Annotated in this window: 49 protein-coding genes and 1 riboswitch (2 of these 50 only partly in view); of the genes, 37 read left to right on the top strand and 12 right to left on the bottom strand. The window is 74.3% G+C overall.

All coding sequences use genetic code 11. From position 1 onward, the window contains the following. The 7 genes in view from ACIQVI_RS05810 to ACIQVI_RS05780 are tightly spaced (at most 50 nt apart) and all read left to right on the top strand, a layout consistent with a single transcriptional unit that may run on beyond the window. Window positions 1–1,241, top strand: partial view of a nitroreductase family protein gene (locus ACIQVI_RS05810; protein WP_403591483.1) — the 3' portion only. The gene continues 421 nt to the left of window position 1, outside the view; 1,241 of the gene's 1,662 nt are visible here — the last part of the coding sequence; its start codon lies beyond the left edge, outside the window; the stop codon is at window positions 1,239–1,241. 19 nt (window positions 1,242–1,260) lie between these two features. Continuing rightward, window positions 1,261–4,101 carry a lantibiotic dehydratase gene (locus tag ACIQVI_RS05805; protein ID WP_403591480.1) on the top strand — a complete coding sequence of 947 codons (2,841 nt, stop codon included), beginning with the start codon at window positions 1,261–1,263 and terminating at the stop codon, window positions 4,099–4,101. Continuing rightward, window positions 4,089–5,222: a lantibiotic dehydratase C-terminal domain-containing protein gene (locus ACIQVI_RS05800; protein ID WP_403591477.1), complete on the top strand. Its 1,134-nt coding sequence runs from the start codon at window positions 4,089–4,091 to the stop codon at window positions 5,220–5,222. Before ACIQVI_RS05805 ends, ACIQVI_RS05800 begins: the two co-directional genes overlap by 13 nt. Further along, a complete protein-coding gene (locus tag ACIQVI_RS05795; protein WP_403591474.1) occupies window positions 5,219–6,358 on the top strand; it encodes a metalloprotease in 1,140 nt (379 codons plus the stop codon). Before ACIQVI_RS05800 ends, ACIQVI_RS05795 begins: the two co-directional genes overlap by 4 nt. Window positions 6,359–6,408: 50 nt before the next feature. After that, entirely contained in the window at window positions 6,409–7,374 is a 966-nt protein-coding gene (locus tag ACIQVI_RS05790) for an ATP-binding cassette domain-containing protein (protein WP_403591471.1), read from the top strand. Then, window positions 7,371–8,126 (top strand): ABC transporter permease, encoded by a 756-nt coding sequence (locus ACIQVI_RS05785; RefSeq protein ID WP_402444388.1) that lies wholly within the window; start codon window positions 7,371–7,373, stop codon window positions 8,124–8,126. Before ACIQVI_RS05790 ends, ACIQVI_RS05785 begins: the two co-directional genes overlap by 4 nt. Beyond that, complete coding sequence (locus ACIQVI_RS05780; protein ID WP_403591468.1) at window positions 8,123–10,057, top strand: TOMM precursor leader peptide-binding protein; 1,935 nt, start codon at window positions 8,123–8,125, stop codon at window positions 10,055–10,057. Before ACIQVI_RS05785 ends, ACIQVI_RS05780 begins: the two co-directional genes overlap by 4 nt. A 28-nt stretch (window positions 10,058–10,085) precedes the next feature. Here the strand turns inward: ACIQVI_RS05780 and ACIQVI_RS05775 are convergent, their stop codons facing one another. Beyond that, window positions 10,086–11,195, bottom strand: a complete 1,110-nt coding sequence (locus tag ACIQVI_RS05775) for a hypothetical protein (protein ID WP_403591465.1) — start codon at window positions 11,193–11,195, stop codon at window positions 10,086–10,088. 216 nt (window positions 11,196–11,411) lie between these two features. On the opposite strand from ACIQVI_RS05775, the gene ACIQVI_RS05770 reads away from it, so the two are divergent. The 6 genes from ACIQVI_RS05770 to crcB (ACIQVI_RS05745) all read left to right on the top strand — a co-directional run bounded on the left by ACIQVI_RS05770 (window position 11,412) and on the right by crcB (ACIQVI_RS05745) (window position 16,384). Next, on the top strand, window positions 11,412–11,828 hold the full coding sequence (locus tag ACIQVI_RS05770) for a CBS domain-containing protein (protein ID WP_403591462.1): 417 nt from the start codon (window positions 11,412–11,414) through the stop codon (window positions 11,826–11,828). A 43-nt stretch (window positions 11,829–11,871) separates the two neighbouring features. Beyond that, window positions 11,872–12,855, top strand: coding sequence for an RNA polymerase sigma-70 factor (locus tag ACIQVI_RS05765; RefSeq protein ID WP_403591459.1), 984 nt, complete (start codon window positions 11,872–11,874; stop codon window positions 12,853–12,855). A 103-nt stretch (window positions 12,856–12,958) separates the two neighbouring features. Next, window positions 12,959–13,705 (top strand): SDR family oxidoreductase, encoded by a 747-nt coding sequence (locus ACIQVI_RS05760; RefSeq protein ID WP_403591456.1) that lies wholly within the window; start codon window positions 12,959–12,961, stop codon window positions 13,703–13,705. A gap of 279 nt (window positions 13,706–13,984) precedes the next feature. After that, window positions 13,985–15,133, top strand: coding sequence for a S1 family peptidase (locus ACIQVI_RS05755; RefSeq protein WP_403591453.1), 1,149 nt, complete (start codon window positions 13,985–13,987; stop codon window positions 15,131–15,133). Window positions 15,134–15,417: 284 nt separating this feature from the next. Then, entirely contained in the window at window positions 15,418–15,942 is a 525-nt protein-coding gene (gene crcB / locus ACIQVI_RS05750; RefSeq protein ID WP_403591450.1) for a fluoride efflux transporter CrcB, read from the top strand. Between the two features lie 64 nt (window positions 15,943–16,006). Beyond that, window positions 16,007–16,384, top strand: coding sequence for a fluoride efflux transporter CrcB (crcB, locus tag ACIQVI_RS05745; RefSeq protein ID WP_351972508.1), 378 nt, complete (start codon window positions 16,007–16,009; stop codon window positions 16,382–16,384). A gap of 45 nt (window positions 16,385–16,429) precedes the next feature. On the opposite strand, the gene ACIQVI_RS05740 is transcribed toward crcB (ACIQVI_RS05745), so the two are convergent. Further along, window positions 16,430–17,524, bottom strand: a complete 1,095-nt coding sequence (locus ACIQVI_RS05740) for a chitinase (protein WP_351972509.1) — start codon at window positions 17,522–17,524, stop codon at window positions 16,430–16,432. 358 nt (window positions 17,525–17,882) lie between these two features. Here ACIQVI_RS05740 and ACIQVI_RS05735 point away from each other — a divergent pair, with 358 nt between their 5' ends. The 15 genes from ACIQVI_RS05735 to ACIQVI_RS05665 all read left to right on the top strand — a co-directional run bounded on the left by ACIQVI_RS05735 (window position 17,883) and on the right by ACIQVI_RS05665 (window position 37,151). Further along, window positions 17,883–20,111, top strand: a complete 2,229-nt coding sequence (locus tag ACIQVI_RS05735) for an alpha-N-acetylglucosaminidase (RefSeq protein WP_403591446.1) — start codon at window positions 17,883–17,885, stop codon at window positions 20,109–20,111. 80 nt (window positions 20,112–20,191) lie between these two features. After that, complete coding sequence (locus tag ACIQVI_RS05730; protein ID WP_403591443.1) at window positions 20,192–22,309, top strand: DUF4139 domain-containing protein; 2,118 nt, start codon at window positions 20,192–20,194, stop codon at window positions 22,307–22,309. A gap of 8 nt (window positions 22,310–22,317) precedes the next feature. Next, window positions 22,318–23,880 carry a DUF4139 domain-containing protein gene (locus tag ACIQVI_RS05725; protein ID WP_403591440.1) on the top strand — a complete coding sequence of 521 codons (1,563 nt, stop codon included), beginning with the start codon at window positions 22,318–22,320 and terminating at the stop codon, window positions 23,878–23,880. Window positions 23,881–24,045: 165 nt separating this feature from the next. Further along, entirely contained in the window at window positions 24,046–25,857 is a 1,812-nt protein-coding gene (locus ACIQVI_RS05720) for a SpoIIE family protein phosphatase (protein ID WP_403591437.1), read from the top strand. Window positions 25,858–25,964: 107 nt separating this feature from the next. Further along, a complete protein-coding gene (locus ACIQVI_RS05715; protein ID WP_403591434.1) occupies window positions 25,965–27,161 on the top strand; it encodes a nitric oxide synthase oxygenase in 1,197 nt (398 codons plus the stop codon). Window positions 27,162–27,413: 252 nt separating this feature from the next. Next, complete coding sequence (locus ACIQVI_RS05710) at window positions 27,414–29,084, top strand: ATP-binding protein (RefSeq protein WP_403591431.1); 1,671 nt, start codon at window positions 27,414–27,416, stop codon at window positions 29,082–29,084. Further along, window positions 29,085–29,486, top strand: a complete 402-nt coding sequence (locus tag ACIQVI_RS05705; RefSeq protein WP_030690508.1) for a roadblock/LC7 domain-containing protein — start codon at window positions 29,085–29,087, stop codon at window positions 29,484–29,486. Next, complete coding sequence (locus ACIQVI_RS05700; protein ID WP_121830521.1) at window positions 29,483–29,836, top strand: DUF742 domain-containing protein; 354 nt, start codon at window positions 29,483–29,485, stop codon at window positions 29,834–29,836. The genes ACIQVI_RS05705 and ACIQVI_RS05700 overlap by 4 nt, the downstream gene beginning before the upstream one ends. Next, window positions 29,817–30,440 (top strand): ATP/GTP-binding protein, encoded by a 624-nt coding sequence (locus ACIQVI_RS05695; RefSeq protein WP_121830520.1) that lies wholly within the window; start codon window positions 29,817–29,819, stop codon window positions 30,438–30,440. Before ACIQVI_RS05700 ends, ACIQVI_RS05695 begins: the two co-directional genes overlap by 20 nt. Further along, complete coding sequence (locus ACIQVI_RS05690; RefSeq protein WP_351970760.1) at window positions 30,437–31,678, top strand: cytochrome P450; 1,242 nt, start codon at window positions 30,437–30,439, stop codon at window positions 31,676–31,678. Before ACIQVI_RS05695 ends, ACIQVI_RS05690 begins: the two co-directional genes overlap by 4 nt. After that, complete coding sequence (locus tag ACIQVI_RS05685) at window positions 31,675–32,919, top strand: cytochrome P450 (protein WP_351970761.1); 1,245 nt, start codon at window positions 31,675–31,677, stop codon at window positions 32,917–32,919. Before ACIQVI_RS05690 ends, ACIQVI_RS05685 begins: the two co-directional genes overlap by 4 nt. 133 nt (window positions 32,920–33,052) lie before the next feature. Next, window positions 33,053–33,835 carry a hypothetical protein gene (locus ACIQVI_RS05680; protein WP_351970762.1) on the top strand — a complete coding sequence of 261 codons (783 nt, stop codon included), beginning with the start codon at window positions 33,053–33,055 and terminating at the stop codon, window positions 33,833–33,835. Between the two features lie 126 nt (window positions 33,836–33,961). Then, a complete protein-coding gene (locus ACIQVI_RS05675; RefSeq protein WP_351970763.1) occupies window positions 33,962–35,044 on the top strand; it encodes a substrate-binding domain-containing protein in 1,083 nt (360 codons plus the stop codon). A 50-nt stretch (window positions 35,045–35,094) separates the two neighbouring features. Continuing rightward, the gene (locus ACIQVI_RS05670; RefSeq protein ID WP_351970764.1) at window positions 35,095–35,871 is read left to right on the top strand and encodes an ATP-binding cassette domain-containing protein; all 777 of its coding nucleotides are present in this window, start codon (window positions 35,095–35,097) and stop codon (window positions 35,869–35,871) included. Further along, a complete protein-coding gene (locus ACIQVI_RS05665) occupies window positions 35,868–37,151 on the top strand; it encodes a sugar ABC transporter permease (protein WP_403591423.1) in 1,284 nt (427 codons plus the stop codon). Before ACIQVI_RS05670 ends, ACIQVI_RS05665 begins: the two co-directional genes overlap by 4 nt. Before the next feature lie 95 nt (window positions 37,152–37,246). Here ACIQVI_RS05665 and ACIQVI_RS05660 read toward each other — a convergent pair whose 3' ends face one another. Together ACIQVI_RS05660 and ACIQVI_RS05655 are read right to left on the bottom strand one after the other, a co-directional pair. Next, the gene (locus tag ACIQVI_RS05660) at window positions 37,247–38,908 is read right to left on the bottom strand and encodes a BCCT family transporter (RefSeq protein ID WP_403592283.1); all 1,662 of its coding nucleotides are present in this window, start codon (window positions 38,906–38,908) and stop codon (window positions 37,247–37,249) included. A gap of 213 nt (window positions 38,909–39,121) precedes the next feature. Then, entirely contained in the window at window positions 39,122–40,180 is a 1,059-nt protein-coding gene (locus ACIQVI_RS05655) for an aminoglycoside phosphotransferase family protein (protein ID WP_403591421.1), read from the bottom strand. Window positions 40,181–40,294: 114 nt separating this feature from the next. On the opposite strand from ACIQVI_RS05655, the gene ACIQVI_RS05650 reads away from it, so the two are divergent. Both ACIQVI_RS05650 and ACIQVI_RS05645 read left to right on the top strand, forming a co-directional pair. Then, entirely contained in the window at window positions 40,295–40,966 is a 672-nt protein-coding gene (locus tag ACIQVI_RS05650) for a GntR family transcriptional regulator (RefSeq protein ID WP_403591419.1), read from the top strand. Window positions 40,967–41,123: 157 nt separating this feature from the next. Then, window positions 41,124–42,497, top strand: a complete 1,374-nt coding sequence (locus ACIQVI_RS05645; RefSeq protein WP_403591417.1) for an amidohydrolase — start codon at window positions 41,124–41,126, stop codon at window positions 42,495–42,497. A gap of 19 nt (window positions 42,498–42,516) precedes the next feature. On the opposite strand, the gene ACIQVI_RS05640 is transcribed toward ACIQVI_RS05645, so the two are convergent. From ACIQVI_RS05640 to ACIQVI_RS05625, 4 genes are all read right to left on the bottom strand, one after another. Continuing rightward, on the bottom strand, window positions 42,517–42,891 hold the full coding sequence (locus tag ACIQVI_RS05640; protein ID WP_351970769.1) for a VOC family protein: 375 nt from the start codon (window positions 42,889–42,891) through the stop codon (window positions 42,517–42,519). 297 nt (window positions 42,892–43,188) lie between these two features. Then, complete coding sequence (locus tag ACIQVI_RS05635) at window positions 43,189–44,229, bottom strand: NAD(P)-dependent alcohol dehydrogenase (RefSeq protein ID WP_403591414.1); 1,041 nt, start codon at window positions 44,227–44,229, stop codon at window positions 43,189–43,191. A 36-nt stretch (window positions 44,230–44,265) separates the two neighbouring features. Next, window positions 44,266–45,039: an SDR family NAD(P)-dependent oxidoreductase gene (locus ACIQVI_RS05630; RefSeq protein WP_403591412.1), complete on the bottom strand. Its 774-nt coding sequence runs from the start codon at window positions 45,037–45,039 to the stop codon at window positions 44,266–44,268. Continuing rightward, the gene (locus ACIQVI_RS05625; protein ID WP_403591409.1) at window positions 45,036–45,812 is read right to left on the bottom strand and encodes a TetR/AcrR family transcriptional regulator; all 777 of its coding nucleotides are present in this window, start codon (window positions 45,810–45,812) and stop codon (window positions 45,036–45,038) included. Before ACIQVI_RS05625 ends, ACIQVI_RS05630 begins: the two co-directional genes overlap by 4 nt. A 294-nt stretch (window positions 45,813–46,106) precedes the next feature. Between ACIQVI_RS05625 and ACIQVI_RS05620 the strand changes: the two genes are divergently transcribed. Both ACIQVI_RS05620 and ACIQVI_RS05615 read left to right on the top strand, forming a co-directional pair. After that, entirely contained in the window at window positions 46,107–46,778 is a 672-nt protein-coding gene (locus ACIQVI_RS05620) for a beta-glucanase (RefSeq protein ID WP_351970783.1), read from the top strand. 157 nt (window positions 46,779–46,935) lie between these two features. Further along, complete coding sequence (locus tag ACIQVI_RS05615; protein ID WP_403591406.1) at window positions 46,936–47,667, top strand: hypothetical protein; 732 nt, start codon at window positions 46,936–46,938, stop codon at window positions 47,665–47,667. Between the two features lie 84 nt (window positions 47,668–47,751). On the opposite strand, the gene ACIQVI_RS05610 is transcribed toward ACIQVI_RS05615, so the two are convergent. Next, on the bottom strand, window positions 47,752–48,042 hold the full coding sequence (locus ACIQVI_RS05610) for a hypothetical protein (protein WP_403591403.1): 291 nt from the start codon (window positions 48,040–48,042) through the stop codon (window positions 47,752–47,754). Between the two features lie 168 nt (window positions 48,043–48,210). Next, window positions 48,211–50,199 (bottom strand): SpoIIE family protein phosphatase, encoded by a 1,989-nt coding sequence (locus ACIQVI_RS05605; protein ID WP_403591400.1) that lies wholly within the window; start codon window positions 50,197–50,199, stop codon window positions 48,211–48,213. A gap of 366 nt (window positions 50,200–50,565) precedes the next feature. On the opposite strand from ACIQVI_RS05605, the gene ACIQVI_RS05600 reads away from it, so the two are divergent. From ACIQVI_RS05600 to ACIQVI_RS05590, 3 genes are read left to right on the top strand one after another with little or no spacing between them, the layout of a single operon-like run. Further along, window positions 50,566–51,618, top strand: coding sequence for an iron-siderophore ABC transporter substrate-binding protein (locus tag ACIQVI_RS05600; RefSeq protein WP_403591397.1), 1,053 nt, complete (start codon window positions 50,566–50,568; stop codon window positions 51,616–51,618). A gap of 14 nt (window positions 51,619–51,632) precedes the next feature. Next, window positions 51,633–52,667 (top strand): FecCD family ABC transporter permease, encoded by a 1,035-nt coding sequence (locus ACIQVI_RS05595; RefSeq protein ID WP_403591395.1) that lies wholly within the window; start codon window positions 51,633–51,635, stop codon window positions 52,665–52,667. Further along, window positions 52,664–53,743 carry a FecCD family ABC transporter permease gene (locus ACIQVI_RS05590; protein ID WP_403591392.1) on the top strand — a complete coding sequence of 360 codons (1,080 nt, stop codon included), beginning with the start codon at window positions 52,664–52,666 and terminating at the stop codon, window positions 53,741–53,743. Before ACIQVI_RS05595 ends, ACIQVI_RS05590 begins: the two co-directional genes overlap by 4 nt. 58 nt (window positions 53,744–53,801) lie before the next feature. Here the strand turns inward: ACIQVI_RS05590 and ACIQVI_RS05585 are convergent, their stop codons facing one another. Continuing rightward, entirely contained in the window at window positions 53,802–54,371 is a 570-nt protein-coding gene (locus ACIQVI_RS05585) for a histidine phosphatase family protein (protein ID WP_351970779.1), read from the bottom strand. 124 nt (window positions 54,372–54,495) lie between these two features. After that, window positions 54,496–54,658: riboswitch (cobalamin riboswitch) on the top strand. A gap of 39 nt (window positions 54,659–54,697) precedes the next feature. Here ACIQVI_RS05585 and ACIQVI_RS05580 point away from each other — a divergent pair. After that, on the top strand, window positions 54,698–54,925 hold the full coding sequence (locus ACIQVI_RS05580) for a CbtB-domain containing protein (protein WP_351970780.1): 228 nt from the start codon (window positions 54,698–54,700) through the stop codon (window positions 54,923–54,925). Window positions 54,926–54,939: 14 nt separating this feature from the next. Further along, window positions 54,940–55,740, top strand: a complete 801-nt coding sequence (locus ACIQVI_RS05575) for a CbtA family protein (protein ID WP_351970781.1) — start codon at window positions 54,940–54,942, stop codon at window positions 55,738–55,740. A gap of 79 nt (window positions 55,741–55,819) precedes the next feature. Here the strand turns inward: ACIQVI_RS05575 and ACIQVI_RS05570 are convergent, their stop codons facing one another. Further along, window positions 55,820–57,185, bottom strand: partial view of a hypothetical protein gene (locus ACIQVI_RS05570; protein WP_403591388.1) — the 3' portion only. It continues 956 nt past the right edge of the window; only the last 1,366 of its 2,322 coding nucleotides appear in the window; its start codon lies off the right edge, out of view; the stop codon is at window positions 55,820–55,822.

Genomic DNA, 57,185 nt, shown 5'->3' with positions numbered 1-57,185 from the left:
TCGTCCCGGGCCTGCACTACTACGACGTGCAGCGGCACGCGCTGCAACGGCTGCTGACCGGCGACGTCACGGGCCGGGTGCGCGAGGCGCTGGGTCCGGACGCGCCCGACGGGGCCCTCGACACCGACCAGTACCTGATCCTCGGCGTCAAGTACTGGCAGAACTCGTTCAAGTACAACAGCTTCTGCTTCCACGTGGTCTGCACCGACCTGGGGACCCTGGCGCAGACCTGGCGGATCTGGGCCGCCGCCCGGGGGCTGCGGCTCGCGCCCGTGCTGTGGTTCGACGAGCCCGCCCTGAACGGGCTGCTCGGGGTGGCGGGCGAGGAGGAGACGGTGTTCGCGGTCGTGCCGCTGCACTGGGACGGCCCCCCGACGGAGACCGTGCGCACGGACCCGCGTCACCGGCCCGCCGTGCGGCACCGGGACGTCGAGCGCTCCCGTACCCTCCTCGACTTCCCGCAGGTGGGCGCGATGCACCGGGCGACCCTGGAGGGGGCCGCCGCCCGGCCCGCCCCGGGTGCGCTGGCCGCCGCGGCGGCCCGTACGGACGCGGCTCCCAGGGACGCGGCTCGCACGGACACGGCTCGCACAGACGCGGCCGACGGGGGCGTGCGGGTCGCGCTGCCCGCACCGGCCTTCCCGGACACCGGGGTGCGCCGGGCCCTGCGGGAGCGGCGTTCCAGTTTCGGCCGGTTCGACGCGCGCCGGGAGGTGTCCGCCGGGTACCTGTCGGCGGTCCTGGCGGCCTGCGCCGGGACCCGGCTGGCCGGTGACACCGATCCGGCCGGGGAGCACCGGCTCGCCCGGCTCTACGCCTTCGTCAACCACGTGGAGGGGATCGGGCGGGGCGCGTACGCGTACGACCCCGACCGGGGCGACCTGCGTCCGGTCGTCACCGGGCCGCAGGGCGCGTTCCTCCAGGAGAACTACTTCCTGGCCAACTACAACCTGGAGCAGGCCGGGGCGGTCCTGGTGCCCACCGTGCGGACCACCGCCGTCCTGGACGCCGTCGGCGACCGGGGCTACCGGCTCGCCGTCGCCACCGCCGGGGCCGTCGCCCAGGGCTTCTACCTGGCGGCCTCGGCCCTGGGCCTGGGCGCGGGCGTGGCGCTGGGCTTCGACAACGTCTCGTACGCCGAGCGGCTCGGGCTCGCGGACGGCGACGAGGCCCCGCTGCTCATCATGGCCCTCGGTCACGAACGGCCCGGGCCCGCCGACTTCCGCCACGAGATCGCCTGACGGCCCCGGAGGATTCCCCATGACACGCACAGAGTCCGGCGTCACGGACGCCCGGGACGGGACCGCGGCTGCCTGGGAGCCCGGCAGGCGCTTCGTGCTCCGCGCGGCCGGCCTTCCAATCGAGACGGTCCACGGGCTGCGCTGCCCCGCCACCCGCCGCTGGGCCGACGCCGTCCTGGACGAGGAGGAGCGCCTGGCCGCCGAGGGAGCGCGGCTCAGCGACCTCCTGCACGCCCTGGTCGGGTCGACCGCCGCGCCCGGGGACGGCGACGCCGGAGCGCGTCGCGCGCTGCTCGACCTGCGGCGGCGGATCTTCAACAACCGGCTGCCGGCCGACCCCGGCGCCGCCGTGCGCCTGGTGACGGGGCTCGACCCGGAGACCGGCGGGCGGACCGGGCGGTGGCTGCGGGACCGGGCGCGGCTCGCGGAGCTGACGGCCGGCGGCGCGGAGCTGCTCGACGGCGAACTCCGGGAGAGCCGGGGCGCGTTGCGGCGCGCGCTGTCCGAGGAGCGGCTGCGCCACGGCCTGCTGCTCGCCTCGCCCGCCCTGGATGCGCGCCTCGACGCCTATCTGCGCGACACGAGCCCCCGGCCGGGCAACCGGCTGCGCAAGATCGAGCGTTCGGCGCTCACCTACCTCTACCGCACGGCCTGCAAGACCAGCCCCTTCAGCACCTTCACCGGCGTCGGCCTCGCCTCCTTCTCGGGCGATCCGGCGGACGACGGCGCCGGTCTGCGCGTGGACGGGGAGTGGGTGAGCCGCGTCCGGCTCAACGTGGTCGTGCTGACCCGGCTGACCGAGCTGATCACCGACGACCCGGAGCGCCGCCGGGACCTGCCGGTGGTCCTCTCGCAGGGCTGGGAGCGGGACGCCGACCGCATCCGGTACGTGCGCCACGTGACGACGGCGGGCGACGACGGGGCCGCCGTCACCTTCGACGCGGTCCGCGACCGGCTGTTCTTCCTGCGCGGCAGCGGCACCCTGGACCGGCTCCTGGAGTGGCTCGGCGGCGGGGACGGGAAGGTGCGCCACCGGGACCTGGTGGACTGGCTGGAGGCCGAGCACGGGGCCGGCCGCGAGGAGTGCGAGCGGTACGCGTCGGCCCTCCTGAACGTCGGCATGGTGCAGGTCCCGGTGCTCCGCACGGACGTGCACGGCGGCGATCCGCTGCGCTCCTACCAGGACGCCCTGCGTTCCCTCGGCGTGCCGTGGGCCGACCGGCTCGCGGACCTCCTCGACGGCCCGGCCGACTGCCTCGCCCGCTACCCCGGGGCGGGCACCGACGAGCGGCGCACCCTGCTGAGCACGCTGCGGAGCCGACTCCAGGACGTCCAGAGGGAGTTGGGGGCCGCCGAGCCGTCCCTGCCGCAGACGCTGGTGTACGAGGACGTCAGCGCGGGCGACGGCCTGGTCTGCGGTCCCGGCGTGCTGGGCGGGGAGACGGGCCGGGCGCTGCGGGCCGTCGAGGGCGTGCTGCCGCTCTTCGACCTGACGCTCCCGCAGCGGATCACGCTGCTCGGCTTCTTCGTCGCCCGGTACGGGCGGGGCGGCCGCTGCGACGACCTGCTCGGCCTGGTCCACGACTTCCACGAGGACTTCTTCGACCAGTACGTGTCCTTCACCTCCCGGCGGGTCCCGTTCGGGGAGGACGGCGCGTACCGGCCGGAGGAGAACTGGCTGGGGCAGGAGGAGATGCGGACCCTCGACCGGGCCCGCCGCCGCTTCCACGACGGGATGCGCGCCCTGTGGGAGCGGGACGCGGCGGACCGGGACGTGGCGGAGGTCGAGCTGCCGGGCGGGCTGCTCGCGGAGACGGCCGGGGAACTCGCGCCGCTCACCGGGCACTTCGTCCCGCAGAGCCATCACCTCCAGCTCTCCCGGCCCGCCGGCGGCCGGCCGCTCGTCGTGCTCAACAAGTCGTACGGCGGTCTCGCCTTCCCCTTCAGCCGGTTCACCCACCTGTACGACGGCGCCGGGGCGGCCGGGGCCGGGCTCTCCGGCGCGCTGCGCGAGGAGACGGCGGCCCGGCGGCCGGAGGGGGCGGTGTTCGCCGAGGTCACCGGGGGGCCGGTCAGCAGCAACCTGAACCTGCACGGGCGGCTGACCGACCACCAGATCGTCTGTCCGGGCGAGACCAGCACCGTGCCCGAGGAGTCCCGGATCCACCTGGACGACCTGTACGTCGAGCACGACGAGACGGCCGGGCGGCTGGTGCTCCGCTCCCGGCGCCTCGGCCGCGAGGTCGTGCCGGTCTACCTCGGCTACCTCGTGCCGATCGCGCTCCCCGACATCCCCCGCACCCTGCTCCTGCTCTCCCCCAGCACCATGGCCCCCTTCGACGTGTGGGCGGGGGTGCCGGAGAGCACGGCCGTGGACGGGGTCACCCGCAGGCCCCGGATCCGGCACGGGGACGTGGTGGTGGGCCGGCGGAGCTGGACCGCGCTCGCGGAGGTCCTGCCGGTCCGCCGTCCGGGGTCGGGCGAGGAGGAGCACTACCTGGACTGGCAGCGGTGGCGGCGGGCCCACGGCCTGCCCGACCGCTGTTTCGCCACGGTCTCCCGCGCGGACCGGGGGCCGGTCGGGGCCAAGCCGGTCCACGTCGACTTCGACAGTCCGCTCTCCCTGGCCGCGCTCGACGCCCTGGTGGAGCGGAAGCCCGGCGTCCGGGTGGCGTTCCAGGAGATGCTGCCCGCCGAGGACGGGCTCCACGTCGTCTCGGAGCGCGGCCGGCACGTGGCCGAACTGGCCGTGGAGACCTTCACCACCCGCCCCCGTCCCGTTCCGCGCTCCCGTCCCGTTCCGCCCCTTCCCGTTCCGTCCCCGTCCGGCCCGGAGGTCGTCCCGTCATGCCCGAACTGACCGAGCCCGCGGCCTTCCGCCCGGCCCCGGAGGGGACCGGCCCCTCCCCCTGGCTGGCGCTGCACGTCTTCTACGCCGCCAACCCCCGGCCCCTCCTCGTCGACTGCGTCCGCCCGCTGGTCGACGGGCTGACCGAGGACGGCCTGCTGTCCGGGCACTTCTTCATCACCTACTGGCTGGAGGGGCCGCACGTGCGGCTGCGGCTCCGCCCGAGCGGGCCCGGCGCCGAGGCCGAGGTCCGCCGGCGGGCCGAGGAGGCGATCCGGGACTTCCTGACATCCCGCCCCGCCCTCTACGAGGTCGACTCGGGCTTCCTCAAGGACTTCTACAACTCGCTCTTCGACATCGAGTTCCCGGGCGGGGACCGGGCCCGGTACATGGGCCCGGACGGGCGGATGAACCTGCGGCCGAACAACTCCTTCTCGTACGAGGTGTACGCCCCCGAGTACGCCAAGTACGGCGGCCCCGCCGGAGTGGAGCTCGCCGAGTGGCACTTCCGGCACTCCAGCGACCTGGTCCTGGAGGCGTACCGGAGCATGAACCTGCACCTGCGGACGGTGCTGCTCGGAACGTCCGCCCAGCTCATGATGGTGATGGCGAGCTGCTTCCTGCCGGAGGAGGAACGGCTCGCGGACTACCTCGACGCGTACTACGCCTTCTGGCACCGGCTGTTCCCGGGGACCGGTTTCATCGGGTCCGCCGAATACGAGCGCACGTACGAGCGGATGGCGCCCTCGCTCGGGGTCCGGTTCGCGCGGATCCGGGAGGCGGTGGCGGGCGGCGATCCGTCGGGGCTCCCGGCGTTCCTGCGCCGCTGGGCCGAGCACTGCCTGGAGCTGCGGGAGCGGGTGGTGGACCTCACCGGGCGCGGCGAACTCGCCTTCCCGGCCTGGGAGGGACCGGCCCGCGAGGACACCGGGCAGGAGCGCGCCGAGGACCCGGACGCGGCTCCCCTGGTGCCCGTCACGCACGTGCCGGCGGTGCTGCCCCGGCTCCTGTCGCCGTACATGCACATGACGAACAACCGGCTGCACGTGACGATCCGGGACGAGGCGTACCTGTCGTTCGTCCTGGGCAGGGTCCTGCGGGAGCCCGACCACGGGAAGCAGGACGTCTCTTGAGCGCCGTCGACCGGACGAGCAACGACCGCTCCGCCGGGGGCCGTTCCGCCGCGCGCGCCTACCGGCCCGTGCTGCGGCCGGGCGTGCTGGTCGGTCCCGCGGTGCTGCGCGGGCCGCGCACCGTCCACCTCGTCAAGCACCCGGTGAGCGGCGCCGCGTTCGAGGTGGGGCCCAAGGAGCACTTCGTGATCGGCCTGCTGGACGGCACCCGGGACGTGGACGACGTGGTGGCCGCGTACGCCGAGCGGTTCCGGCTCCGGCTGCCCGAGGAGCAGTGGACGCGGCTGCTGGGCCTGCTCGGCGCCCGGGGGCTGCTCGCCGGGGCGCCGGACCCCGCGCCGCCCGAGCCGCCGCCCGCCCGTACCGGCACCTTCTGGAAGGGCAGCCGGCGGACCGTGGCCGACGCGCACGCGACCGCCGGGCACCTGCACCGGCTGCTGTCGCCGCTGCTGCGGCCGTGGGTCCAACTCCCGCTGGTGGCGGCGTCCTTGGTGATGGTCGTCGCCGTGCTCGCGGATCCCGCCGCGCTCCTCGACGGGCTCTCGGCCCTGCTCGCCCGTCCCCTGGTCCTCGTCCCGTTCGCCGTCCTGCTCTGGTTCAGCGTCTGTCTGCACGAGCTCGCGCACGGCGTGGCGGCCCGGCACTACGGCGGGGTGGTCACCGAGATCGGACTGCGCTGGCGGTTCCCGGCGATGATGATGTACTGCACGGTCGACAACTACCCCTTCCTGCCGGGGCGCCGGGCGAAACTGGTGGTCGCGGCGGCCGGTGCCCACGTCAACCTGGTGCTCCTGCTGCCCGTCGCGCTCTGGTGGGCGCTCCTGGACGCGGCAGACCCGGCGCGGCCGGTTCTCACCGGGATGCTCTTCGTGGGGATCGTGCAGGCGCTCGGGAACCTGGTGCCGCTGCCGCCGCTCGACGGCTACCGGATCCTCAGCCACCTCCTGGGCGTCACGCACCTCGCCCCGGAGACCCGGACCTATCTGGCGCTGCGCCGGCGGGGACGGGAGGCGGTCGCCGCCTATCCGCCGCGCGCCCGCCGCGTCCACGCGTCCTACGCGGTCGCGTCGGTCGCCCTGGTGCTGCTCGCCGCCGCCGGCACCTGCGCGGCCGTCGTCCTGCTGCTGTTCCGATGACGCGCCGACCCGAAAGCGAAGGACCCGCAACCCATGAATGAGGTACCCGTATGAGCTCCTCCCCCACCACCGGCCCCGCCGGATCGCCCCCGGCGGCCGTCGAGGTCACCGACGTGTCCAAGGTCTACGGCGACCGGAAGGCCGTCGACGGGGTGTCCCTGAGCATCCGGCGCGGCGAGTTCTTCGGACTGCTCGGGCCCAACGGGGCGGGCAAGTCCACCCTGGTGGAGATCATGGAAGGGCTGCGCAGGGCCGACTCCGGCACCGTCTCGGTGTTCGGCGAGTCGCCCTGGCCGCGCAACACCGCCCTGCTGCCGCGCATGGGCGTGCAGACCCAGTCCTCGGCGTTCTTCGTGCGGCAGACCGTCCACGAGCACCTGCGGACCGTCGCCGCGCTGTTCGGAGCGGACCGCGCGGCCGTCGACGCCACCCTGGAGTCCGTGGGGCTCGGCGGGCGGCACGGCGTCCGGGTGGACGACCTCTCCGGCGGGCAGCGGCAGCGGCTCGCCATCGCCTCCGCGCTGGTCCACGGCCCCGAGCTGATCTTCCTGGACGAGCCGACGGCCGCGCTCGACCCGGAGGGCCGGCGCGATCTGTGGGAGGTCCTGCGGGGCCTGAAGGCGGCGGGCCGGACCATCGTGTACACCACCCACCACCTGGACGAGGCGGAGGCGCTCTGCGACCGCGTCGGCATCCTGGTGGCCGGCCGGCTCGTCGTCACCGACGCGCCGCAGCACCTGATCGGCACCTTCGGCGCGAGCAGCCGGCTGCTCGTCCCGCTCGGCCGGATCGACGAGGAGCGGGCCCGGTCGCTGCCCGGCGTGGACGGCGTGACCGTGCAGGGCGGGCACCTGGTCCTGGAGACCCGTTCCACCGGCAGGGTGCTCTCCGCACTCGACGCCGTGACGGGCCTCGACGGCGTGCAGACCCGTACGCCCAGCCTCGAGGACGTCTACCTCGAACTCACCGCCCGGCGGGACCCCCTCGCCCCGAACACCCAGGAGCAGCAGGCATGAGCGCCTACTCCGCGCTGACCGCGGCGGGCTACCGCGCCCAGGTCCGGGACAAGACGACGGTCTTCTTCACGTTCGCCTTCCCGCTGCTCTTCCTCGTCGTCTTCGGGCTCGTCTTCCGGGGCAAGGCTGTCGAGGAGAGCGGGTTCTCGTACCTGTCGTACACCGCTTCCGGGGTGCTGTCCTGGGGCGTCGCGAACGCCGCCGTGTTCGGCATCGCGTTCACCCTGATGCAGTGGCGCTCGGACGACATCCTGCGGATGATCCGGATGTCGCCCGCGCCGCTGTCCTCCGTCATCGGGTCCCGGTACGTCCTCGCGCTCGGCGTGGGGCTCGTGCAGTCGGTGCTGTTCGTCGGGGTGGCGATGCTGCCCGGGTTCGGGCTCGTGCCCGCCTCCCGGTGGCCGCTCCTGATCCCGGTCCTGGTCCTGGGCATCACGACCTTCCTGCTGCTCGGGGTGATCATCGGCAGCATCGCCGACACCCCGGAGTCGGTCGCAGGCATCGCCAACTTCCTGATCCTGCCGATGGCATTCCTCTCGGGGTCGTTCTTCCCGCTGGACTCCATGCCGGAGTGGCTGCGGAACGTGTCGCGGGTGCTGCCGCTGCGCTACCTCAACGACGCGGTGTCGGCCGCCCTGACCGGCCGGGGCGACCTCTCCGACATCGGGGTGGGGTGTGCGGGGCTCGTCGTGTTCGGCGTGCTCTTCGGGGCCGTGGCGGTGCGCTTCTTCCGCTGGACGAAGACCTCATGACCGCCGTCGCGCTCCCGCACCCGATGGCGGGGGCCCGGGACGCCCTCCAGGACTTCCTGGACGGCCGGTTCGGCGCCGGCGCGCCCCGGGTCGTGCCGGTGGGGGCCGTCGGCGCCGGGGGCGGCCGGGCCCCGGACCCGTGGGCCGCCGACCGTCCGGCGGCGCTCGTCCACCTCAGCGCCTCCGCGGTGCTCCTGGGCCCCTGGGGAGGCGACGGGAGCGCGCCCGCCTGCGGCCGCTGCCTGGCCCTGCGGTGGCAGCGGCTGCGCAGCCGGAGCGAGCGGGACGCCCTGGAGACCGGCGGCCCCGACGGGCCCCGTCCGGCCGCCGCCTGGCCGCCGCTCACCGGGCACGTCCACGACACGGTGGCCGCGCTGTGCGAGGCACTGCTGTACGGGCCGCTCCCGGTGCCGCCCGCCGCGCACCCGGCGGACCGGGCCCTGCCGCAGGTGACCCGGGTCGACCTGGCGAACCTGCTCGTCCGGACGTACCCGCTGCTCGCGGACCCGCTCTGCCCGGACTGCGGGCCGGGAGGGGACGACGCCGTCCCGGCGCTCGGCCTCGTAGCGCGCCCCAAGCCGGATCCGGACGGCTACCGGCTGCGGTCGGCCTTCGCGTACCCGCTCCCGGTCGAGGCCCTGGCCAATCCGGTCTGCGGCGCGCTCGGGGCCGGGACCTGGACGGACGTCACCTCCTCCACGACCGCCCCGGTGGCCGGGAGCGTCTTCGTCCGGGGGTACGCGGGGCTCCACGACGTGACCTGGAGCGGGCAGGAGAACTCCTTCGCGACCAGCCGCCGGCTGGCGTTTCTGGAGGGCCTCGAACGGTACGCGGGCACCCGGCGGCGCACCGGCCGGGCGCCGGTCGTCGCCCCGTACGACGCGCTGGGGGACGAGGCGGTCGATCCGGCGGCGTGCGGTCTGTACGCCCCGGAGACCTACCGGGACGACCCCATGGTCAGGCCCTTCGACCCGGCCCGGCCCATCCCCTGGGAGCGGGGCCGGTCGCTGCGGGACGGACGGTCCGTCCTGGTGCCGTCGCGGCTGGTGTACTACAGCATCCCGACGGCCGACGACGACTTCGTCTTCGAGTGCTCCAACGGCTGCGCCATCGGCGGCTGCCTGGAGGAGGCGGTCCTGGGCGGCCTGCTCGAACTCGTCGAGCGGGACTCCTTCCTGAACGGCTGGTACGGGGCGGCCCGGCTGCCCCGGATCGACCTGGCGACGGTCGGCGGCCCCACGGTCGCCGCCATGGTGGAGCGGGCCGCGCTCCAGGGCTACGACGTGCACGCCTTCGACAACCGGATCGACCTCGCGATCCCGGCGGTCACGGTGGTCGGGGTGCGCCGGGACGGCGGTCCGGGCACGCTGTCCTTCGCGGCGGCCGCCTCGCTGGACCCGCGGTCGGCCGTCGAGGGCGCCCTGTCGGAGGTGCTGAGCTACCTCCCGCACCTGGCCCGCCAGACGGCCGAGCGCCGGGCCGAACTGGAGGCGATGGCCGACGACTTCTCCCTCGTACGGCACCTCAAGGACCATCCGCAGCTCTACGGGCTGCCCCGGATGGCCGCGTACGCGCGCGCGTACCTGGAGCCGTCGGAGGCCCGCCCGTTCGACGAGGTGTACGCGGGGTGGGAGAGCGGCGGGCGGCCCCGCACCGGGGACCTGCGGGACGACGTGGGCGCGGTCGTGGACGAGCTGGTCCGGGCGGGTCACGACGTCGTGGTGGTCGACCAGACCACGCCCGAGCAGGAGCGGACCGGGCTGCGGACGGTCGCCACGGTGGTGCCGGGGCTGCTGCCGATCGACTTCGGCTGGAACCGGCAGCGGGCCCTGCTGATGCCCCGGCTGCGCACGGCGCTCCACCGGGGCGGTCACCGGACCCGCGACCTGACGGACGCGGAGCTTCTGCGGGCTCCGCATCCGTTTCCGTGATGTGCCGGTCCGGTCGCCGGGGCCGGTCCTAGCGGCCTATCCCGTGGGACTTGACCGTCGGGACGACGGGGGCGCGGGACAGTTTCACCGCCGTGCCCCGGGCGGTTTCGAAGGCCTGCGCCGGGTCCTCTTCCCTGCGCCAGGGCTCGGCGCCGCACCACGGGCCGATCAGACGGAACTGTTCCAGCGCGGGTCCGTACATCCTCGCCCGGAGCATGTAGTGGGCGAGGAGGTGGCGCAGGGCGGGCAGGCGCTCGTCGTCGGGGTCGACCTCGGCGAGGGAGGCCGCGACCCGCTTCAGGAGGGTCCTCGTCACGGGGGTGACGGAGAAGGCGGAGACGGGGCGGTCGGTCAGTTCGTTCAGGGCGTGGAGGTACATGCCGGCGAGCGGGCTGCCCTGCGGGGCCTTCAGGACCGCCTTCCGGGCGAAGCGCGTCATCAGTCCGTCGCTGCCGAACCACTTGGCGCACCAGTACTGGAGGGCTTGCCAGTGCCCCTCGTAGTGGTGGGGCGCCCGGGCGACGAGGCCGTTCCAGAGCGGCCGGAAGCGGGCGCGGTCGTACTGGGCGCCCCGGGCGGCGGTGACCATGACGACCCAGGGGCCCGGGTTCGCCGGGTCGAGCAGCGTGGCCCGCCGCGCCTCCTCGATCGCGGCCGGGAGCATGGCGCGGAAGCTGTTCATCCGGTCCGGCGGGACCTCGTGGGCGTACCCGCTGCCCCGGATCTCCCAGGCGCGCTGGACCATGATCCGGGCGTGGAGGGTCGCCGCGTCGCAGTTGCCGGGCTCGGCCGCGCGCCACGCGTCCAGCCAGGCGTCGTCCTCGCGGGCGACCTCCTGGAGGAGTTCGGTGCGGGACCAGCGCTCGTCCCAGTCGTCGCCCGCCGCGCGGACGTAGGCCTCGGCGGCCCGCCAGTTCCCGTCCCACGCCGCGTCGGCCACGGCCTGTCGCTCCTGCTGCCGGTGCGGCGGCGGGGGCGGGCCGGCGCGGCGCGGGTCGAGCTGTTCGCGGGGCGCGAGGCCGTAGTCGGAGGCCACGAAGTGCTCGGCGACCCAGCGGTCGGCCCGTCCCGGGGTGAGGAAGAGGCGGTAGAGCACGCAGAGGAACACGCCGAGCACGACGGCGAGGAAGATCGTCACGGCCGGGAATCATCCCCCACTCGGTCACTCTCCGCAACACCTTAGGCCAACGATACGACGAGGTCAGGGGCGGGGCGCGAGGGAATCGGCCCCCGCGCCCGGCCCCGTGTTTCCTCCCGGAGCCGTCGGGCAGGCGCGTTCGTGCCAGTACTTCTGGCCTTCTGGACTTCTGGACGGCTTTTCCGCCCTCTCACGGAACGGATGCGGGTGATCCCCATGACCACGGCACGCGAGATGATGACGCCGGACGCGACCTGTGTGAAGGCGAGCGAGACCGTGCGCGACGCCGCGCGGAAGATGGCCGAGCTCGGGGTCGGGGCGCTGCCGATCTGCGGCGCCGACGAGAAGCTCAAGGGCATGGTGACGGACCGCGACATCGTTCTGAAGGTGGTGGCCAAGGGCCTCGACCCGGCGGAGTGCCGGGTGGGCGACCTCGCCCAGGACGAGATCGTCTACGTGCGGGCCGACGCCGGGGCCGACGAGGTCCTCGACGTCATGAGCGAGCACAGGATCCGGCGCGTGCCCGTCATCGACAGCCACGTCCTCGTCGGGATCATCGCCCAGGCCGACGTGGCCCGCGCCCTGCCCGACCGCAAGGTCGGCGACCTGGTCGGGGCCGTCTCCGCCGACTGACCGGAGGAGATCACGGCCCCGGGGTCTGTGGCAGGCTGACCGCGTGACGTCGGAGACCGCGCAGCACCTCGCCCCGGACGACGGCGGTGACGGCGAGACCGTCACCGCCACGGCCGACGCCTCGGCCGCTTCGGCCGCTTCGGCCGCCGAGTTCACCGCCCACCGGCCCAGGATGTTCGGCCTGGCCTACCGGATGCTCGGCTCCGCCGAGGAGGCGGAGGACACCGTGCAGGACGCCTACCTCCGCTGGAGCGGGGCCGACCGCGCGGCCATCGCCCACCCGGCGGCCTGGCTCGCCACGGTCGTCACCCGCCTCAGCCTCAACCGGCTCACCTCGGCCCGCGCGAAGCGCGAGGAGTACGCGGGGCCCTGGCTGCCCGAACCCGTCCTCACCCGGGACGGCGCGCTCGGCCCCCTGGAGTCCGCCGAGCGGCGCGACGCCGTCTCGACAGCCCTGCTCGTCCTCCTCGAACGGCTCACCCCGACCGAGCGGGCCGTCTACGTGCTGCGCGAGGCCTTCGCGTACAGCCACCGCGAGATCGCCGGGGTCCTCGAACTGGGCGAGGCCAACTGCCGCCAGGCGTACGGAAGGGCGGTCCGGCGCCTGGAGCGGCCCGAGGCCCGTTTCGCTCCGGCGGAGGAGCAGCGGCACCGGCTCGTGGAGTCCTTCGTCGGCGCCGCGCGCGAGGGCGACCTCGCCGGTCTGGAGCGGCTGCTCGCCGAGGACGTCGTCTGGTGGAGCGACGGCGGCGGCAAGGTCTCGGCGGCCCGGCGCCCGGTCGTCGGCCGGGACGCCGTGCTGCGCTTCCTCGCGGGCGTCGCGCGGCGCACGGAGGAGGGCACGGAGGTCGTGCTCGCCGAGGTCAACGGGGCGCCCGCGCTGGTGAGCCACCGGGAGGGGACGCTCCTCGCCGTCACCACCTTCGACCTGCGCGACGGCGCCATCAGCGGCGTGCGGGTCGTGGTGAACCCGGACAAGCTCGCCTTCGCTCAGCGGCAGCTCGCCACGGGAAGCCCGCTGGAGTGAGATTCTCCCGGACCGGTTGTCACATTCCCGGGGGCTCGCCGGTTCTCAGCTGACGACGCGCGTTCCACCGGGGAACGCGCACCCTGCGGAGGGAAGACGCACGATGACCACGATCCTGGTGACCGGGGGTACGGGAACGCTCGGACGGCTCGTCGCCGAGCGCCTGCGCGGAGACGGCGCCGAGGTGCGGGTGCTGAGCCGCCGCGCGCAGCCGTACGCGGTGGACCTGCGCGAGGGCACGGGCCTGGACGCGGCCGTGGAGGGCGTGGACACGGTGGTGCACTGCGCGACCACGCTGCGCGGGGGCGACGACCTGGCGGCGCGCCATCTGATCGAGGCCTCGCGCCGGGCCGGGGTCCGGCACCTGGTCTACATCTCGATCGTCGGCGTCGACCGCGTGCCGCTCGGCTACTACCGGACGAAGCTGGCTGTCGAGAAGATGATCGAGGGGTCCGGGCTCGGCTGGACCGTGCTGCGGACCACGCAGTTCCACGACTTGGTGGTGGAGGTCCTGCGCAACGCGGCCCGGCTGCCGGTCGTGCCGATCCCCGCCGGCGTCTCGGACCAGCCGATCGAGGTGGCCGAGGTCGCCGCCCGGCTCGCCGAACTCGCGGCCGGGGAGCCCGCGGGCCGGGTGCCGGACATGGGCGGGCCCGAGGTGCTTCCGTTCGCGGAGCTGGCCCGGACGTATCTGCGCGCGATCGGCCAGCACCGCCGTCTGGTGAACGTGCCCCTGGCCGGAAAGGCCTACCGGGGATTCCGGGCGGGCGGGCACCTGACGCCGGAGCGGGCCGTGGGCAAGGTGACCTTCGAGGAGTTCCTGGCGAAGCGGCTGCCCCCGCGCTCCTGACGCGCGCCACGACCGGGTCCTGACCGGCCCCGGTCGTACGCGTCCAGAAAGTCGTACGTCTTCGAAGGAACGGGCCGCCGGGCGACCGGCGGCCCGTCCGTCTGCCCCTTTGCCCATCCGGTGTCCGCCCGGGGCGGGACGGACGCGACAGCCGCCGCGGGGCCGATCCCCCGCCGTCGCACTTTTGGTATGGACCTGCCAAGTCAATGCCGCTACCGTAACGGCCGACGCTCTCTGAGAGCGCTCTCAAGCGTTCGATCCCCCACACCAGGAGGCTTCGTGAAACGCACCACCCCCCTGGGCGCCGCCATAGCGGCCCTGTTGCTGACCCTCGGTCTCGGCGCCGCCCACGCCGGCGCCGCCCCGCTCCCCGAGCCGCGCCCGTCCTCCGCCCCGGCGGCCTCGGACGGCCTGCTCGACGCCCTGCAGCGGGACCTCGGCCTGACCCCGGCGCAGGCCGAGGCGCGGCTGCGCGCCGAGAAGGCCGCGACGGACGTCGAGGAGGCCGCCCGGCAGACGGCCGGAAGCGCGTACGGAGGCGCCTGGTTCGACGCCTCCTCGGGACGGCTCGTCGTCGCCCTCACCGACCGCGCCGAAGAGGCCGAGGTGCGGGCGCTCGGCGCCGACACCCGCGTGGTCCGCCACAGCGCCGCCGTCCTGGACCGGGCCAAGACCCGCCTCGACGCGCTCTCCGCGCCGAAGGGCGTGGCCGGCTGGCACGTCGACCCGAAGACGAACAGCGTCGCCGTCACCGTCGTCCGGGCCGAGCGGGACGCCCCCGCCGTGCGCGCCTTCGTCGAGAAGGCGCGGGCGAACGGGCCCGTCACCGTCGCCGAGGCGGCCACCGCGCCCCGCACGTACGCGGCGGGCACCGTCGGCGGCGACCCGTACTACACCGGCAACGTGCGCTGTTCGATCGGGTTCTCCGTACACGGCGGGTTCGTGACGGCCGGTCACTGCGGCCGGGCCGGGGCCTCGGTGCGCGGCTGGGACGGCTCCGCCATGGGCACCTTCCAGGGCTCCTCGTTCCCCGGTGACGACTACGCGTACGTGAGCATCCACAGCGGCTGGTGGACCGTGCCCGTCGTCCTCGGCTGGGGCGTCACCTCCGACCGGCTGGTGCGCGGGTCCGCCGAGGCGCCCGTGGGCGCGTCGATCTGCCGCTCCGGCTCCACCACGAAGTGGCACTGCGGCACCGTCCTCGGCAAGAACCAGACGGTCAACTACAGCCAGGGCGCCGTCCACCAGATGACGAAGACCAGCGTCTGCGCGGAGGGCGGCGACTCCGGCGGCGCGTTCATCAGCGGCGACCAGGCCCAGGGCGTCACCTCCGGCGGCTGGGGCAACTGCTCCTCCGGCGGCGAGACGTGGTTCCAGCCCGTGAACGAGATCCTCGGCCGCTACGGCCTCACCCTGCACACCGCCTGACGGGAGCCGGTGCGCGGCCGTTCCCGGCGGCCGCGCACCGGCGCTCCCGCGCGCCCCGGCCCACGTGCTCCGGTCCGACCGCCCCGGTCCGGGTGGCGCCGCCCTTCCGACGTCCGACGTCCGACGCCCGGCGCCCGGTATCCTGGAGCCGCGACCGTCCCCGGACCGTCGCGCGGCGGTGGGGCCCGCCGTACCCGAACCGCGGCACGCGCTGCCGCCAACGGTCCCTACTCGTGACCCGTCCCCGCCCATGTCCGCGCGGGGCACCACGCGTAGGGAGAGGTATGCGTTCCGACGAATCCCCTCAGGGTGCGGCCGGTGAACCGGACGGCCCGGAAGCGAACGGCCCCGAGCCGGTCGACCCCGACGTCACCCCGGCGGACGTCCGCCGGTGGCGGGAGTCCCGGCGCGCGCGCCACGGCGTCCTCGCGGTCATCGCGGTGGGCGGCTCGCTCGGCGCCCTGGCCCGCTTCGGGGCGTCCCTGCTGTGGCCCACGCCCGCGGACGCCTTCCCCTGGACGACGCTGACGGTGAACGCCGCCGGGTGTCTGGTGATCGGCGTCTTCCTCGTCGCCGTCACCGAGGTCTTCACGGCCCACCCCCTCCTGCGCCCGTTCTTCGGGACCGGGTTCCTGGGCGGGTTCACCACCTTCTCCACGTACTGCGTGGACATCGAACGCCTCGTCGACGCGGGCCGCGCCGCCACCGCGCTCGTCTACCTCGCGGCGACCGTGGTCGCCGCGATGGCGGCGGTGGCCGCCGGCGCGTTCGGCACGCGCCGGCTCCTGTCGCACCGGAGCGCGTCATGACCTTCCGCACCCGTCCGACGGTCCGCCCGGCCGGTCCCGTCGACGACACCGGGGAGGGCCCGCGGTGAACGACTTCCTCCTGGTGGCCGCGGGCGGCGCCGTCGGCGCGCCCCTGCGCTACCTGACCGACCGCGCCGTCCAGGCCCGCCACGACACCGTCTTCCCGTGGGGCACCTTCACCGTGAACGTGGTGGGCTCCCTGGTCCTCGGCCTGCTCACGGGCGCCGCGCTGTCGGGGGCGGCCGGGCACACCGTGCAACTGCTCCTGGGAACCGGGCTGTGCGGCGCGCTGACGACGTACTCGACGTTCTCCTACGAGACGCTGCGGCTCGCCGAGACCGGCGCGCGGTTCTTCGCCGTGGCGAACGTCGTCGTCTCCGTCGTCGCCGGGCTCGGCGCGGTCTTCGTCGGTCTCGCCCTCGCCCGGGTCCTCTTCCCCTGACCCGGCCACCGGGACCGGGTCGGGGGAAGGGGGCGCCTTCCAGCTCTAGCGGCCCTGGAGCGCCTTGACGTTGTCGCCGAAGGTCCAGCCCTTCGCGCCGTCCCAGTTCGCCGACCAGGTCATCAGACCCTTGAGGGCGCCCTTGTAGTGGTTCCACGCCTGGGCCACGGCCGACGGGGCCATGTGGCCGCCGCCCGCGCCGGGCTGGGCGGGCAGGCCGGGGACCTGCTTGTCGTACGGGACCTTGATCGTGGTGCCCTGGATGACCAGGCCCTTGTTCAGGCAGTCGGTCTGCGCGACGAACCCGGCGACGGTGCCGGCGGAGTAGGAGTCGCCCGCGCAGCCGTACATGCTGCCGTTGTAGTACTGCATGTTGAGCCACCACAGGCGCCCGTTGTCGGCGTACTTCTTGATGACCGGCAGGTACGCGCCCCAGATCGAGCCGTAGACCACGCTGCCGCCGGTGACGTACGCGGTCTCCGGGGCCATCGTCAGGCCGAAGCCTGCGGGCATCCGGGCGAGGACGCCGTCGATGATGCGGATCAGGTTGGCCTGGGAGGTGGAGAGGGTGGTGATGGAGCCGCTGCCGACCAGGCCGGTCTCGATGTCGATGTCGATGCCGTCGAAGTTGTACTTCTTCAGGATGGGCACGATGGTGTCGACGAAGCGGTCGGCGACGGCGGTGGAGTTCAGGTCGATGCCCGCCGTGGCGCCGCCGATCGACATCAGGATCGTCGCCCCGGCCGCCTTGGCGCGACACATCTCGGCGGGGGTGGCGACGCGGACGGTGCTGTCCATGCCGTCCTCCCACAGGACCGTCCCGTCCGAGCGGATGACGGGGAAGGCGGCGTTGATGACGTTGTAGCCGTGGGCGGCGAAGCGCGGGTCGTCGATGGGGGCCCAGCCGAAGGGCGGGTGGACGCCGTTGGCCGCGCCGTCCCAGTTCTCCCAGTACCCCTGGAGGACCTTTCCGGCGGGCTTCGGCTTGAGGGCGCAGGTGTCGGCGGCGGCACCGGCGGCGGACGCTTCGGTTCGTACGGGCTTCGCGCCTTCGGCGGCGGCGGGCGCGGCGAGGCCGGCGGCCGCGAGCAGGGCGGCGAGGCCCGCTCCGAGGACACGGGTGATCCGAGAGCCTGACATGCGTGCTCCTTGGGACGTGGGGGGATGGGTCCTGGGGAATGGCGCGCGCTCCAGCAGACCGTAGGTTGGTCCAGACCATTCGTCAACCGCCGCCGCACAGAAGGAAATTGGCGTCCGTCATCGCAGCGGAGGGGGCGGGTTGGTCGTCGCGGCGCCCCGGCCCGGTACGTCCACGGGAGAGGCGGGCCCCGGCGACGCGCACGTCCGCGAAGAAGGCCCGGCCCCTGCGACGCGTACACCCGCAAGGATGAGACGTCGCAGGTCACCGCTCCACCTGCGCCCTTCGGACGAGGGGGCGTAGGACAGTGGGCGGACGATCCGCCGGGCTCTTTCGAGCAGGGAAGACCAAGGGAACCAGATGGGCCGACGCCTGATGCTCCGCTGCCGTCACGTCCTCCTCCTCGTGGCGCTCGTCGTCGCGACGGCGGTCGCGCCCGGCGCGCTCTCTCCCGGGGGCGGGGCCGTCTCCGCCGCCGCGCCCGCCTTCGACACGGCGCCCGCGCGGGCGAGTCTGGAGCGCCTGCTGTCCTCGCGGGCCCGGCAGTTCGTCCTGGTCCCCGTCGCGCGGCCGGAGTCCGGCGACTGGTTCGCGGTCTCCGGCGGGGCGGGCCGGATCCAGGTGCGGGGCACCTCGCCCGCCACGCTGCTCGCCGGGGCGGGCTGGTACCTGGAGCGGGTCGCCGGGGTCGACATCGGATGGCCCGGCGACAGCCTCGGCCGGCTGCCCGCCGTGCTCCCCGGGGTCCCCGGGACCCTGATCCGGTCGGCGAACGTGCCCCACCGCTACGCCCTGAACGACACCGACGAGGGCTACTCGGGCGCCTACCGGGACTTCGACGCGTACCGCCGCGACATCGACCTGATGGCGCTGCACGGCGTGAACGAGGTCTTCGTGCCCACGGGGGCCGAGTACCCGTACCACCGGGCGCTCCAGGAGTTCGGCTACGACGCCGCCGAGCTGCGGCGCTGGATCCCCGCCCCCGCCCACCAGGCCTGGTGGCTGCTGCAGAACATGTCGGGCTTCGCGGGCCCGGTCTCCGAGCGGCTGATCGAGGACCGCGCGGCGCTCGGCGGCCGGATCGCGCGGCAGCTGCGCTCGCTCGGGATGACCCCCGTGCTCCCGGGCTTCTTCGGCACCGTGCCGCCGGGGTTCGCCGCGCGGAACCCGGGGGCGGTCACCGTCCCGCAGGGCAAGTGGGTCGGCTTCGACCGGCCCGACTGGCTGGACCCGACCGGCCCGGTCTTCGACCGGCTCGCCGCCGCCTACTACCGGGTCCAGCGGGAGCGGTTCGGCGACAGCGCCATGTTCAAGATGGACCTGCTGCACGAGGGCGGCACCCCCGGCCCGGTCGACGTGGCCGCGGCCGCCGGGGCCGTCCAGCGGGCCCTGGAGACCGCGCGCCCCGGCGCCACCTGGGTCATGCTCGGCTGGCAGAAGAACCCGACCGCCGCGTTCCTGAGCGGGGTGGACCGCGACCGGGTCCTGATCGTCGACGGCCTCTCCGACCGCTACGACGGCCTCGACCGCGAGGCCGAGTGGGGCGGCACGCCCTACGCCTTCGGCTCGATCGCCAACTTCGGCGGCCACACCAGCATCGGCGCCAACACCGGCGTCTGGGGCGAGCGCTTCCACACGTGGCTGACCAGGCCCGACTCCGCGCTGCGGGGCATCGCCTACCTGCCGGAGGCCACCGGCGGGAACCCCGCCGGGTTCGACCTGTTCACCGAACTCGCCTGGGAGCCGGGCCCCGTCGACCAGCGGGCCTGGTTCGCCGCGTACGCGGACCGGCGCTACGGCGGGGCCGACCCGCACGCGGCCGCAGCCTGGGAACAGCTGCGCCTGGGCCCGTACGGCATGGCGCCGGGGACGTGGAGCGAGCCGCAGGACGGCCTCTTCACCGCGCGGCCGAGCCTCACGGCGACCAGGGCCGCCCGCTGGAGCCCGGCCTTCTCGCGGTACGACGCGGCCACCGTGGAGCGGGCGCTGTCGGAGCTGCTGCGGGTCGCGCCCGCGCTGCGGACCACGGACGCCTACCGGTACGACCTGGTGGACGTGGCGCGCCAGGCGCTCACCAACCGCGCCCGGGTGCTGCTGCCGCGGATCAGGTCCGCGTACGAGGCGAAGGACCTGGAGCGGTTCCGGGCTCTGGTGCGCGAGTGGAACGCGAGCACGGAGCTGCTCGGGCGGCTGGTCGGCTCCGACCGGCGGTTCCTGCTCGGCCCGTGGCTGGAGGACGCCCGCGCCTGGGGCGCCGACCCGGCCGAACGCGATCGTCTGGAGTACGACGCCCGCTCGATCCTGACCACCTGGGCCGACCGGGGGCCGAGCGAGACGGGGCTGCGGGACTACGCCAACCGCGAGTGGGACGGGCTCGTCCGGGACGTCTACGCGCCGCGCTGGGCCGCGTACTTCGCGGGTCTGGACAGCGCCCTGGTCACCGGCACCGCGCCGGTCGCCGTCGACTGGTTCGCGCGGGACGACGCCTGGGCCCGGGAGCACCGGAGCTACCCGACCGCGCCGACCGGCGACCCCCACGCGCTCGCGGAGGAGGCGCGGGCGTTCCTGGCGGCGGCGTCCACGGCCTGAAGGACGCCTCCCGGCACCGGATCACGGCCCGTCCGCGTAGGCTTCGACCGGTACGACGGACGGGGCAGGGGGCGAGGCGCATGTCGGAGGAGACGGCCCGGAGGTGGGGGTCGACCCTCGATTCGGTCGTGGTGTACGCGCAGGGCGCGGTCTGCCGCCGGCTGGCCCGGGGCGCCGTGCCCCCGGACGGCCGGGTGCGGGTCGCGGGACTGCCCCGCACCCTGGATCCGGGCTCGCTGCGGGCCCGGGTCCTGGGCCCGGCCGGTGTCCGGGTCACCGAGGCCCGGGTGGCGGTCGCGGCCGCGCCGCTCGACGGCGACACGCCCGACGAGCTGCGGCGCGAGGTCGAACGGCTGCGGGACGCGTACGCGGCGGTCGAGGCGCGCCGGGACCGGCAGCGGACCCTGATCGAGGAGGTCACGGGGCTGCACCCGGTCCCTCCGGCCCGCAAGCGCGAGGACCCGCACCGCCGGACCGCGGTCGACGCCTGGCTGGACCTCGCCGACTTCGTCGACGAGCGGCTGGCCCGCCTGCACGCGGGGCTCGGGGACGTCGAGGAGGAGCTGCTCCGCGCCGAGCACGCGCTCTCCGTCGCCGCCGACCGGCTCGCCCGGGCCTCCACCGACGCCCCCTCGTCGCACGTCGAGACCACGGTCTCCGCCCTCCTGACCCTCGACGGCGCGGCCGGCGGGGAGGCTCCGGCGGAAGTGGAACTGGAGCTGGAGTACGGCGTGCCGGGCGCCGTCTGGGTACCGGCCTACCGCCTCTCGCACCGCCGGGGCGACGACGGGGGGCAGTTGGTGCTGCGCGCCTCGGTCGCCCAGCGCACCGGCGAGGACTGGACCGGGGTGCGCCTCGCCCTGGCCACCGCCGACCTGCGCCGCCGCACCGACCTGCCCCGGCTGCGTTCGATACGGATCGGGCGCCGGCAGGCGACCCCCGCGCCGTCCGGCTGGCGCGAGCCCCCGGCGGGCCTCGACGACCTCTTCGCCGGGTACGAGGCGGCCGGGCCCCGGCCCGTCCCGGCCTCCTCCCGACTCGGCGGCGCGGCGGGATCCGCGGCCGTGCCGGTCGCGGCCGGTCCGGTCCCGCCGCCGCCCCCGGCTCCCGCGTCCCCGGCCTTCGCCGGGCCGCCGGCCCTCACCGGAGCGCCCCCGCCGCCCGGCGCCGCGTACGGCTTCGCCCCCGATGCCTACGGCGGGGCCCCGGGATCCGCGCCGCAGGGCTATGGCGGAGCCCCGGGACCGGCACCGCAGGGCTACGGCGGCGCACCCGGGTCCGCGCCGGGTTCCGCCCGGCGTGCCATGGCGCCCGCGGCGCCCGGCGCGCTCGCGCCCGCCCCGGCGCCGCCACTGCCGCCGTCCGGTCCGCCGCGGCCGAGCGGCGACGAGCTGGACTACGCCTCCCTCGTCCTGTCCGGCCCCGACGACCGGGGGGCGCGCCGGGGACGGCTGTTCCCGGACTCCTCCTCCGACGCGGTGGCGACCGAGTACCGCCGTCGTGCCGAGGGGGTGGCCGCGCTGCCGCTGCCCCGGCATGCCGTGCGCCCCCGCGAGTCGGCGGGGTCGTTCGACCACCGCTTCGACGCCGCCGCCCGCGCCGACGTCCCGTCGGACGGCACCTGGCACACCGTCGCGGTCGGCGAGATCCCGGTCGGCCTGCGCACCGAGTACCTCTGCGTGCCGTCCGTGGAGGAGACCGTGTACGCGACGCTCGTGGTCTCCAACGCCACCGGCCGGGCCCTTCTGGCCGGCCCGGTGGAGGTCACCGTCGACGACGAGTTCCTGCTGACGGCCGCGCTCCCCACGCTCGCCCCGGGCGGGGTCCGGCGCCTCGGCCTGGGCCCGGCCGAGGCGATCCGGGTGACCCGCCGCAGCCATCTGCGGGAGTCGACCGCGGGCCTGCGCAACAACGTCACCGTGCTCGACCACCAGGTGAGCGTGGAGCTGGCGAACCGCCTCGCCGGGCCCGCCGTCGTGGAGGTCCGCGAGCGGGTGCCGGTCACCTCCGAGCCCGACGTGCGGATCGAGGAGCGGCCCGGCTGGGCGGTGCCCGGGGACGGGCCCGAGGAGCACGCGCCGGGCACCCGCGTCCGGCGGGTCGAACTCCCCGCCGGGGGCACCGCCGTCCTCGAAGGCGGCTACGAGATCCGCATCCCGGCCGGCAAGGCCCTGGTCGACGGCAACCGCAGGAGCTGACCCCCACCATGACCACGGAACCCCGACCGATCGCCCTTCCCGTCACCGCCGTCACCTGTCTGGAGGACCGCGCCCACGTCGAGCGGACCGCCGAGCTGGACCTGGCGGCCGGCGTCCAGCGCCTGCGCCTCGGCCCGATCGGCGCACTAGCCGTCGACCGCACCCTCCACGCCGAGCTGGCCTCCGACCGTCCGGCGACCGTGCTCGGCACGCGGATCGTCCGCACCTGGACGCCGCGCGGCCCGGTCCCCTCCCCCGGCGACGACTCCGCCCTCCGGCTGCGCCTGCACGCCCTGGACCGGGAGCGGGACACGGTGGAGCGGGAGCGCGACCGGCTGCTCGCCCGGCTCGACCTGCTCGGCCGGCTCGCCGCCGACCTGCTGCGGGAGATCCGCGAGGGCGTCGGCTCCGGGGAGAGCGAGAGGGAGCGCTGGGGCCGGGAGCTGGACCGCGTGGACGCCGAGCGCGACACGTACGCCGAGCGGCTCCGGGCCGTCGGCGTCCGGCTCACCGCCCTCGAAACCGAGTACGACACGACCCTGCGGGCCGTGGCCGAGGCCGAGGAGGAGCCCGCCGAGCTGGTCGCCCACGTGGAGCTGACCGTGGAGGCCGCGGAGGCCGGGCCCGCCCGGCTGCGGCTCGGCCACCTCACCCCGTGCGCGCTGTGGCGGCCCGCCTACCGGGCCGTGCTCGACGGCGGCTCCCTGACCCTGGAGACCGAGGCGGTGGTCTGGCAGCGCACCGGCGAGGACTGGTCGGACGTGCGGCTGACGCTGTCGACGGCCCGCTCGGCGCTCGCCACCGAACCGCCGGGCCTGGTCGAGGACCGGCTGACGCTCAGGGACCGCTCCGCCGCCGAGCGGCGCACGGTCGACGTCGAGGTGCGCGAGGAGGCGATCGGGGACCTCGGGCCGGCGCCGGTGCTCGGCCTGCCGGGGGTCGACGACGGCGGCGAGGCGCGCGTCCTGAACGCCCCCTCGGCGGTCTCCGTGCGCGGCGACGGCCGCGCGCACCGGGTGCCGCTCTCCGTCTTCACGACGGACGCGGGCGGCGAGTACGCCTGCTCCCCCGAACTGTCGCCGCTGGTCACCCAGGTGGTGCGGTTCGACAACCGGTCCGGCCACGCCCTGCTGGCGGGGCCGGTGGACCTGGTGCGCGACAGCGGCTTCACCGGTCGCGGCACGCTGGACTTCACCGCCCCCGGCGCCCCGGCGGAGCTGGCCTACGGCAGCCGGGACGACCTCCGGGTCGTCCGGTACGCCGAGGAGTCCCACGACACCACGGGGCTCACCCAGCGGACCGTGGTCACCCACACGGTCCGGCTGCACCTGTCGCGGTTCTCCGCCCCGGGCGAGGAGGGCGAGCGGGTGGTCGCCCTGCGGGAGCGGATTCCCGTCTCCGAGGTCTCGGCGGTGGAGGTGCGGCTGCGCGAGGAGTCCTGCTCCCCCGCGCCGGCCTCGGTGGACGCGGAGGGCGTCGTCCGCTGGGACGTCTCCCTGCCCCCGGGCGGCCGCCGGACGGTCACCCTGGTGTACGAGGTGTCGGCGGCCGCGAAGGTCGTGGGGCTCTGAGGGCGGGCGGCGCCGCCCCCGCGTCGCGGAGGGTCGCCCCGGGGTGACTCCTCGTGGCCGTGGACATGCTTGCGCAGGTTGGTTCCTCATGCCTGATGCACTGCGGCCTCTTCCGGTGCAGACTGTGCAGCAGATGGCGTCACACCCTGTCTGGAGGCCGAAAGAGTGAACGGCGGGAGCGACAGGCGGCGCCTGACCAGCCGCGCCTCGGCCGGGAGCAATCCGTCGGCCCACCATCCGGCAGGCGCGGGCGCGCGGTTCCGCAGGAGCAGGGGTCTGCTGCCGCCCGACCGGTTCACCACCCGCAGTCAGCTGGCGTGGCTGAATTCCGCCACCTCCAGGATCGGCACGACCCTGGATCTGGAGCGGACCGCGCAGGAGCTGGCGGAGTTCACGGTGCCCCGGTTCGCCGACGGCGCCGCCGTGGACGTCCTGGAGAGCGTCCTGCGCGGCGAGGAGGGGGCCCGGTGGACCGGCGAGGGGATGCCCCTGCTGCGGGCCACGGCGCTGTGCGCCATCGAGGAGCTCTCCTCCCTGGAGCCGACCCCGGTGGGCGAGACCTACGTCCGGTCCGAGGAGCGGCACGAGACGCTGCTGCACCGGTACTGCCTGCGGCAGGGCAAGCCGGTCCTGCTGAGCCGGATGCGGGGCGACGACTTCGCCCGGGTCGCGCCGACGGCGAGCGCGGCGGCGCAGATGCGCGCCGCCGGGGTGCACAGCTATCTGGCCGTGCCGCTGATCGCCCGCGGGCTGCTGCTCGGCAGCGCCGACTTCGTGCGCGGTCCGGGGACGCCGCCGTTCTCCTCCACGGACCTGGCCCTGGCGGAGCAGCTGGCCTCGAAGGCCGCCGTCTTCATCGACAACGCGCGGCTCTACGGGCGCGAGCGCGAGCACGTGGTCTCGTTGCAGCGCAGTCTGCTGCCGCGCGCGACCCCGGTGACGCCGGGGCTGCGGCTGCACTCGGAGTACGCGCCCTCGACGGCCGGCCACGGGGTGGGCGGCGACTGGTACGACGTGATGGCGCTGCCCGGCGGGCGGACGGCCCTGGTGGTGGGGGACGTGATGGGGCACGGGCTGCCCGCCGCCGCCACGATGGGCCGGCTGCGGGCCGTCGCCCGCACCCTGATGACCCTGGACATGGCTCCGGAGCGGGTCCTGGCGCGGCTCGACCTGGCCACCCGCGACCTGGAGGACGAGCAGGTCGCCACGTGTCTGTGCGCGGTCTACGACCCGGCGGACTCCAGCTACACGCTGGCCAGCGCCGGGCACCTGCCGCCGCTGCTGCTCGACGGGCGGGGCGCGGCCGACTTCGCGGACGTGCCGGCCGGCGCGCCCCTGGGGGCGGGCGTGATCCCGTACGACCCGATCCGGCTGAAGGTGCCCGACGGCGGTCATCTGGTGATGTACACGGACGGGCTCATCAAGACCCGGACGGAGGACCTGGACGAGCAGCTGGAGCGGCTGCGGTCAGCCGCGCTCGGCCTCACTCCGGGGGCCCTGGAGGCGGGCGGTCTGGTGGAGCGGGCCCCGGCCGGGGCCGAGCGGTTCGACGAGGCGGTGCTCCTGGTCGCGACGGACTCCCCGTCCCCGCGCGACGACCTGCGGGTGTGGGAGCTGCCGAAGGACGGGCGGGCGGCCTCCGTCGCCCGGAACCTGGTCACCGGTCAGCTCGCCGCGTGGGGTCTGGACGAGCTCGCGGACGTCTGCGAGCTGGTGGTCTCCGAGCTCGTGGGCAACGCGCTGCGGTACGGCAACGGGCCGGGCGAGCTGCGGCTCTGGCGCGGCGAGCGGCTGGTCGTGGAGGTCTCGGACACGGGTCCCGACCTGCCGCAGATCCAGCACGCGGACCTCAGCGACGAGGGCGGGCGGGGGCTCCAGCTCATCAACATGCTCTGTCGCCGCTGGGGTTCCTGTCGCACCGTCACCGGCAAGGTGGTCTGGGCGGAGCAGAACGTGCCGGTCGCCCAGGAGTCGTAGCAGAACCGGACAGAGTAGCAGCGCGGCGCCGTTCCCGTACGAAGTACGCACACTCTCCACACACGCGCGAACACATGGGGTAATCATGGGGGCCAGGAGGGAACACCTTGGTCTTCAGTCTGCGACGTCGGCGGAAGCCGGCCCCCGTCGGCGTCTGTCCGTTCACGTCCGACACCGTCCCCGGCCCGGAAGGGCCCCCGCGAGCGCCGGAAGCGGCGCCGCACGTCACCGACCGGCGGGAGGCGGAGAGCTTCGTCCGGCAGTTCCACCAGGAGGAGCCCCGGGCGGGTGACCCGGAGCGCCGGGTCCGCGAGGTCCTCGCCGAGATCGACCGGACGGGCACGTACGAACACACCCCGGAGGAGCTGGCGTTCGGCGCCCGGGTCGCGTGGCGCAACGCGGCCCGCTGCATCGGCAGGCTCTACTGGCGCAGCCTCGTGGTGCGCGACCTGCGGCACGTCGCCTCGGCCGACGGGGTCGCCGACGCCTGCTTCGAGCATCTGCGGCTGGCCGGCAACGACGGCCGGATCCGTCCGGTGATCTCGGTCTTCGCGCCGGACCGGCCCGGCCGCCCCGGGCCCCGGATCGTCAACGACCAGCTGGTGCGCTACGCGGGGCACCGCACCCCGGAGGGGAGCTGGGTCGGCGATCCGCGCGGCGCGGAACCGACCGCGCGCGCCCGCGAGCTGGGGTGGAAGCGGACCGACGACCCCTTCCAGATACTGCCGTTGATGGTGCGGGAGCGTCCGGACGCGCGGCCGGAGTGGTACGAGCTGCCGGACGGGTGCGTCATGGAGGTGCCGCTGCGGCATCCGGACCACCCGTGGTTCGCGGACCTCGGCCTGCGCTGGTACGCGGTGCCGGCGATCAGCGACATGCCGCTGGAGATCGGCGGGGTGCGCTATCCGGCGGCGCCGTTCAACGGCTGGTACATGGGGGTGGAGATCGGCGCCCGGAACCTCGCCGACACCGACCGCTACGACCTGCTGCCGGTGGTCGCCGAACGCCTGGGCCTGGACCGCTCGTCGGAGCGGACGCTGTGGCGGGACCGGGCGCTGGTCGAGCTGAACGTGGCGGTGCTGCACTCCTTCGAGGAGGCCGGGGTGACGATGGCGGACCACCACACCGAGTCCGAGCGGTTCCTCCGGCACATCGACCGGGAGACCCGGCACGGCAGGCCGACCCCCGCCGACTGGAGCTGGATCGTCCCGCCCGTCTCCGGCTCGGCCACCCCGGTGTTCCACCGCTACTACGACCCGGTGGACGAGTCGCTGCGGCCCGCGTTCGTGGCGCGCGAGCGGTAGGCCCGGCGCCCCGCGGGCCGGATGACGCGACGTGGGTGACCGGCTTCCTGAGCACGCGCCAGGAGTCGGTCACCGGCCGGAACTTCGGTGAACTCTGAGTAAATTCGATCACTCTTGATCGCATAAATGGGACAGTTGAACCTTTACTTGGGTGCCGATCCGATCAGGCGAGTTCCTAACTGATCAATCTCGCCTCTATAGTGCCGTCGTTGCGACTCCCTTCCCGCGTGCCCGTTCTCGAGAGTCTGGTTGATGTCGGCGCCGTCCACCCCCTTCCGCCCTGCCCTGCTCGCCTCGTTGCTGACAGCCGCCGCAGGTGGTGCGCTCGCCGCGGCGGCGACCGCCGCGGCGCCGGCCGGGGTCCGTCCCGCGCTCGCCTGGTTCGCCGTCTGCTGCGTGCTGCTGCTCGCCGCCTCGGCGTTCGCCGTCACCTGGTACGGGCGCTCCTCGCGCGCCCTCGGCCGCCGGGTCGAGACCCTCACCGCCGAACTCGCCTCCCGCGAGGCGTACGCCACCGCGGCCGCGGCCTCCGCCGAGCGGGAGGCCACGGCCCTGAAGGAGCGGTACGCGGTGGAGACCGCGGCCGCCGAGGCGGCCCGCGCGGCCCGTACCGAGGAACTGGTCCGCGCCCACGCGGCCGAGACGGCGGAGCTGGCCCGGACCCGGGCCGCCGACGTCGCGCGCCTGGAGGAGAGGCTGCGCCGCGCCGAGTCCGGCCGGTCCGCCGCCATGGCCGCCGCCGCCAACGCCGCAGGCCGGATGCAGGCGCTCGCCACCAGCATGTTGGCCGACCTGCGGGAGATGGAGCACCGGCACGCCGACGAGGACGTCCTGACCGACCTCCTCCACCTCGACCACCGCACCGCCCAGGCCGGCCGGCTCGCCGACTCCATCGCCGTGCTGACCGGAGCGCGCTCCGGCCGCCGCTGGGCCCGCCCGATCGTCATGGAGTCGATCCTGCGCGGCGCCATGGGCCGGATCGGCGGCTACCAGCGGGTGCGGCTGCACTCCAGCAGCGACGCGGCCGTCGCGGGCCACGCCGCCGAGGGCGTCATGCACGCCCTGGCCGAACTCATGGACAACGCCGCGAACTTCTCGCCGCCCACCGCCGAGGTCCACGTCTACGTGGAGGAGGTCCCCGCCGGCGTCATCATCGCGGTGGAGGACAGCGGCCTGGTGATGAGCGACGTCCAGCTGCGCCGCGCCGAGGCCGCCGTGAGCGCGGAGAACCAGGACCTGGCCGGTCTGTCCGGCACCCGGCTCGGCCTGGCCGTCGTCGGCCGGCTGGCGCGCAAGCACGGTCTGACCGTGTCGTTCCGCCCCTCGGCGCGCGGCGGCACCGGCGCCCTGCTGATGCTGCCGCAGGACCTGATCAGCCACGTGCCCGCGGAGACCCCGGCCGCGCCCGCCGCCGCACTGCCCCCGGTGTCCGCCCGCGGCCTGTCCGCGCCCGCGCCCGACCGGGCACCGGCCGAGGCACCGGCGCCGGACCCCGCCGGTGCGCGGGTCCGGGAGCCCGAGACCGTGCACGAGCCCGACACCGCCCCGGACACCGCCGGTGAGGGCACCGGCGAGCACCCGCAGTTCGGCGAGAGCGGTCTGCCGCGCCGCCGTCGCGGCCGGGCCCTCGCCGCCGCCCACCCGGAGGGCCCCGACGCCGCCGCGAAGCCGCGCGCGGCGGGCCCGCGCAGCGGCGCGGCGGCCGGGGCGGCGTCCCGCTTCGGCACCTTCCGCCGGGCCGTCCGCGCCGCCGAACGGTCCGACGCCGGCACCGAAGCCGACGCCTCCCCGGCGTCCGACACCTCCCCGGCGGCGGACGGCTCCCCCGCCGCCCCGCCCGCCCCGTCCGACCAGGCCGGCCGGACGTCCGCCCCCCGGACGTCGCCGTCCTCGAACTCCCCGCACCCGGAAGGCACCCCGTAAATGACCGGCACCACCACCGACGAGAAGCTCAGCTGGCTCCTGGAGGGCCTGCTGGAACGCACCCCGGGCACCCGACACGCCCTGGTGCTCTCCCGTGACGGCCTCAAGCTCTGCCGTACCCCCGAGCTCTCCGTCGACCAGGCGGACCAGCTCGCCGCGATCGCCGCCGGCATCCAGAGCCTGTCGCACGGTGCGTCCGTGGAGTTCGGCGACGGCACGGGCGGCGTCCGTTCCGCGATGGCCGAGTTCTACGGCGGCATCCTGTTCATCGTGGAGGCCGGCGAGGGCGCCCACCTCGCCCTCGTCGCCGACGAGGACGCCGACGCCGGACTCGTCGGCCACAACATGTCCGAACTGGTCGAGCAACTGGGCGAGTACCTGGTCGCGAGGCCCCGGGGATGAGCCGATCCAGGCCGGGCAGGGACGACTCCCCCGACCGGCTCTACACCCTGACCGGCGGCCGCAGCCGTGCCGGGTCCGACGCCTTCGACCTGGTGACCCTCGTGGTCGCCGAGAGCGACCCGGTCCCCGGGATGCAGTCCGAGCACGCCGCGATCCTGCGCATGTGCCGCTTCCCCACGGCCGTGGTGGAGGTGGCGGCCGGACTCGGCCTGCCGGTGTCGATCACCCGGATCCTGCTGGCCGACCTCCACGACACCGGCCGGATCAGCGCACGGCACCCCCGCGCGTCGTACCGCCTTCCCGATCACGACATCCTGGAGCAGGTGCTCGTTGGACTCCGTAACCTCTGAACAGCGCCAGACCCTGCACAGCACCGCCGACAACGGACTGAAGATCGTCGTCGTCGGCGGTTTCGGCGTCGGCAAGACCACCCTGGTGCGCTCGGTCAGCGAGATCCGTCCGCTGAACACCGAGGAGACCATGACGCAGGCGGGCGAGGGCGTCGACGACACCGTCGGCGTCGCCGCGAAGACGGCCACCACCGTGGCCTTCGACTTCGGCCGGATCTCGCTGGACGCCCACAACATCCTCTATCTGTTCGGGGCGCCCGGCCAGGAGCGGTTCTGGTTCCTCTGGGACCGGCTGTTCTCCGGGACGCTCGGCGCGGTCGTGCTCGTCGACACGCGCCGGCTCGCCGACTCCTGGTACGCGATCGACCGCCTGGAGCACCACGGCACGCCGTTCGTCGTCGCCTGCAACGACTTCGGCGGCCCCGCCCACACGACCGAGCAGATCCGCGAGGCCCTCGACCTCTCCGACGGGGTCCCGCTGGTCTTCTGCGACGCCCGGTCCCGCGAGTCCAGCAAGCAGGTCCTGATCACGCTCGTCGAGCACCTGCAGTCCGTCGTCGCCCAGGACCCGACGCCGCAGCCCATCCCGGAGCCCGCCCCGTGACCTGCCCCGTGCCCCATTCCGAGCCCCGGCCCGTCCCGCTGGGCGGGCCCCGGTTCCAGACCGACCCCACCGAGCTGTACCGGCAGATGCGCCGCGAGCACGGGACGGTCGCCCCGGTCGTCCTGGACGGGGACGTGCCCGCCTGGCTGGTCCTCGGCTACCGCGAGCTGCACCAGGTCACCAGCGACCCGGTCCTCTTCTCGCGCGACTCCGACCTGTGGAACCAGTGGGACCGCATCCCCGCGGACTGGCCCCTGCTGCCCATGATCGGCCGCAAGCAGCCGTCCATCCTCTACACCGTCGGCGAGCGGCACCGCGAGCGCGCGGAGGTCGTCTCCGGCGCCCTGGAGGCGATCGACCCGTTCGTCCTGAGGCAGCGCGCCGAGCGGTTCGCCGACGAGCTGATCGACGGGCTGTGCGGCAAGGGCTCCTGCGACATCATCGCCGAGTACGCGATGCTGCTGCCAGTCCGGGTCCTCGCCAGCGTCTACGGCTTCGCCGACGAGCAGGGCCCCGGGCTCGTCAAGGCCATGAACGACATGATCAACGGCCAGGAGGGCGCCCTGGAGGGCCAGCGCCACCTGGGCGAGTCCATGTTCGGGCTGCTCACCGCCAAGGCGGAGGCGCCGGGCGACGACGTCGCCTCGCGGATGCTCGGCAACACGGCCGGGTTCACGGTCGAGGAGGTCGCCCAGGACCTCATGGTGATGCTGGCCGCCGGCCACCAGCCCACCGCCGACTGGATCGGCAACTCGCTGCGCCTGATGCTCACCGACGACCGGTTCGCGGCCTCGCTGTCCGGCGGCCGGCACAGCGTCGGCGAGGCGATGAACGAGGTGCTGTGGGAGGACACCCCCACCCAGAACGTCGCCGGGCGCTGGGCCTCGCGCGACACCCACCTCGGCGGGCGCCGGATCGGCGGCGGCGACCTGCTGCTGCTCGGCCTGGCCGCCGCCAACTCCGACCCGCACGTGCGGACCGACTCCGGCGCGCTCACCGGCGGCAACAACGCCTACCTGTCGTTCGGGCACGGCGAGCACCGCTGCCCGTTCCCCGCGCAGGAGGTCGCCGAGACCATCGCCCGGACGGGCATCGAGGTGCTGCTCGACCGGCTGCCGGACGTGGACCTCGCGGTGCCCCCGGAGGACCTCGCCCGCCGCCCCTCCCCCTGGCTGCGCGGCCTGACCGCGCTTCCCGTGACCTACACCCCGACCCCCGCCCTTGGAGCCCTAGGATGAGCTGCCCGTACGACCACACCGCCGCGTCCGGCACCGGTGTCATCGACCTGGACCCGTTCGTCGGCGACCTCGACGGCGAGAGCGCCCGGCTGCGCGCCGCAGGGCCGCTGGCCCGGGTCGTCCTGCCGGGCGGGGTGCCCTGCTTCGCCGTCACCCACCACGCGGAGGCCCGGAAGCTGCTCACGGACCCCCGGCTGGTCAAGGACATCGATGTCTGGGGCGCCTGGCAGCGCGGCGAGATACCCCTGGACTGGCCGCTGATCGGTCTGGCCAACCCCGGCAAGTCGATGCTGACCGTGGACGGCGAGGAGCACCGGCGGCTGCGCGGTCTGGTCGCGCAGGCGCTGACCGCGCGCCGGGTGGAGCGGCTGCGCGCCGGCATCGAGGCCCTGACCACGGAGATGCTGGACCGGCTCGCGGAGCGCCCGGCGGGCGAGACCGTGGACCTGAAGGCGGAGTTCGCGTACCCGCTGCCGATGAACGTGGTCTGCGAGCTGATGGGCGTCGACCGGGCCGACCAGCCGCGGATGAAGGAGCTGTTCGACAAGTTCTTCTCGACGCAGACCCCGCCCGAGGAGGTGCCGCAGATGATGGCGGACCTGGGCGCCCTGTTCTCGGGGATCGTGGCGGGCAAGAAGGAGGCGCCCGGCGACGACCTCACCAGCGCGCTGATCGAGGCGTCGGAGGACGGCGACCGGCTCACCACGGAGGAGATCACCAACACCCTCCAGCTGATGGTGGCCGCCGGTCACGAGACGACCATCAGCCTGATCGTGAACGCCGTGGTCGCCCTGAGCACCCACCCCGAGCAGCGCGACCTGGTGCTCAAGGGCGAGGTGCCGTGGGAGAACGTGATCGAGGAGACCCTGCGCTGGTCGACGCCCACCTCGCACGTCCTGATCCGGTTCGCCGCCGAGGACATCGAGGTCGGCGACCGGGTCCTGCCCCAGGGCGAGGGGCTCATCGTGTCGTTCGGCGCGATCGGCCGGGACGAGGCGCAGTTCGGTCCGACGGCGGGCGACTTCGACGTGACCCGCACGCCGAACCGGCACATCTCCTTCGGGCACGGCCCGCACGTCTGCCCGGGCGCGGCGCTGTCCCGCCTGGAGGCGTCGGTGGCGCTGCCCGCGCTGTACGCGCGCTTCCCTGAGCTGCGTCTGGCCGTGCCGCGCGAGGAGCTGCGCAACAAGCCGGTCGTCACCCAGAACGACCTCTTCGACCTGCCGGTCGTCCTGGCCTGACGACGGTCGCGCGTGCGCGCGGGAGACCGGGCCCCGTTCTGAGTAGCCGTACTCATGCCGGGGCCCGGTTCCGTCGGAACCATGGCCCCAGGGTGTGCACCGGTTCTCGTGCACCGGTCCGGAGGGGGACGGCATGGGCAAGGTCGTGGGCGCGTTCGCGGTGGCGGGTCTCGCGGTCGGGGCGCTGGTACTGGCGTACGCGGTGGGGGCGCCGCCCGGGGCGGTGCTCGCCGTCGGGGCGGGCGTCCTCGGGCTGCTCTGGCTCCTGCTGCTCCTGACGGCGCCGTGGAACCTGTACTTCCGGGCGCACGCGGTCCTCGCGGAGATCGCGGTCAGCCGCGAGAAGGGCCTCGTGGTCTCCGGGGAGCGGGACGTCGAGGCGCGGCGGATCGCGCGCGTGATGCTGCGGGTCGCCGTCGCCGGGCACGTGGCCACGGCGGCCGGCGTGCTCGCCGTCGCCCTCGCGACCGGCCGGGAGGCGGCGTACTGGTGCGCCGGGTTCTTCCTGCTGAGCACGGCCTTCCGGCCGGCCGGCGCGTACTTCGGGCAACTGCGCGGCAGACTGGGCACGTTGCTCCGGGAGGTGACGTACCCCCGGGACGACGTGGTGGCGCTGCGGGAGCGTGTCGCCGCGCTCGAAGCGGGTGCCTCGGTGCTCCAGGACAAGGCGGAGGAGCAGTACCGGGCCCTGGCCGAGCTGCGCAGGACCGTGGACGCGGTCGGGCTCTCCGCGCACGAGCGCGCCGAGCGGACCGACCGGGGCGTCGCGGCCCTGGCCCGCGAGTTCGAGGCGACGGTGAACCGGCTCACCGACAACGAGGAGATCATCACCGGTCTGAAGGCGTTCCTGCGGCTGCTGCGCGCCACCGACCTCACCGCCGGGCCCGTCTCCGGCCCCGGTGACGCCCCCGCCTGACCGGGGCCCGCTTCACCCGCTTGCCGGTCCCCGGGTTGCGACTAATGTCGATATGTAGGCCATGTGTGCCCCCGCTCTCCCCCGCCCGCGAGGCGCGGGAGAGGGGGCGTACGGAAGGAGCCTTCCATGAGCCGTACATTGCGGGGCGCGATCGCCCTCGCCGGGGCCGCGGCCCTCGCCCTGGGCGCGGTGGCGACGACCGGAGCGGCGCAGCCGGCCGCGGCGCAGGACGAGGTCAGGATCGGGCTGCTGCTCCCGGAGAGCAAGACGACCCGGTACGAGAAGTTCGACCGCCCCTACATCGAGGCGAAGATCAAGGAGCTGGCGCCCGGCGCGCAGATCGACTACTACAACGCCGCCGAGAGCGCCACCACCCAGCAACAGCAGGTGAACACCGCGCTCGCCAAGGGCGACAAGGTCCTCATCCTGGACGCCGTGGACGCCAAGTCGATCCAGTCCTCCGTGCAGAAGGCCCACGACGCGGGCGTCAAGGTCGTGGCGTACGACCGCCTCGCGCAGGGCCCGGTCGACGCGTACGTCTCGTACGACAACCGCAAGGTGGGCGAGCTCCAGGGCAGGGCGCTCCTCGACGCGCTCGGCGACAAGGCGGGCAGCGGGCAGATCGTGATGCACAACGGGTCGCCGACGGACCCGAACGCCGCCGAGTTCAAGGCGGGCGCGCACGCGGTCCTGGACGGCAAGGTGAAGATCGGCAAGGAGTACGACACGCCGAACTGGGACCCGAACAACGCCAACCAGCAGATGTCCGGTGCCATCAGCGCGCTGGGCAAGGAGAACATCGTCGGCGTCTACTCGGCCAACGACGGACTGGCCGCCGGCATCGCCACCGCCCTGAAGGCGGCGGGCATGAACGTGCCGCTGACCGGCCAGGACGCCCAGCTCGACGCCATCCAGCGGATCCTGCTCGGCACGCAGACCATCACGGTCGAGAAGCCGTACAAGCCGGAGGCGGACATCGCCGCCACCATGGCGGTCAACCTGGCCGAGGGCAAGCCGATCCCGTCCGACCTGACGCCCACCACCGTCACCAGCGGCAGCGGTCAGAAGGTGCCCGCCTCGCTGCTGACCCCGGTCGTGGTCGACAAGTCGAACATCAAGGACACCGTCGTCAAGGACGGGCTCTACACGGTCCAGGAGATCTGCACCCCGACCTACGCGGCCGCCTGCGAGGAGGCCGGTCTCCAGTAGTCGCGAGCCGTCCGCCCCGGCGGGGCGGACGGACGGAGGAGGCGGTTCCCTTGCCGGAGTCAGCCGTGCTCACCCTGCGGGGGGTCTCCAAACGGTTCGGCGCGGTCCAGGCCCTGAAGGACTTCGACCTGGAGGTCCACCCGGGCGAGGTCGTCGCGCTCGTGGGGGACAACGGCGCCGGGAAGTCCACCGCCGTCAAGGCGATCGCCGGGGTGAACCCGCCCGACGAGGGCGTCATCGCCTGGGAGGGCCGGCCGGTCTCCCTCACCCGGCCCCACGACGCCCAGGACCTCGGGATCGCGACCGTCTACCAGGACCTCGCGCTGTGCGACAACCTGGACGTGGTCGCCAACCTGTTCCTCGGCCGCGAGCTGCGCAGGTTCGGGATCCTGGACGAGGTCCGGATGGACCGGCGGGCGCGCGAGCTGCTCGACACCCTGTCGATCCGCATCCCGAGCGTCCGCATCCCCGTGGCGTCCCTCTCCGGCGGGCAGCGCCAGACGGTGGCGATCGCCCGTTCCCTGATCGGGGACCCGAAGGTGGTGATCCTGGACGAGCCGACCGCCGCCCTGGGGGTGGAGCAGACCGCCGAGGTCCTCGACCTGGTGGAGCGGCTGCGCGACCGGGGCCTGGGGACCGTCCTGATCAGCCACAACATGGTGGACGTGATGGCGGTCGCGGACCGGATCGCGGTGATGCGCCTCGGCCGGAACAACGGCTTCTTCGACCGGCGCTCGACGACCACCGAGGAGATCGTCTCCGCCATCACGGGGGCCACCGACAGCGCCGTGACCCGGCGCCGGGACCGCAAGCGGGAGGAGCCGTGAAACGGGACCGACCGTCCAAAGGCGCGGACGACGCCTCTCAGGAACCGGCCCCCGGCGCCGTGCCCGCCGTGGACACCCGTCTCCTCGTCCGTGAGGAGGGCCTCAAGGGATACGTCGGGGAGTTCCGGCGCAAGCTGCGCGGCGGGGAGCTGGGATCGCTGCCCGTCGTCCTCGCCGTGATCATCATTTGGACGGTGTTCGGCAGCCTGGACAGCACGTTCCTCTCCGCGCAGAACCTCTCCGACCTCAGCCAGCAGATCGTCGGCACCGGCATGATCGCGGTCGGGATCGTCTTCGTGCTGCTGCTCGGCGAGATCGACCTCTCGGTCGGCTCGGTGAGCGGGCTGTGCGCCGCGGTCTTCGCCGTGCTCAACGTCCTGAACGGCATGAACGAGTGGCTGGCGCTCCTCGTCGCCGTGGCGGGCGGCGCGGCCGTCGGGCTGATCCACGGGTTCTTCTTCGCCAAGGTGGGCGTGCCGGCCTTCGTCGTCACCCTGGCGGGCAACCTCGCCTGGAACGGGCTGATGCTCCAGGTGCTCGGCACGAGCGGCACGGTCAACATCCCGGCCGAGAGCGTCGTCGCCGAGCTGTACTCGACCGTCTTCCACAGCCCGGTCGCCGCCTACGCGACCGCGGCCGTCGGGGTCGGGCTCTTCCTGGCGGCCTCGCTCCTGGACGCCCGGCGGCGGCGGACGGCCGGGGTGCCGTCCCGGCCGGTCGCCGAGATCGCGCTGCGCACGCTCGTCCTCGCGGCGCTCGCGTTCGCCGCCGCGTACGTCCTGAACCGGTACCAGGGGCTGCCGCTGGCGCTCCTGATCTTCCTGGTCCTGCTGGTGGTCCTGGACTTCGTGCTGCGGCGCACCACGTACGGCCGGCGGGTCTTCGCGGTGGGCGGCAACGTCGAGGGCGCGCGCCGGGCGGGCATCGGCGTGGCGTTCGTCCGGATGTCGGTGTTCTCGATCGCCGGGACCATGGCGGCGATCGGCGGTCTCTTCCTCGCCGGGCAGATCCAGTCCGCGAGCCAGACCTCCGGCGGCGGCAATCTGCTGATGAACGTGATCGCCGCGGCCGTCATCGGCGGGACGAGCCTGTTCGGCGGGCGCGGTTCGGTCTGGTCGGCGCTGCTCGGTGCCCTGGTGATCGGGTCCATCCAGTCGGGCATGAACATCATGGGCGTGAGCAACGCCGTCCAGTTCATGATCACGGGGTCGGTGCTGCTGGCCGCCGTGGTCGTGGACTCGCTGTCCCGCAGGAGCCAGAAGGCGGCGGGCCGCGCCTGACCCCGCGGCTCCCGGCGCCTCCGCCTCCCGGCTTCCGGCTTTCGGCGTCCCCGCCTCCCGGCTCTCGTCTCCCGCCTCCCGGCTTCCGCCCTCCGTCAGGGGCCGTCCTGGCCCGGTTCGCCGGGTCCGATCCGCAGCTCGAAGTCCCCGGAGTACTTCTCGTGTCCGGCGATCACGGCGAGTTCGACGGCCTCCTCCCCCATCTCGCCGCGGACGATGAGCGGGTCCTTGCGCAGGTCCCGCATGAGCGCCACGCACATCCCGATCATGACGAGCACGAACGGCGCGGCCACCAGGATGGTGAGGTTCTGCAGGCCCGCGAGCGCGTCGCCCTGGCCGTCGCCGATGAGGAGCATGATCGCGGCGACCGCGCCGGTCACCACGCCCCAGAAGACCACCACGGGCCGGGTGGGCTCGAAGGAGCCGCGCTGCGAGAGCGTCCCCATGACGATGGAGGCGGCGTCCGCGCCGGACACGAAGAAGATCCCGACGAGGATCATCACGAGGAGGCTCATCGCGCCGGCGATCGGGAACTCCTGGAGGACGCCGAAGAGCTGTCCCTCGGGGGTGCTCTCGCCCGCCAGTCGGCCCTGCTCGCTGAGCTTCATCGCCGTTCCGCCGAAGATGGCGAACCAGATCAGGCTGACGGTGCTGGGGACCAGGATGACCCCGCCGACGAACTGCCGGATGGTCCGGCCCCGGCTGATGCGGGCGATGAACATGCCGACGAAGGGCGTCCAGGAGATCCACCACGCCCAGTAGAAGACGGTCCAGCTGCCCAGCCAGCCGTGGATGTCGTCGCCGCTGGTCGCCTCGGTGCGCCCGGCCAGCTGCGGCAGGTCGCCGATGTAGGCGGCGATCGAGGTGGGCAGCAGGTCGAGCACGATGATGGTGGGGCCCGCCACGAAGACGAAGACGGCGAGGATCGCCGCGAGCACCATGTTGATGTTGGAGAGCCACTGGATGCCCTTCTCCACGCCGGAGACGGCGGAGAGGACGAAGGCCACGGTGAGGACCGCGATGATGGCGACGAGCAGCCCGGTGCCGGCCTTCTCCATCCAGTTCAGCTCTTCGAAGCCGCTGCCGATCTGGAGCGCGCCGAGGCCGAGGGAGGCGGCGGAGCCGAAGAGGGTGGCGAAGATGGCCAGGATGTCGATGACCCGGCCGGGACCGCCGTACGCCCGCTTCTCGCCCATCAGCGGGACGAAGACGGCGCTGATGGTCTGGCGGCGTCCGCGCCGGAAGCTGGAGTAGGCGATGGCGAGGCCGACGACGGCGTAGATCGCCCACGGGTGGAGCGTCCAGTGGAAGAGCGTGGTGGCCATGGCGGTCTGCATCCGCTCGGCCGAGTCGACGGGATGGGTGCCGGGCGGCGGGGTGCCGTAGTGGGCGAGCGGTTCGCTCACGCCGTAGAACATCAGGCCGATGCCCATGCCGGCGCTGAACATCATGGCGATCCACGACACGGTCCGGAACTCGGGGCCCTCGTCCTCCCGGCCGAGGGTGATCCGGCCGTAGCGGCTGATGGCGAGCCACAGCGCGAAGACCACGAACCCGGAGGCGGCGAGCATGAACGCCCAGCCGCCGTCGCGGATCAGCCCGTCGAGGAGGGAGCTGGAGACGTCCTCCAGGCTGTCGGTGGCCGTGGCTCCCCAGACGACGAAGGCCACGGTGAGGACGGCGGTGACCCCGAACACGATCCGGTCGGTGCGGGCGTGGTGGCGGCGGTCGGAGCGGATGAGGAGGGTGGGCAGCACCGGCAGCCCCCGGCTCCTCGCCCGTGCGGCGCCCTTCCGGCGGCCTTCCGGCCTCTCTTCTTCCTGCGACACAGGCGGCACCTTTCACGGCATTACGGGACAAACATCGCGATGTCTCCGTAAGGCAGTACCACAGGTGCGGCCCGACCCGGCGGACCAACAGGCCTCCGGGGCCGCTCCTTTCCCGGGTCGGCGCCCTCCCGGTACGAGGCCTCAGGTCGCCGCGTCCTCGAACACCGTTGTCGCGGCGAAGAGTTCCCCCACCCAGTGGGCACTGGCCTCGGAGCAGCCGGTGGTCGGGGTGCCGGGGAAGAGGCGGAACCACGAGGCCGCCCGGCCGAGGGCGGCGAGGCGGGTGGCGAGCGCCGCGGCCCGGCGCAGCTCCGGGAGGGAGGGCCCCAGGTCGGTCCAGGGCTCCAGATAGGCGTCGCGCAGCCGCTCGGCGTGCCCGGGTCCGTACCGTTCGAGGACGGCGCGGGCGGGGACGAGGAGGCTGCCGAAGGGATGGCCGACGGCGGCGTCGCCCCAGTCGAAGAAGGTGAAGCGGCCGGTGCCGGGGGCGAGGACCTGGCCGTCGTGCAGGTCGCAGTGGTCGAGCGAGTCCGGCAGGCCGTACGCGTCGAGCTCCGCGCACCAGTCGAGCAGGCGGGGGCGCCCGGCCGTGAGGTCGCGGCGGGCGGCCGGGTCCAGGGTGGGGTTGTCCGCGACGAGGGCGTCGAAGAGGGCGGGCAGCCGGGCGGTGCGGGCGTCGGGCACGCCGAGCGCGGTCATGCGGTCCGCGTACGGGGTCAGCGCCCGCTGCATGTGCGCGTACTGGGCGAGGGCCCGCGCCCAGGAGTCCGGTCCGGCGTCGCCCGCGTCCAGGACGTTCCGGAAGAGGGGGCCGCCGTCGGGGAGCAGGGACCACGCCCGTTCGGCGTCGACCGCCAGCGGGGTCACGACGTGGTCGGGCACCCAGCGCGCGAGGGCGTCGCCGAGGGGCGCCTCGAAGGCGTTGTCCGGGGCGCCCGCCTTGAACCAGACCGCGTCGCGCTCGCCGGGCCCGGTGCGGAAGCGCACGAGGATCGACCAGGGGCGGACCCTGACCTCGCGGGTCCCGGTCTCACGCAGGCCGTGCCGGTCGAGCGCCCGCCCGGCCCACGCGAGGGCGGCCGCGCGCCAGTCCTCTTCCTCCCAGGGGGTGACCGCGTCCGCGAACTGCCCCCGGTCGACCGACATGGGGACCGTGGACGTCGTGCGCGGCGCGGGCGTCGTGGATGTCTCTTGTCGCATCGGCCGATCCCATCACCGGGCCGGGCGGGGGCGCACTCGAATATCCGGGGCCCGACGTATCCTCGCCCCGGACGCGCCCGACGGGGGGCCGCGGAGACGGAAGAGGCGGACAGGGTGACGGACAAGGCGGCGGAACCGGGCAGGGCCGGTTCGCCCTCCCTCGGCGCACAGGCACGGGAGGCCGTCCTCCGGCGGATCGTCGACCGGCGGTACGAGCAGGGCGCCCGCCTGGTGGAGCGGGAGGTCGCCGAGGAACTCGGCATGTCCCGCGTACCGGTGCGCGAGGCGCTGCGCGCCCTGGTCGCCGAAGGACTCCTGGAACTGCTCCCGCACAGCGGCGTGCGCGTGCGCCGGCTGGAACGCGCCGACGTGGAGCACCTGTACGAGGTGTGGGAACCGCTCGCGGTTCAGGCGTCGCGGCTCGCGGCGCGGGCCGTGGCGACGGGCGGCGGCGAGGGGCTGGCCGCCCTGGAGGCGGCGCTCCGCCAGGCCGAGTCGGCGGCGGCCGCGGACGAGGGGGCCCGCGAGGTGGCGGCGCACACGGCGTTCCACGAGGAGGTCGTGGCCCTGTCGGGCAACCCGCTGCTCGCCCGCACGATGGAGCAGCTGAGCCGGCAGCTGCGGCTGCTGTTCGGGATGCGCGAGGAGCCCGCGCACATGCGGGCCCAGCACGCCGAGATGTACCGGCACATCGCCGCGGGCGACCCGGAGGCGGCGGCCGCGAGCACGCTGCTGCACGTGCGCGACAGCAGGTCCGTCGCGCTGCGCTCGCTCTTCGGCGCCTGAAGTATTTGTATACCAATACCGCTGGAAGCGCTCGACCCCTACGCCTCGTCGCTCCAAAAAACCGGCTTTTCGGGATCTCTCGATCACCGTCCTTGTTCGCCTCCGGTGGCTTGGTATACAAAACAGGGAACCGACGCCCATCGCCGAAGGAGCCCCCATGCAGCCGTCCCCGTCTTCCCCCGGCGCGCTCTCCCGCCGCACGATGCTGGCCGGGGCCGCCGCTCTGGCCGGGGCCACGGCCACGGCGGCCGCCACGGCCGTTCCGGCCCAGGCCGCCACCACCGCCAGCGCCACCGGGAGCGGGGCCGAGGCTGCCGCCACCGCCGCGTCCCCCGCCCCGGGACGCCGTCCGAAGGCCGTGGTCTTCCGCGACGTGCGCCCGTTCGGCGCGGCGAGGGCCAGGGACCTGGTGGTCGTCGACGGCCGGATCTCGGCCGGTCCGGCGCCGCGCGGCGCGAAGGTCGTCGACGGCGGCGGCCGCATCGCCCTGCCGTCCCTCGTGGACGCGCACGTCCACCCCGACAAGACGACCTGGGGCGGCTCCTGGGTGTCGCGGAAGCCGGCGGACGGCATCGCGGACTACGTCGCCCAGGACGTGGAGCTGTTCCGCGCCCAGCGCCGTCCCGTCGCGGAACGCGCGTACGGCCTGATGAGCCACGCCGTCGCCCGGGGCACCCGGGCGATGCGCGCCCACGCCGACGTGGCCCCGGCCTACGGCCTGGCGGGCGCGGAGGGCGTCGCGGAGGCGCGCGAGCGGCTGCGCCACGCCCTCGACGTCCAGATCGTGGCCTTCCCGCAGCACGGCGTCGTCCGCACCCCGGGCACGGCGGCGCTCCTGGAGCGCGCGGCGCGCGAGGGCCTGGTGGACATGATCGGCGGGATCGACCCGATCGGTTTCGACCGTGCCCTCGACGAGCAGCTCGACCTCGTCTTCGGCATCGCGGACCGGCACGGCGTGGGCGTGGACATCCACCTCCACGACCGGGGCGAGACGGGCCTGAAGGCCCTGCGCGGGATCATCGACCGCACCCGCGCCCTCTCCCTCGCCGGCAAGGTGACCGTCAGCCACGTCTTCTGCCTGCCCGGCCTTTCGGACCGCGAACTCGGCTCCGTCGCGGCCGACCTGGGCGAGCAGGACATCGCCCTCACCACGGTCGCGCCGTCCGACTCGCTGGTGCTTCCGATCGCCCGGCTGCGCGAGCACGGGGTGCGGGTCGGCCTCGGCTCGGACGGCGTGCGCGACTCCTGGAGCCCGTTCGGCAACGCCGACATGCTGCACCGCGCCCACATCCTCGGCTGGATGACGGACGTGCGGCTCGACGACGAACTGGCGGAGTGCTACCGGGTCGCGACCCACGGCGGCGCGGACGTCATGGGCCTCGCCCACGCCGACCTCGCGCCGGGCGCCCCGGCCGACTTCGTCCTCGTGCGGGGCGAGTGCCTGCCGCAGGTGGTCGTCGACATGCCCCGCCGGGACGTGGTCGTCCACGGCGGGGCGGTCGTGGCGCGCGACGGGGAGTTCCTCGACTGAGGCCGGCCCCGGGCGGGTCCTACAGGTACGGGCGGGTGATCAGTTCCATCGCGTGGCCCGCGGGGTCCTTGAAGTAGACCCCGCGGCCGCCGTGGTCGGTGTTCGTCTCGCCCGGCCGCCGCATCTGCGGGTCGGCCCAGTGCTCGACGCCCTGCGCGCACAGGCGCGCGTAGGCCCGGTCGAACAGCTCGTCGTCGATCAGGAACGCGTAGTGCTGCATCTGGATCTCCACCGGGGGCTCGGCGAACTGGATCAGTACGCCGTCGGGGAGCTGGACGTTGACGAAGGGACCCCAGGAGGGCGCTTCGGGGAGTTCGAGGAGCTCCCGGAAGAAACGCGCCGACTCGTGCCGGTCCTTGGCCGCGACGATGGTGTGGTTGAACGTGACTGACATGGGGACGACCTCGCTCTTGTTCGACAGGAAAGGGGGACGCGCGGTGCTCGCGCACCGGGCGGTCCTCGTGTCGAACGGAGGGGATGCGTCGTGCGCATCCGCCGAGCCGTCAGTCGTCCACCGGGTCGCCCGTCCGTGTGTGGCGTATAGCCGGTCCGGTGTTCACGTCGCAGGACGTTACGTGACCGGCACGGGTTGGGGCAAGGTCGTTTCGGGGGATCGGGCGCGCGTGCTCAAGGGAGTTGGGGCCGCGCGCCCGTCCTCCGCCGTCCGGACCGGACCGGCGGGCGGGGGCGGTCAGCCGTTCGGCAGGATGACCGCGCGTCCGTCGACGCGCCCCTCGTGCAGCCGCTCGTAGGCCTTCGGCGCGTCGTCCAGGGCGTAGGTCTCCACGTGGACGTCGACGGCGCCGGCGCGGGCCAGGTCGAGGACCTCGATCAGCTCGGCCCGGGTGCCCCAGTACGGGGAGGCCACGGAGACCTCGTACGCCGGGGAGCCGAAGCCGACGGGCAGGGCGCCCCCGCCGAGACCGACGATCGTGACGTCGCCCTCGACCGCGGCCATCGCGCCCGCCGAGGTCACCGTGGGCCGTGCTCCCACGAAGTCGAGGACGACCTCGGCGCCCCGGCCGCCGGTCAGCTCGCGGACGGCGGCGGCCGCAGACGCGTCGGAGAGCACGGTCTCGTGCGCGCCGACGGCGCGGGCGAGGGCCAGCTTCTCCTCGGTGACGTCCAGGGCGACGACCCGGGCCGCGGTCATGGCCCGCAGCAGCTGGATGGCGACGTGGCCGAGCCCGCCCGTGCCGATGACGACGGCGGTGCTGCCGGGCACGAGCTTCGGCAGGGACCGCTTGACGGCGTGGTACGGGGTGAGGCCCGCGTCCGTGAGCGGCGCGGCCCGCACGGGGTCGAGGTCGCCGAGCGGGACGAGGTGGCGGGGGCTGTCGACGACCATGTACTCGGCGATGGCGCCGGGGGCGCCGAGGCCGGGCGGCCTGATGCCCAGCTCGTCGGCCCGCAGACAGTAGTTCTCCTTGCCCTGCGCGCACATGAAGCAGGCGCCGCAGCCCCAGGGGCCGTAGACGGCGACCGCGTCGCCGACGGCGAACCCCTCGGCGCCCGCGCCGAGCGCCTCGACGGTGCCGACGCCCTCGTGCCCGAGGGTCAGGGGCAGCGGGAAGGGCAGCTGGTCGGCGGACCAGTTCATGACGGCGATGTCGGAGTGGCAGACGCCGGCGGCGGTGACCTTGAGGAGCACCTGCCCGGGGCCGGGCTCGGGGTCGGGGACGGTGACGACCTCGGGCGGGGCGCCCACCGCACGGTACTGGAGTGCCTTCATGACGGGGTGTCCTTTGCTCTCGCTCTTTCCGGTGGCTCAGCGGGCGGCGTAGGCGCCGTCGACGAGGTGGTAGCTGCCGTGCACGAACGACGCCCGCTCCGAGAGCAGGAACGCGACGAGCTCGGCGACCTCCTCCGCACGGCCCAGCCGGCCCGCGGGGTGCAGGGCGACGAGGGCGTCGTACGCCTCCCGGCCGATTCCGGCGAGGAGGGGGGTGTCGATGTAGCCGGGGCCGACGGCGTTGATACGTACCCCCTGGGAGGCGTATTCGAGTGCCGCCGTCTTGGTGAGGCCGACGACGCCGTGCTTGGCCGCGACGTAGGCGGCGCTGCCGGCGGAACCGTTGGTGCCGAGGATGGAGGACATGTTCACGACGGCGCCGCCGCCGGAGGCGACGACGGCCGGGAGTTCGTGGCGCAGGGAGTGGAAGACGCCGTCGAGGTTGGTGGAGACGACGCGCCGCCACTCCTCGGCGGGGGTCTCGCCGATCGGGACGCGGGCGCCGGCGACCCCGGCGTTGTTGACCGCGAGGTGCAGGCCGCCGAGGGCGGCGACGGTGGCCTCGACGCCCTCCCGGACGGAGGCGTCGTCGGTGACGTCCATGCGGACGGCGAGGGCGCGGGCGCCCTGGCCGGTCAGTTCGGCGACCGCGGCGGCCGCCTTCTCGGCGTCGTAATCGGCGACGGCGACGGCGGCGCCACCGCGGGCGAGGCGGTGGGCGACGGCCAGGCCGATGCCGGAGGCGCCGCCGGTGACGAGAGCGGTCCGGCCGGCGAACTCCTGGGGGTCGGGGGTGGAGGGGTGCGTCATGGGGGTTCCTCGGGGTGTGCGGTCCGGTCGGGGTCGGCCCTCGGGGCGGGTCGGGCCGGACGGTGGGGTGGGGAGAGGGGTCGGTGGTGGCGCCGGTGGACCGGACGCGGGGTCAGGTCCCGGCGGGCGGGGGTTCGGCGGGCGGGGGTTCGGCAGGCGGGGGGTTCGGCGGCCAGCAGGGCGAAGGCCTCCTCGACGAGGGCGGGCAGCGCGGTCCGGGGGCCGTCGAGGACCCAGGCGCGCGTGGCCGCCATGAGCGCGGCGGCGCCGGCGCCCACGGCGACGGCCGGCCGCAGGTCGCGCTCGGGGTCGGCGCCCACGCGGTGCGCGACCAGGCGCACCGAGGCCGCCTCGCCCTCCAGGAGGACGCGCCGGAGCACGGCCCTCAGGGGCGCCTCGCGTTCGGCGAGGCGGAACAGCTCGCGCACGCCGTCGCGGCGGTGCCAGGCCGGGACCGCCGGATCGGCGAGCCAGATCCGCAGGGCCGCCCGGTAGGCGGTGAGCGGGGCCTCCGTCCCGGGGCGGGCGGCGAGCGCCTCGTTGATCCGGGCGCAGTCGGCGCGGATGCCGTCGACGACGGCCTCCTCCTTGGAGGCGAAGTAGCGGCTGAAGGTCCGCCGGGAGACGCCGACCGCGTCGGTGACGTCCTCGACGGAGACTCCGCTTGGCCCGCGCTCCAGGACGAGTCGCAGCGCGGCCTCGCCGAGCGCTTCCCTGGTCCGCGTCCCCTTCGGGCCGCGCCGCGGGCTCCGGCGCTCTCGTTCCGTGCTCATATCTGCACCGTACACCCATTAATGTCCCAGTGGGACATTCGCTCGCACCCACCCCTCCACCTGCCGGAACGCGATGAAACGCGGCGGCGTCAGGTGACGACTTGTCGCCAACTCGTGACCCTCCGTGGTTGACGGGAGTAGGGCGGGGGCAGACCGTACCTGGGCCGATGGGTGCCCGGGTGAGAGGAGTGAGCCGTGCTGTCCGACTTCTTCGACCGATTGCTGCGCCGCGGCGCGGGTTCCGGTTCCGGCACGGGGCCGCCCCCGGGGGCCGGAACGACGACGGGGGCGGGGGTGCCCGGCCAGGCGCGGCCGTCCCGGAACCTCGTCCTGGACGCCGACTTCTCCTCCGCCGAGCAGTGGGTGGCCGGCCGCTCCTGGGCGTATCCCCACGGCGGTCCGACCAACCCCGGCGACAACAAGCTCGACCACCTCACGGACGATCCCGCGTACAGCCGGAGCGGGGTCTTCCGGGCGACCCCCCGGCCCGACGGCCGCTGGACCGCGGGACTGCTCACCACCGAGGGCAGCGCCGAGGGGTTCCTGGTCCGCACGGGCGACGTCCTGGAGGCCCGGGTGCGGCTGCCGGTGGAGATCGGCGCCTGGCCGGCGATCTGGACCTGGCGCGACGGCGGCCAGGAGATCGACGTCTTCGAGTACCACCCCGACAACCCGGACCTGCTCGAGCTGTCGAACCGGGTCCGGGGGCGCCACCACTACTTCCGGGACCCGGCCGTCCGCCCGGGGGCGTGGATCGACTTCCGGGTCGAGTTCGGCGCGCGCTCGGTGGTGTGGTGGGTGAACGGCGCGCGGGCCTTCGACGACCGCCGGGGAGTGGGCCGCTCCTGGCGCGCGTACCTCATCGTGAACCTCTCCGTCTGCGCGGGCCGCTACCACCCGGCGCCCCGGCCGGGCACGGCCGAGATGTCGTACGAGGTGACGGAACTGCGCGTGTACCGCGGCTGACCGGGTCCGGGCCGCGTGGTTCTCCGTACGACGGGAAGGGGGGTGTCGACGCGCGCGACGGCGGGAGAAGCGTCGTGGGGACAACGGGTGTTGCGTAGGCTCGAACAGAGCGTTCCGCGCACCCGCACCGTGCCGCCCGTACGACGAGGAGGACCCCATGACCACCGCCGAAGAGGGACGGCAGCGGCTCGACGCGGCCAGTGTGCTCAACGCGAAGAGGACGCTCCTCCAGCTGCTCGCCCGGGCCGGCGTCTGGTCGGGCGACGCGGAGGAGATGATCGGGTTCGTCGAGGCGGGCGCCCTGGCCCTCGCGTACGAGGAGATCGGCGGGGCCGTCCGGAGCGCTCCGGACGGGAAGGGCGAGGCCTATGCCGCCGGTTGGCTCGACGGCGCCCGGGTCGTGGCGGACGAGCTCGGCGGTGTTGCCGAGCGGGCCCTGCGGCAGGCCCTCGCCGCCGATCCCACCGCCGACTCCCCCGACGACCGGCCGCCCGTCGGACGCACGGAGATGGAGCGGACCAAGGTGGCGGTCACCCCGATCTACCTCTCCTTCACCGACGTCTCCGACCTCGATCCGGAGGTCACCGAGCAGGTGCTCGGGGCCGTCCTGCGCACGATGAGCTCCCGTCAGCGCTCCCGGTACCCGGGGCGGTTGGCGGAGTTCGCCACGACCCACCGGGAGCGTCTGGAGCGGCTGTACGCGGAGTACGGGCCGGGCAGCGCCATCACGCTCCACGGGCGCTACACCCTCGTCCACTCCCCCACCAGCGTCGCCGTCCTGGAGCGGCTGGCGGCGGCGTCCGCCGCGCTGTACGAGGAGTGGGACGCCGCCGAGTTGCCGCCCGCGTGGCTGGACGGCCTGACGAAGGCCTGGGGCGCACCGGCCTGACCTTCTCCCGTCACCGCCGCCCCCAAAGAGGCGGCGGGATCTTGGGTGAACGTTTCTTCTCGGCCCGCCGTCAGCCGCCGGTCGCTAGTCGAGGAAAGAGTCGGGATACCCGGCGGAGAAAGGTTCCTCCGGACGGTCGGGCCGCGCCGCCGTCTCCCGGCGCGCGTCGGTCCAGATGGCCTCGATACCGAGGGGCCGGGTCATGTCGTCGGACCGCCAGGAGGGCGGGAAGCCCGCCGTCTCCTGCGTGCGCGCGGGGTGCGGGGAATTCCGCGGGACATCGCGCTGGATGCCGCCCAGGCGCCGCTCGAAATCGGCCTGCAAACGGTTCATCGTGTCGAGGAAGTCCTCGAGAGGAATGGTTCCTTCATACATGCGTTCCTCCTGTTGCCCACGGCGAAGGTCATCACATTCGAATAAAAAGGGCACTGCTGATGACACATCCCCTCAACGACACCCCCGCTCGGAGGGAACGCGGCATTCGGGTGACTCGCGCCCCGGGAAAAACCGGTCCTTCGCAGATCGGAGGCGTTTCGGCGCGCGTCAGCCGGCCGGTTCCGCGCGGAAGGCGATCATGGCGGTGTCGTCGCGGTGGTCGGAGAGGTCCTGCAGGAGGCGGAGCAGATCGGGCAGGGCCTCGTCGCGGTGGAGCGCGGCCGCCCGCAGCAGGCACCGCTGCCCGGTGTCGAGGGAGGTGCCGGGGGTCTCGATGAGCCCGTCGGTGTACTGCAGGAGCGTGTCGCCGGGGGCGAGGGCGTGCGTGTGGGTGGTCCGGGGGAATCCGGGGACGACGCAGAGCGGCGGGTCCTCGCCGCTGCCGCCGAGGAAGCGGGGCTCGCCCCGCGCGGGGATCAGCAGGGGCGGCGGGTGCCCGGCGTTGGACCAGGTCATCCGCCAGGTGCCGTCGGGCCGCCGGCGCAGATGGGTGTGGACGACGGTGGTGAAGGAGCCGGCGTGGAGGCCTTCAGCGGCGTCGTCGAGCATCCCGAGGACGGCCGCGGGCGTGCATTCGGGACCTTTGTTCCATGCGAGGGCGCGGAGCATACTGCGCATCTGGCCCATGACGGTGGCGGCGCCGAGGTCGTGTCCTGCGACGTCCCCGATGTCGAGGACGAGGGTGCCGTCGGGGAGCGTGATGGCGTCGTACCAGTCGCCGCCGATCTCGTTGGCCGGGCTGGCCGGCTGGTAGCGGGCGGCCAGGCTCGCCCCGGGGACCGCGGGCGGGCGGGTGAGCTGGGCGCGCTGGAGGCTCAGGGCGGTGCGGCGGGCCTGCTGGAGGTCGAGGACCTTGCGGATGGGCCGCTGCGCGTGGTGCAGGACCTCGCGCAGCAGCTCGACGTCGGCGGGTTCGGGGACGGGGGTGTCCCCGCTGGTGGCGGCGGTGGCGTAACCGAGGACGATGTCGTCGACGACCAGGGGGACGAGGGTCATGCTCGTCGCGTCGGAGGCGGTGAGCCACCGCTCGGTGACCTCCGGCACCAGGCCGGGCGGGACCCCGCCGCCCGGGGGCAGCCGGAACGTCCTCGGCTCGCGGCTCTCCAGGACCTCCCGCATGACCGGGGTGACCGTGACGCTCTGCCCCATCGGCGCGGGCGCGGGCGGAAGTCCGGAGCGGGTGGCGGAGGCGACCCGCCGGGCCGTGACCGTCGCGTGCTCCGGGAGCGGCCACTCCTCGTGGGAGAGGAGCAGGATCACGCAGGCGTCGGTGAGTTCGGGGACGACCGAGTCCGCCACCGCGGCGAACGCCGTGTCCAGACCGCCGCCCGACGCCTGCGCCACCCGGGCGAGGAGGTGCTCGCGCAGCTCCGCGCCCCAGGTGTCCTCGACGTCGACGGTGGCGGCGATCCACTCCTCCGCCCGCCCGTCCCGCACGATGGGGACGCAGCGCGTGGACATGTGGCGGTAGGAGCCGTCGGCCGTCCGGAGGCGGAAGGTGTTCTGGTAGATCTCGGGGGGACTCCGGTCCAGTGCCCGGCGCCAGGCGTCGACGAGCGCCTGCCGGTCCCTGGGGTGGACGTGGACGTACAAGTCCTCGCCCTCCTCGTCGGGCAGGGGGGTGCCGGTCAGCTTCTCCCAGCCGGGGACGATCTCCTCGACGCGGCCGTCCGCGCGCACCACCCAGACCATCTGGGAGACGGCCGTCACCAGGGCCTCGAAGCGCTGGAGCGCGCGGGTCTCGGCGGTGGTCTCCAGGGTGACGACCAGGACGCCGTCGCCGACCGGGGTGGCGACGGGGGTGCAGGAGGTGAGGAAATAGCGCACCTCGTCCGGACCGCCGGGGACGGGCAGCAGCGAGTCGGTGAGCTGGCGGGGGCGTCCGGTGGCGAGGACGTCGTCCAGGACGGCCAGGAACCGCGTGGCGGCCGGTTCCGGGTAGGCCTCGTGGGCGGGCCTGCGGAGGGGGCGGTCGCCGAGCATCCTCCGGTAGGCCGCGTTGACGTAGATCAGCAGGTGCTCGGGTCCGCCGAAGAGGGCGACCGCCGCCACGGTCGCGTCGAACAGCTTCGGGTCGAGGGCCCTCGCGGGGCTCATCGCCCCTCCGGTCCCGTCCGGGCCGGCGGGGGATCCGGCCGCCCGTCGGCCCGCCCGTGATCCGGTGCGATCATCCTGTGAGCCTTTCGTCCTTCCGGCGCGTGAACCCCTGCATCCTCCAGGGGACCGTGCCGCGGTGGCCCGCGCCACACGGGCGGCTACCCCGTTCGTGTGCGCACCGAACGCCGTCCGCCCCCTTCCCTTCCGGCTCCCCCGTGAAGATCGGCGCCCCTGGCGTTCGAGCACGGAAGCGAATAGGTTAGGCTCACCTAACAAGCGTTCGCGACCGCCGCCGCCTCTGCGTGATCACGTCCGAGAGGCATGGGCGCGGCGTCGCACACCTCTGCCCGGAGACAAGGAACCGTCATGCCTTCTGTGTTCACCCCTCTTCGCCGCCGCGCCCTCGTGGCGGGGGCCGCCGCGGTCTCGCTCGGCCTCATGGTGACCGGATGCGGTGCGGACGAGAAAAAGGACGGCGCGGCGGGTTCGGCGTCCGAGGCTCCGGCGGGCGCGTTCCCCGTCACCATCAAGAGCGCCCTCGGCGACGCCGTCATCAAGGACAAGCCGAAGCGCGTCGTCACCCTCGGCCAGGGCTCCGCGGAGACCGCCATCGCCCTCGGCAACGTCCCGGTGGGCATCGAGGAGTACCCCTGGGGCAGCGACAAGACCGGCTACCTCCCCTGGATCCACGAGGCCGTGACGAAGTCCGGCGGCACGCTCCCCAAGCAGTTCAAGGGCGGTGAGGAGCTCGACATCGAGGCCATCACCGAGCTGGAGCCCGACGTCATCCTCGCCCCGTGGTCCGGTCTCACCCAGAAGCAGTACGACGTCCTCAAGGACATCGCGCCGACCGTCGCCTACCCCGAGAAGGCGTGGAGCACGAACTGGGACCAGCAGATCGAGATCATCGCCAAGGCGCTCGGTCAGCCGGAGAAGGCCAAGGAGCTGGAGTCGAAGATCGACAAGCAGCTCGCCGACGCGGCCGCCTCCCGCCCCCACTACAAGAACGTCACGTTCTCGTACATCTACAACACCGGCCCCGGCACCCTCGGCATCTTCAAGCCCGAGGAGCAGCGCGTCGCGATGGTCTCCAAGCTCGGTCTCAAGGTCGACCCGGTCGTGAACGAGTTCAAGGAGACCGAGGGCACGGACTCCGCCCTGATCGGCCTGGAGAACGCCAACAAGCTCGCGAAGAGCGACATCGCCTTCACCTTCTACATGGACGAGAAGGCCCGCAAGACGGTCGAGGCCCAGCCGCTGTACGCGGCCATCCCCGCCGTGAAGAAGGGCGCGCTGGTCTACAGCCACGACACCCCGTTCGTCACCGCCTCCTCGATGATCAACCCGCTGACGGTGCCGTACAGCATCGAGCGCTACCTGCCGATGATCGACAAGGCCGTCGCCAAGGCCGGAAAGTAACCACGGATTCCGGCGTGACCACACTCTCCCGGACCGCCCAGGGCCCCGCCGTACGACGGCGGGGCCCTGCCCGGTACCTCGCAGCAGCCGTCCTGTGCCTGGTCCTGCTCGCCCTGGCGCTGCTCGCCAGCGTCATGTTCGGCAGCAGGCCGACGTCCCCGGCCGACGTCCTGCGGGTCGTCACCGGCGGCGGTGACGAGTACCTCCGCACCGTCGTCGAGAGCCGCTACCCGCGCACCGCCCTCGGCGTGCTCGCGGGTCTCTGCCTCGGGATCGCCGGCACCCTGATGCAGGGCGTCACCCGCAACCCGCTCGCCGAGCCGGGACTCCTCGGCATCAACGCGGGCGCGTCCGCGAGCATCGTCGCCGCCACCGCGTTCCTCGGCGCGTCCGGGCAGCGGGAGACCATCTGGTGGGCCCTCGTCGGCGCCCTGGTGACCGGCGTCCTCGTCCATCTCATCGGCACGGCCGGCGGGGGCGCAAGCCCGGTGCGGCTCGTGCTCGCCGGCGCGGTGCTCTCCGCGGTCCTCGCCGCGTTCATCCAGGCCGTCGCGCTGTCCCGGCCGAAGGTCTTCGACACGTACCGCTACTGGGTGGTGGGCTCGCTCGGCGGGCGCGGTTTCGACGCCCTGTGGGCCGTGCTGCCGTTCGCCGCGGCCGGGCTGCTCCTCGCCGTCGTCCTCGCGCCCGGGCTCAACGCCATGGCGATGGGCGACGACAAGGCCGCCTCGCTCGGCATCAGCCCCGCCCGGGTCAAGGGCGCCGGGCTGCTCGCCGCCACGCTGCTCAGCGCGGCGGCCACGGCGGCGGTCGGCCCCATCGCCTTCGTCGGGCTCGCCGTCCCGCACCTGGTCCGGGGGCTTGTGGGCGCCGACTTCCGGATGCAGATCCTGTTCACCGCGCTCGCGGGCCCCACGCTGCTGCTCTTCGCGGACGTCGTCGGCCGGGTCCTGCTGCGCCCCGAGGAGCTGATGGTCGGCGTCGTCACCGCGTTCGTGGGCGCGCCCGCGCTGCTCTTCGCGGTCCGTCGCATGAGGGGAGCGGCATGAAGACCGTCGACCGGACCGAAACGCCGGCCGTGGTGCCGCCGCGTCCGGCGGGGCGCGTCCTCGTACGGCTCGGCCCCCGGGTCGCGATCCCCGTGCGCCGCTCCTCGCTGGTCGCCGCCGCGCTGTCGGTGCTGCTGCTCCTGGCGGCGGCCGTCGCGACGCTCTCGATGGGCCGGCTGGGCATCCACCCGGCCGACCTGCCGTCGGCGCTCATGGGCGAGGCGACCGGCAAGAACGCCTTCGTCCTGAACCGGCTGCGCGGCCCCCGGCTCGTGGTGGCCGTCGCCACCGGCGCGGCCTTCGGCCTCTCCGGGGCGCTGTTCCAGTCGGTCACCCGCAATCCGCTGGGCAGCCCCGACGTGATCGGGCTCAGCGCCGGATCCGGAGCGGGCGCGGCCGCCGCCGCGCTCTTCTTCCCCGACACCGTCCCGGTCTCCGTCGGCGCCCTGGTCGGCGCGGTCGCCGCCATGGCGCTCGTGTACGTCTCCACCGGGACCGGGTTCCGCAACCCGGGGCGCCTGGTCGTGGCGGGCATCGGCGTGGCCGCCATGTCGACGGCCCTGACCCAGTACGTGGTGTACGCCGTCGAGCGCGACAAGGCGAGCGCCCTGACCGCGTACATCAACGGCAGTCTCTCGGCCCGCTCCTGGGACGACGCGACGGTCATCTGGGCGGTGCTGCTCGTCTGCCTGCCCCTGGCGGCGCTCCTCGCGCGGCCGCTGAGCATCGGTGAGATGGGCGACGACCTCTCCACCGGTCTGGGCGCCCGCCCGGACCGGACCGCGACGGCGGCGGTCGCCCTGTCGATCGTCCTGTCGGCGGGCGCGGTCAGCGTGGCCGGTCCGATCGCCTTCGTCTCCCTGACGGCGCCGCAGATCGCCAAGCGGGTCACCCGCAGCGGCGGGCCGCAGCTCGTCATGTCGGCCCTGCTCGGCGCCCTGCTCCTGGTCCTCGCGGACCTCGCGGCCCAGCAGCTGCCGTTCTTCGACGACCTGCCGGTCGGCCTGTACACGATGGCCGTCGGCGGGGTGTACCTGGGCTATCTGCTGCTGCGGGAGTGGAAGCGGCCCGTCTGAGGCGGGTACGGCGGGGAGGGGGAGGACCACCGGGTGATCCTCCCCCTCCCCGTTTGCGTCATCCGGTGAACGGCTCGCCGACGCGCAGGTTCCAGCGCCCGCTCCGGCCGCTGAGGTGGACGGCCGTCAGGGGGCGGACGTCCAGGCGCCGGGCGGTCGCGTCCGGCGCCCCGAGGGCGTGGACCGTCGCCGCGCGGACGACGTCGGGTTCGACGACGGCCGTGACGCGCCCCGACCCCTCCCGGAGCGCGTCGAGCCAGGCCCCGACCCGGACGCGCAGGTCGCGCAGGGACTCCCCGCCGTGCGGCGCGGCCTCCGGGTCGGACAGCCAGGCTGCCAGCCCGGCCTCCTCGGCGGCGGCGACGTCTTCGAGGGTCCTCCCCCGCCACCGGCCCATGGCGCAGCCGGCCAGGCCCGGCGCCGGCTCGGCCCGCAGGCCGAGGGCCCGGGCGGTGCCGAGGCAGCGCGCGGACGGCGAGGCGTACGCGCGCGTGGCGGGGTCCACGGCGGCCGCGAGGGCTTCGGCGCGGGCACGTCCCGCCGGGTCGAGGGGGCCGTCGTCGTCGAACCGGACCTCGCGCAGCGCGTCGTTCGTGGCGGGCGGGACGAGGGTCAGCCGGACTGTCATCGGGATCCTTCTCGGTCGGCGCCGGCACGGGGCGGCGGAGCGGTCCCCCGTACGGTACGGGCCCCGGGGAAGCGGGCGTTCCGCCCGGGGGCGCGCGGAAGGTGATCCAGGCCTCACGCCCTTAACAATGTCCACGTCACGCGGTACCGTCAGGCGACATTTGAACAGCGTGACGACGGCGATACGGAAGTCCGGTGGGAACCCGGCACGGTCGCGCCACTGTGTGCCGAGGCCTTCCCGGGCAAGGGGGGCCGCGGCGAGTCAGACCCGTGGACCGTCGTCCTGCACCACCGTTTGGGACGCGCGTTCCCGCAGGAGGTTTCATCATGGCCGAGGCTGCCGTCTCCGCTGCCGTTTCCCCCCCTTCCGTCGCCGTACCGGCTCCGCTGCCCGTGCGGGCCGTGCTGCCCTGGGCCTTCTTCGTCGGCCTCCTCGCGCTGATCGCCCTGTACTTCGTGGGCGCCGAGCAGGGTGCCACCTCCCTCTTCGCGGGTTCCGACGTGCACGAGTGGGTGCACGACGGGCGCCACCTGCTCGGCTTCCCCTGCCACTGAGAGGCGATCAGCACATGCACGCCTCGACTGTGAGAACCCTGTTGATCCGCGGCATGATCGCGGGTCTGATAGCCGGTCTGTTCGCCTTCGCCGTGGCCTACGTCGGCGGTGAGCCCTCCGTGGACGGCTCCATCGCCGTGGAGGAGGCCCAGGCCGCCCAGGAGGCGGCCCACGCCGGGCACGGCGGCGCGGAGGCCGAGGAAGAGGAGGAGGTGGTCAGCCGCTCCGCGCAGTCCACCTTCGGCCTGGCCACCGGCGTCCTCGTCTACGGAGTGGCGCTGGGCGGCGTCGCCGCGCTCGCCTTCTCCTTCGCGCTCGGCCGCATCGGCCGGTTCAGCCCGCGGGCCACCGCGGCGCTGACCGCCGCCGCGGCCTTCACCACCGTCTACCTGGTGCCGTTCCTGAAGTACCCGGCGACGCCGCCGGCCGTCGGCAACCCCGACACCATCGGGAAGCGCACCACCCTGTTCTTCCTGATGATCCTGCTCAGCGTGCTGCTCGGCGTCGGCGCGGTGATCCTCGGCCGCCGTCTGGCGCCGCGCCTGGGCAACTGGAACGCGAGCCTGGCCGCCGGCTTCGGCTTCCTCGTCGTGACGGGCATCGCCTTCGCGGTCCTGCCGGCGAACGACGACGCGGTCAAGGCGGGCTTCCCGGCCAAGCTGCTGTGGGAGTTCCGGCTGGCCTCGCTCGGCGTCCAGGTCGTGCTGTGGGTGGTGTTCGCCGTCGTCTTCGGCTACCTCGCCCAGAAGGCGCTGGCCGCCCGTGCGTCCGACGCGGAGACCCCGGCCCGGGTCGGGGCTCCGGCCGCCGGCTGACCGGCCGACCCGTACGGAACCGCCCCGCGTGCTCCTGGCACGCGGGGCGGTTCCGTGTCCGGGCGACCGCTCCGGCCGGTCACCGCGGACCGGCGCGTCCGGTCCCCGCGCACAGCCAGTGGTCGCCCGTCGTGGTCCATCCGGTCAGCCGCCGGGCGCGTCCGCCGTCCGCCGTGCCGTCGGCGGCGAAGGAACCCCCGTCGGCCACCAGCCGGAGGCCGGCCAGGGCCGGCTCCAGGAGGGCGCCCACCGGGGCGGGGTGACGGGCCGTCTCCTCCGGCATCCGGGCCAGCACCCCGGCCGCCGTCACCCCGTCGCACCGGGACAGGTGGAACAGCATCTGCCGCCAGGCGTACGCCGCGTCCTTCACCGTGCCGAGCGGGCGCGGCTCGCGCCGGGCCCGGTCCGTCAGGCGGCACACCGTGACGAAGCAGCGGCGGGCCGCTTCCGCCCAGCCGGAGGCGGGTGCGACGCCGACGCGGTGGACCAGGGTGGCGAGGTTGTGGGTGGTGAGGATCTGGGACTGCTCGATCACCGCCCCGTTCCCCGCCACGCTGTCGGGGACGTGCCCGCCGGCCCGCTCGCGGCACAGCGCGGCGAACGCGGACGCGTCCCGGGCGGCGCGCCGCCGGGAGGTCCCCCGGCCGCCCTCCTCGTCGGACAGCACGTAGACGGCCGCGTAGTCGATGCCGTAGTACCGCGCGTACAGCGATCCTTCGAGCAGTTCCCCGGCCGCCGCGGCGGCCGCCTGGAACTTCGGGCTGAAGGTGCCCGTGAAGATGTCGGCGGCCAGCTCCTCGACCAGAGGCGCGTCCAGACCGGCCCGGCGGGCGAGGACGGCCAGTTCGCGGACGAGCGGGTTGGGCAGCAGGGTGCCGGGGAACCCGTCGACGGCGACCTCGGCGAGGTGCCGCAGCGTCGCGTGCGCGGAGTCGCGCACGCGCGCGTCGGTGCGGTACTGCGCCGACACCGCGCGGACCCAGGGCAGTTCCTCGGGCCGGACCTGCCGCTCCAGGTCGAGCAGCAGCAGCGAGCGGCGCTCGCGGAACGCCCGGTAGTTCGCCGCCATGAGCGCGCGCAGCGGCGCGTCCCGGTAGGCCCCGGCCGTCTCGGCGGCGACGAGCTGGGGCACGAGCTCGGCCATCACCTCGGCGGAGGGGACCACGCCGAGCTCCACCAGGACGGGCAGGGGCGCGCTCCGCGCCCTCTCGACCACGCGGCGGATCGCGGGCGGTACGGCCGTCCCGGCGGGCAGGCCGGAACTCCGCTGCTCGGCCCCGCTCACCGGGACGAGGAGCGCGGCCGGATCGGTCGCGCCGACGTCCTGCGGGAGGCCGGACATCCGGTCGGCGACGAGACGGGCGAGGTCGTGGTGGGAGGGCAGCGCGGCCTGGGCCGCCCGGGCGCTCCGTACCGCCGTGTGCCGCTCCGAACCGGGCAGGCCC

It is taken from the genome of Streptomyces sp. NPDC098101 (assembly GCF_044760185.1).
Taxonomy (GTDB): domain Bacteria; phylum Actinomycetota; class Actinomycetes; order Streptomycetales; family Streptomycetaceae; genus Streptomyces.
This window is presented reverse-complemented; position numbering and strand designations above follow the sequence as displayed.

Bases quoted from the DNA above. Each gene is read 5' to 3' on its own strand.
- ACIQVI_RS05805 (WP_403591480.1), top strand. From the start codon at position 1,261: ATGACACGCACAGAGTCCGGCGTCACGGACGCCCGGGACGGGACCGCG.
- ACIQVI_RS05800 (WP_403591477.1), top strand. From the start codon at position 4,089: ATGCCCGAACTGACCGAGCCCGCGGCCTTCCGCCCGGCCCCGGAGGGG.
- ACIQVI_RS05790 (WP_403591471.1), top strand. From the start codon at position 6,409: ATGAGCTCCTCCCCCACCACCGGCCCCGCCGGATCGCCCCCGGCGGCC.
- ACIQVI_RS05785 (WP_402444388.1), top strand. From the start codon at position 7,371: ATGAGCGCCTACTCCGCGCTGACCGCGGCGGGCTACCGCGCCCAGGTC.
- ACIQVI_RS05780 (WP_403591468.1), top strand. From the start codon at position 8,123: ATGACCGCCGTCGCGCTCCCGCACCCGATGGCGGGGGCCCGGGACGCC.
- ACIQVI_RS05770 (WP_403591462.1), top strand. From the start codon at position 11,412: ATGACCACGGCACGCGAGATGATGACGCCGGACGCGACCTGTGTGAAG.
- ACIQVI_RS05760 (WP_403591456.1), top strand. From the start codon at position 12,959: ATGACCACGATCCTGGTGACCGGGGGTACGGGAACGCTCGGACGGCTC.
- crcB (WP_403591450.1), top strand. From the start codon at position 15,418: ATGCGTTCCGACGAATCCCCTCAGGGTGCGGCCGGTGAACCGGACGGC.
- ACIQVI_RS05740 (WP_351972509.1), bottom strand. From the start codon at position 17,524: ATGTCAGGCTCTCGGATCACCCGTGTCCTCGGAGCGGGCCTCGCCGCC.
- ACIQVI_RS05735 (WP_403591446.1), top strand. From the start codon at position 17,883: ATGGGCCGACGCCTGATGCTCCGCTGCCGTCACGTCCTCCTCCTCGTG.
- ACIQVI_RS05730 (WP_403591443.1), top strand. From the start codon at position 20,192: ATGTCGGAGGAGACGGCCCGGAGGTGGGGGTCGACCCTCGATTCGGTC.
- ACIQVI_RS05725 (WP_403591440.1), top strand. From the start codon at position 22,318: ATGACCACGGAACCCCGACCGATCGCCCTTCCCGTCACCGCCGTCACC.
- ACIQVI_RS05710 (WP_403591431.1), top strand. From the start codon at position 27,414: ATGTCGGCGCCGTCCACCCCCTTCCGCCCTGCCCTGCTCGCCTCGTTG.
- ACIQVI_RS05705 (WP_030690508.1), top strand. From the start codon at position 29,085: ATGACCGGCACCACCACCGACGAGAAGCTCAGCTGGCTCCTGGAGGGC.
- ACIQVI_RS05700 (WP_121830521.1), top strand. From the start codon at position 29,483: ATGAGCCGATCCAGGCCGGGCAGGGACGACTCCCCCGACCGGCTCTAC.
- ACIQVI_RS05685 (WP_351970761.1), top strand. From the start codon at position 31,675: ATGAGCTGCCCGTACGACCACACCGCCGCGTCCGGCACCGGTGTCATC.
- ACIQVI_RS05680 (WP_351970762.1), top strand. From the start codon at position 33,053: ATGGGCAAGGTCGTGGGCGCGTTCGCGGTGGCGGGTCTCGCGGTCGGG.
- ACIQVI_RS05675 (WP_351970763.1), top strand. From the start codon at position 33,962: ATGAGCCGTACATTGCGGGGCGCGATCGCCCTCGCCGGGGCCGCGGCC.
- ACIQVI_RS05655 (WP_403591421.1), bottom strand. From the start codon at position 40,180: ATGCGACAAGAGACATCCACGACGCCCGCGCCGCGCACGACGTCCACG.
- ACIQVI_RS05645 (WP_403591417.1), top strand. From the start codon at position 41,124: ATGCAGCCGTCCCCGTCTTCCCCCGGCGCGCTCTCCCGCCGCACGATG.
- ACIQVI_RS05640 (WP_351970769.1), bottom strand. From the start codon at position 42,891: ATGTCAGTCACGTTCAACCACACCATCGTCGCGGCCAAGGACCGGCAC.
- ACIQVI_RS05635 (WP_403591414.1), bottom strand. From the start codon at position 44,229: ATGAAGGCACTCCAGTACCGTGCGGTGGGCGCCCCGCCCGAGGTCGTC.
- ACIQVI_RS05630 (WP_403591412.1), bottom strand. From the start codon at position 45,039: ATGACGCACCCCTCCACCCCCGACCCCCAGGAGTTCGCCGGCCGGACC.
- ACIQVI_RS05625 (WP_403591409.1), bottom strand. From the start codon at position 45,812: ATGAGCACGGAACGAGAGCGCCGGAGCCCGCGGCGCGGCCCGAAGGGG.
- ACIQVI_RS05615 (WP_403591406.1), top strand. From the start codon at position 46,936: ATGACCACCGCCGAAGAGGGACGGCAGCGGCTCGACGCGGCCAGTGTG.
- ACIQVI_RS05610 (WP_403591403.1), bottom strand. From the start codon at position 48,042: ATGTATGAAGGAACCATTCCTCTCGAGGACTTCCTCGACACGATGAAC.
- ACIQVI_RS05605 (WP_403591400.1), bottom strand. From the start codon at position 50,199: ATGAGCCCCGCGAGGGCCCTCGACCCGAAGCTGTTCGACGCGACCGTG.
- ACIQVI_RS05600 (WP_403591397.1), top strand. From the start codon at position 50,566: ATGCCTTCTGTGTTCACCCCTCTTCGCCGCCGCGCCCTCGTGGCGGGG.
- ACIQVI_RS05590 (WP_403591392.1), top strand. From the start codon at position 52,664: ATGAAGACCGTCGACCGGACCGAAACGCCGGCCGTGGTGCCGCCGCGT.
- ACIQVI_RS05585 (WP_351970779.1), bottom strand. From the start codon at position 54,371: ATGACAGTCCGGCTGACCCTCGTCCCGCCCGCCACGAACGACGCGCTG.
- ACIQVI_RS05580 (WP_351970780.1), top strand. From the start codon at position 54,698: ATGGCCGAGGCTGCCGTCTCCGCTGCCGTTTCCCCCCCTTCCGTCGCC.
- ACIQVI_RS05575 (WP_351970781.1), top strand. From the start codon at position 54,940: ATGCACGCCTCGACTGTGAGAACCCTGTTGATCCGCGGCATGATCGCG.